Raw genomic sequence first — 49,823 nt, forward strand, 5'->3', positions numbered from 1 at the left:
CAATCCGCGCCGGTCTCGCGCCGTACACGGACCAGTCGGACGTCGACCGTCTCGTGGCCGCGGTCTCCGCCTTGACCGGCCCGAGAGGCACTAACTAAAGTCTCTGGGGAAATTGACCCCGAGGGAGCCGAGTGAGAGAACCGAACGCTGTTTTCGTCCAGGTGGATCCCTCGGGAGAGTTGGTCGCCCCGGCGCGCGCCGGGGCCGAGATCAGCTGGAACGACGGGACCATCGAGGTCACGGCAGAGCGGATCTCCCGGGTCGCCCTCCGCTGGTCGGAGAAGCTGCCGAGCGACGCGCTGATCCTCGGCGACGCGTGGGAGCGTTCGTACGGCGACCTGCAGTGGCGTCACCAGCAACCCGAGCGCCTCCTGCCGTGGTACTTCCTCGCCCATTCGGGAGCAGGCACATTCGGTATGGGCGTCGACGTGCAGCCGAACGCGTTCTGCGCGTGGACCGTCGACGGTGACGGGTTCACCCTCTGGCTCGACCTGCGCAACGGCGGCGGTCCGGTGCTTTTGGACGGTCGTACGCTAACGGCAGCAGTCGTGCGACGATTCGAGGACGCCGGCACCCCTTGGCAGACGCTGCACGCAGCAGTCGCCTCCATGAGCACCCGACTACCGGCGCGACCTGAGCCCGCGCCGGTGGTCGGGGCCAACAACTGGTACTACGCGTACGGCGAGAACTTCGACGAGAAGGCCGTCCTGCAGGACGCGTCCACGATCGTCGAGCTCGCCGACGGGCACCCGGTGAAGCCGTTCAGCGTCGTCGACGACGGCTGGTACCCCGGCGGCATCGCCTCCGGCGGGCCCTGGGACCGCGGTACGCCGGGAGTCTTCGACGACATGGCCGGTACGGCGGCCGCGATCAAGGAGATCGGTGCGCGGCCGGGCCTGTGGTTCCGCCCGCTCCTGGTCCGCGAGCCGTCCACGCTGGCCTCGAAGGGCCCGCACGACAAGCCGGGGCGGGCGCTGGATCCGTCGTACCCGGAGGTCCTGGACGGCGTGCGCGCCGACCTGCAGCGGTTCAAGGACTGGGGTTTCGAGCTGGTCAAGCACGACTTCAGCACGTACGACGTGTTCGGTGCCTTCGGCCCCGCGATGGGGTCCCGGCTGACGCGCGACGGCTGGCAGTTCCACGACCCGTCCCGAACCACGGCCGAGATCATCCTCGCCTTCTACCGGGAGATCCGCGCGGCCGCGGACGACGTCGTACTGATCGGCTGCAACACCGTCGGCCATCTCGCCGCCGGACTCGTCGACGTCCAGCGGACCGGGGACGACACGTCCGGGCGGGACTGGGAGCGGACCCGGAAGATGGGTATCAACACGCTCGCGTTCCGGCTCCCACAGCACAACCGGTTCTTCACAGTCGACGCCGACTGCGTCCCCTGTACGCCGCGGACGCCGTGGGAGCTGAACGAACGGTTCCTCGACCTGGTCGCGCGCTCCGGTACGGCGCTGTTCCTGTCGATCGATCCGGCGGCACGGACGGAGCGCACGGACCGCGCGCTGCGCGACGGTATACGGTTGGCGCTCAACGGCGGTACGGTGAGTGATTCAGGGATCGAGCCGGCCGACTGGCTCGTCAACACCACGCCGAACGTGTGGCGGACGGGCAACGACACCAAACGTTACGACTGGTCGCAACCGTGGGGTGCGGATCCAATTGGTTAGACGGGGGACGAACCTCGATCGCGTCGGGGGATTCAACGATGCCGTCGTGCTGGACGCGATCCGCCGCAGCGAGCAGCTGAGCCGCGTCGAACTGGCCGAAGCGACCGGTCTGTCCGGTCAGGCGATCTCCAACATCGTGCGCCGCCTCCTCGACGCCGGCCTGGTCCGCGAAGCCGGACGGCTGCGCGGCGCCGGCCTCGGAAAACCACGGACGCTGCTCGAGCTCGAACCCACCGGACAGTACGCCGTCGGCGTCCACCTGGATCCCTCCGTCGTCACCGTCGTACTGCTCGATCTCACCGGTGAGGTGGTCGCGCGGCGGCTCGTCGACCAGTACGCCGACGACCCCGGCGTACTCATCGACGGCATCGCGAAGACGATCGAGGAAGTGATTGCCGCGTCCGGCGCACCGCGCGACCGGGTCAGCGGCGTCGGAATCGCCGCGCCCGGGCCGATCGATGTCGAGCGCGGTGTAGTCGTCGACCCGCCGAACCTCTCGAACTGGCACCTCGTCCCGCTCCGCGACGCGTTGAGCGGACGGACCGGTCTGCCGATCGTCCTGGACAAGGACGTGACCGCAGCCGCGTCCGCCGAGAAATGGGCCGGTCAGGGCGGCAGTTTTGTCTTCTTCTATCTCGGCACGGGTGTCGGTGCCGGGTTGGTGATCGGTGACGAGGTCGTCCGCGGATCGTCGAGCAACGTCGGCGAGATCGGTCACGTGATCGTCGATCCCGACGGTCCGCTCTGCTACTGCGGGCGGCGTGGTTGTGTCGGTGAGGCGAGCCAGCCCAAGTACCTGGTGGAGCAGGCGGTCCAGGCCGGCGTACTTGCCGAAGGCATCGACCTGGACGATCGGCACGCGGTGGACGCGGCCTTCGCCCGGCTCTGCGCGCTGGCCGTGGACGGTTCCGGCGCCGCGCAGAAGATCGTCACCACGCTCGCGGAGCGGATCGCCAAGGTGGTCGAGGACATCGCGAACCTGCTCGACCTGGAGCGTGTGGTCTTCGGCGGTCCGCACTGGGAGCAGCTCGCCCCGGTTCTGCACGACCGCGTACGCACCGCGCTGGAAGGACGCTTCCTGCTGGCGGCGGTGCACCCGTTCGACGTCACGGGTACGGCGCTCGGCGCTGACGTCGGCGCGATCGGCGCCGCGAGCCTGGTCCTCGACCGGACGTTCTCGCCCAACCCCTCACTTGCCCCCGCTCTTGCCGCTGAAAGGTAGATGTTTTGATGATCGACCCCGAGGTCCTCGCCCGCGCCACCGCGGCCGTCCGGGAGGCCGCCGGTGACGACGTGATCGCGGAGATGTTCGAGCGCTCGATGGCCGGCAACCTGCCGGCCGTCGCCGAGCGCCTGCCGGACGGTACGACGTTCGTGCTGACCGGCGACATCCCGGCGATGTGGTTGCGTGACTCGGCCGCGCAACTCCGCCCGTACCTGCTGCTGTGCAAGGACGATCCGGGCCTGCAGGACGTGCTGATCGGCGTGCTGCACCGGCAGCTCGAGTACGTCGTCCTGGACCCGTACGCGAACGCCTTCAACAAGGAGGCGAACGGCGCCGGGCACACGTCCGACGAGACCGAGATGTCGCCGTGGGTGTGGGAGCGCAAGTACGAGATCGACTCCCTGTGCTTCCCGCTCGAGCTGGCGTACCGGCTGTGGCGGATCACCGGCCGCGCGGACGTGATCGACCACCGGTACCGGGCCGCCGCGGAGGCGATCGTCGAGCTGTGGACCGTGGAGCAGGACCATGAGGCGCGTTCGCCGTACCGCTTCCAGCGACACGACGACCGCCCGTCGGACACGCTCGTCCGCGAGGGACGGGGGCGCCTGACGCGGCCGACCGGGATGTCGTGGAGCGCGTTCCGGCCGAGTGACGACGCGACGGAGCTGGGCTTCAACGTGCCGGGCAACATGTTCGCGTCGGTGGTGCTCGGGTACCTGCAGGAGATCGCGACCGAGGTACTGCGGGACGAGCCGCTGGCCGATCGCGCGAAGGCGTTGAAGGCCGAGATCGACGAGGGGATCGCTTCGTTCGGCACGGTGGAGCATCCGGAGCACGGGCGCGTCTACGCCTACGAGGTGGACGGTCTGGGCGAGACGCTGCTGATGGACGACGCCAACATGCCGAGCCTGCTGTCGATCCCGCTGACCGGGTACGCCGCCCCGGACGACCCGACGTACCTCGCTACGCGTTCTCTGCTGCTCAGCCCGGAGAACCCGTACTACTACAGCGGAACCGCAGCCGCGGGCATCGGCAGCCCACACACCCCGCCGCGCTACATCTGGCACATCGCCCTTGCTGTACAGGGGATCTCGAGCACGTCGGCAGAGGAACGCCAACACCTGCTGGAGCTCCTCCGCGACACCACCGGCGGCACCGGCCAGATGCACGAGGGCTTCGACGTAGACGACCCCCGCAACTACACCCGCGAATGGTTCTCCTGGGCCAACGCCATGTTCTGCGAACTAGCCCTGGTCCACGCCGGCATCAGCTGACGTCGCGCTCGAGTTGTTTGGGTGCCGACTGTGGGGGCGTTGTACAGGTACTGGTGTGTCCGCACAGGCAATAACCTGTCGAACGCCCCCGGCGCGCGGGCCCCGGCCCGATCCGTCGCACTCGCGCCACGCCCCCGCCCATCCGTTGCTCAGGCCGGGATGAGCTAGGCCGAGCCGCCGTTGCTCTTGAGCAGTTGGCCGTTGACCCATTGACCCCGCTCGGAGCACAGAAATTCGACCAGATTGGCGGTGTCCTCCGGCGTTCCGAGTCGTCCGAGTGGAGTGTGCTGAATGCCGGCGGTGCGGATCTCGTCGGTCATCCAGCCGGTGTCGATCGGGCCGGGATTGATGACGTTCGCGGTCACGCCCAGGTGGGACAGTTCCTGTGCGGCCGCGAGTGTGATGCGGTCCAGGGCACCTTTGCTCGCGCCGTACGGCAGATTGTGGACAGTGTGGTCGCTGGTCAGAGCGACGATCCGGCCGGTGCCGTGCGGACCTGCGACCCGCCGCGCGTATTCGCGGATCAGCAGCCAGGTGGCCCGTGCGTTGATCGCGAAGTGCCGGTCGAAGCTCTCGATCGACGTGTCGAGGATGCTGGAGTCGACGGACTCACAGTGGCACATGACAAGGGCGGTTACCTTGCCGAGCTGTTCTTCGGCGGTGGCGAAGATGCGCTCGGGTGCGTCGGTATCGACGAGATCGGCTTCGATCGGTACGGCGGTGGCGCCGAGCTCCATGAGCTCCTTCGTGATCTCGTCCGTTGCTCCGGACTCGACGCCCCACCGCATGCGTTCGTCGTACGCCGTCCAGAACGTGAAGGCGATGTCCCAGCCCGAGGCGGCCAGGCGGCGCGCGATACCGGCGCCGATGCCGACGGTGCGGCCGACGCCGGTGACAAGGGCGACTGGTCGTTCGGCTGGATAAGTCATGCTCGTGATCCTGCTGGACGACGGCTCGGGCAGCAACCGTGTTTCAGCTGACGTCGCGGTGGTGGGTGGTCCAGGTGGCTAGGGCGGTGAAGGTGGCGCAGTAGGCGATCAGGGTTAGTAGGGCGCGGGTGCCGCTGACTGCGTCGCGTACGCCTGGTGGGGCGTCGGCGGCTGCCATGCCGGTCACGCTGAAGACCAGTGAGCCGGCGTTGGTGCCGGGCAGGACGTTGGCCAGCCACTTGAGGCTTGGCAGCAGGCTGCTCACGACGCCGGCCAGTAGTGTTTCGATGCCGAGGATCCACACCACGCCGAGGCCGATCGGGAGTGCAACGTTGCGGAAGGCAACGGCCAGTACTGCGCCGGCCAGGCACCACATCATCAGGACCAGCCAGCCGCCCGCCAGGCCTTGCAGGAGATCGCCGATTCCCGGCCAGGTCGTCGAGCCGTTTTCGGCTGTGGCGATGCCGAGGCTGCAGAGTGCGCAGGCGGCGAAGATGCCGAGCACCCAGAGCGCGATCATCGTGCCGAGCGCCAGGAACTGGGCGCCCAGGATCGTGCCGCGCCGGGGGCGCTGGGTGAGCACGGTCTTCAGCGTTCCCCAGGTGTACTCGCCACCGATCACGATCGCACCGAGGACGAGCGCGAGGGCGCCGGCGAAGATCGGGTAGCCGCCGATCGTGTTGTCGATGACGCGTGCCGGGAGCATGCCGCGGAGGATCTCGGCACGCGGTACGCCGTCGGTCTGCGGGTTGTCGTCGCCGGTCGCGTAGCCCAGGTACGGCAGCAGGTAGCCGAAGATCAGGCTCAGCACCAGGCCGGCGCCGAACAGCACCCAGACCGCGGATCGCTTGTGGAGCTTGAGTATCTCCGCTCGATAGCTACCCAACATCGGTCGTCTCCTTCGCTGTGGTCAGCTCGAAGAAGATGTCCTCGAGCGCGCGTTCGGCGGTGTGCAGCTCGGACACGTCGATCCCGGCCTCCACCAGTGCCCGGTTCACCTCGGCGGCCTTCGCGGGATCCACCTGCACCCGCAGCGTGTCGTCGTGCTGGTGAACACTGCCGAAGCGGGTCAGGAGCCGCTGTGCGTCCTCGCGAGGGGCGGCGCGGACGACGAGTTCCTGCTCGCCGCGCAGCTCGTCGACGTTGTGCTCGGCAACCATCCGGCCGGCGTTGATGATGCCGACCCGGTCGCAGATCTGCTGTACCTCGCCGAGCAGGTGGCTGGACAGCAGCACGGTCCGGCCTTCGGTGCCGAGTTCGCGGATCAGGCGGCGCATGTCGCGCATCCCGGCCGGGTCGAGGCCGTTGGTCGGCTCGTCGAGGATCACCAGCTCGGGATCCTTGAGGAGCGCAGCCGCGACACCGAGGCGTTGCTTCATCCCCAGGGAGTACGTGGAGAACCGGTCCTTCGCGCGATCGGCGAGGTCGACGAGCCCCAGTACCTCGTCGATCCGCTGCCGCGACACCCCGGCGTACTCGGCCAGCAGCCGCAGGTTGTCGAGCCCCGACAGGTACGGGTAGAACGCGGGCGACTCGATCATCGACCCGGTTCTTTTGAGCACTCCGGCATCCCCAGGCCGCCCGCCCAGTACCCGCACGCTTCCACTCGTCGGCGCGATCAGCCCGGTCAGGATCCGGAGCGTGGTCGTCTTCCCCGCGCCGTTCGGGCCCAGAAACCCGTACACCTCACCCGGCAACACCGTCAGATCGACACCATCAACCGCCAAGGTGCCGCCATACCTCTTGGTCAGCCCACTGACCTCAACTAGCGCATCCATACAACGAGAGTGCCGCCCACAAACCCTCCACCGCGTCGCCTCGGGGGAGTGACCCCAGCTACCCCCCTCGGAGTACTCAGCTGCTCGGGTTGGTCTCCAGCCGACGCACACTCCCGGCCGCGAGCGCCCCCGCGACGCGCTCCACCCCACTCCGAATCAGGTCGCCGTAGGCTCCCTCAGGCAGACCGGACAGGTGCGCCCGCGCAGTGCTCCTCAGCCAGCTGCCTACGCGCAACAGCGGCGGATCTTGTGCAAGCTCGACAGGACTTATAGGCCTACTGCCTCGCGATCGAACCAGCCTCACGCGTGCGGGCGGGGGCAGTGGACGTACAAGTCCTGTTGACCTTGCACACTCCGGCTCATCAACCAGAACGTCAACCCAGCCAGCCTGGGCGGACGAGGCCGGTTTGGTAGGCGAGTACGACGAGTTGGGCGCGGTCGCGGACGCCTAGTTTGATCATGGCGCGGCTGACATGGGTTTTCGCGGTGGCCGGGCTCAGCACGAGGCGCTCGGCGATCTCGTCGTTCGACAGACCTTCGCCGACCAGTGCGACGATCTCCTTCTCGCGTTCCGTGAGTACGTCGAGTTCCTTGCTGGCATGCGGCTGCCGCGACCGCGACGCGAACTCCGCCACCAGCCGCCGCGTCACGCCAGGCGACAGCAACGCATCCCCACGCGCCACCACCCGCACAGCCTGCAGCAGCTCGACCGGTTCGGTGTCCTTCACGAGGAACCCGCTGGCCCCGACCCGCAGCGCCTCGAACACGTACTCGTCCAGGTCGAACGTCGTCAGGATCACCACGTGGACGTCGGCCAGCTCAGGATCCGCGCCGATCTGCCGCGTCGCCTCCAGCCCGTCGGTGCCGGGCATGCGGATGTCCATCAGCACCACGTCCGGCTTCTCCCGCCGCGCCACCATGACCGCCTCGGCACCGTCCGATACCTCGCCGACCACCGTGATGTCGTCCTCGGCGTTCAGCAACGACCGGAACCCGGCCCGCACCAACGCCTGATCGTCCGCCAGCAGTACCCGAATCATGCGACGGAGCTTATGCGAGCCCAGCGTCGTGGGCGAGCAGTGCGATCTGGGTGCGGTTCCCGAGTTCGAGCTTGGTGAGGATGTGTGAGATGTGTGCCTTGACCGTCGCCAGGCTCATGAACAGCTCCGCAGCGATCTGGGCGTTCGCCTTGCCCTGCGCGACCGCGAGCATCACGTCGTACTCCCGCGGCGACAACCGCTGCAGTTTCCGCTGCGCGATCGTGTGCGCGTCGGCCTGGGTGGCGGCGCGGTCCATCAGCCGCCGCGTGATCGCCGGCGACAGGATCGGGTCACCGGCCGCGACCCGGCGTACAGCGTCGACGATCTGCGCCGGCGGCGTGTCCTTCAGGAGGAATCCGCTCGCCCCGGCGCGGAGCGCGTGCAGGACGTTCTCGTCGGTGTCGAAGGTGGTGAGCACCACGACCTCGGGCGGATTCGTCCGCGCCCGCACCCGCCGCGTCGCGACGATCCCGTCCACCCGCGGCATCCGCAGGTCCATCAGCACGATGTCCGGGAAGTGCGCGTCGACCGCGGCCGGTACCTCGTCCCCGTCGGCGGCCTGCCCGACCACGGAGATCCCGTTCGCGCCGTCGAGCATCATCTCCAGGCTGGCCCTGACCAACGCGTCGTCGTCGACCACCAAGACCCGGATGTTCATGAGGGCCACGGTAGCGAGGCCTCCAGCCGGAACCCGCCACCGGGCACCTGACCGTGGTCCAGCGTGCCGCCCGCGAGTTGCACGCGCTCGGTCAGCCCGACGAGCCCGGTCCCGCTACCCGGCGCCAGCGGCGTACCGTTCGATGCCGAGTTAGTCAGCTCGATCCGCAGCCTGTCGCCCGCCTGACCGGCCACCAGCACGGTCACAGGATGTCCAGCCGCATGCTTGCGAGCGTTCGTCAGCCCTTCCTGCACGACTCGGTAGGCCGTCCTTCCGGTTGCCGGTGGCAACGACGTCGGATCCGCCACCTGATCGTCGTACGCGATCGTCGTACCAGCCTCGCGCGACTCCTCGACCAGCGCCCGCAGGTCCCCGAACGTCGGCTGCGGCCGCCCCTCGTACACATCCTCGTCGCGCAGGACGTTGATCACCTCGCGGAGCTCGTCGAGCGCCTGATGTACGCCGGTCCGGATCACGCCGGCCGCCTTGGCGAGCTTCTCGGGCGACGAATCCGGGCGGTACTCGAGGGCACCGGCGTACGTCGCGAGCAGCGACAGACGATGCGCGAGTACGTCGTGCATCTCGCGCGCCATCTTGGTTCGCTCGTTGGACCGCGCCTCGGCGACCCGGCGCCCCTGTTCGGCCTCGGCACGGCGGGCGCGCTCCCGCAGCGACTCCAGCAACTGCTGGCGCGCCTGAGTGCCCTGGCCCCAGCCGACCAGCGCAGCGTGCACGACGACGTCCAGTACGGCGAACCACAGGAACGGAAGGCCGTGAATCGGTTGCCACAGGCCCTGAATCAGATGGGCGACCGTACCGGCGAGGGCGACCAGGATCGCCGTACGCAACGGCCGGCGCAACGCGACGGTGAGCGTGCCGACGGTGGACGGCGAGGTTGCGGCAGGGGAGAGGGCGGCGAGCACCGCCAGGGCGATCGCGCCCGGCACCGGCCGTCTGCCCACTACTGGGACGAGCGCGACAGAGACGAGTCCGACGGCGATGTCGAGCAGCAGGAACTGCCGGTGTTCCGGGTCCGCCAGCCGCCCGACGATCGTCATCGCGACCAGTACTCCGATCGCGCCGGTCGCGACGAAGCCGACCCATTTCGGCGGCCTCCGCGGCACGCACAACTCCTCCATGCCGCCGAGACTAGGCGGCCGCAGGCGATTCCCACCACCGACCAAAGTCGAAGGCCCGCCGACTCCCGGCCGATGCCGCCAACTCCCGCCCCACAGCAAGGTGATCCCACAACCCCATTACCCAGAGGAGCTCCCGATGCAGAACAAGACCGCTCAGCACACGCCGACGTCCGCCGCGTCGGCGCCTCGTCGCGTCCCCGGTCGGAGCCGTCTCGCGGTTGTCGGTGTCGCCGCCCTAGCAGCGCTAGCGGACTGGGCGATCCTCGCCCCGCTCGCCGGGCTCACCCTGGAGGCCCGCCAAGGCGGCACTCAGCACATCGGCGCGATCGCCGTCGTCGTCTCTACGGTCTTCGTCGCCTTCGCAGGCTGGGGCCTGCTCTCGATCCTGGAGCGCCGTACGCCACGCGCCTGCAACATCTGGACCGTCGTCGCGACCATCGTCTGCGTCACCTCGCTGGGCAGCCCGCTGACGAACGGGATCGGCATCGGCGCCAAGCTCGGCCTCGCGTCACTCCACCTCGTCGTCGGCACGATCGTCATCCTCGGCCTCCGCCGCACCGCCCTCACCGCCGCCGAACGGTGCTAACTGAGCCGCTTGGTAGAACCCCCGGATGTGCGCGGTTACGAGGTCGGCCGCGCGTTCCGGCTCACCGCCCCGCACCGCGGCCAGGATCGCCCGGTGCTCGGACCTCAGCCCGACAGCAGTCCCCTCCCAGTCGGGCAGATTGGGTACGGCGGCCAATACGTACCCGTGGATCGCCGAACGCAACGACGTCATCACTGCGGCGATCAGCACGTTCCCGGCGAGCCCGGACAGTGCGACGTGGAACTCCGCGTCCAGCACGTGGAACTCCTCCGGCGACAACCCGGCGTCGTCCATCCGGTCCAGCAGCTCCTCCGCGACCTTCAGCTCGCCGGCCTCGAGCTCCCGCGCGGCCGCTTCCCGCGCGGCCCAGGACTCAAGCAGTAGACGGGTCTGTACGACGTCACCCATCGGCAGGTGATTGGTTGCCAGGTGCAACCGCAGTACGGCGGTCAGCGGCGACACCGGCTCCGCCACGATCACCGCACCCGCGTCGGGACCGGATCCGGTGGCGGTCCGCACCACGCCCATCGCCTCGAGGACCCGGACCGCCTCGCGCACCGACGGCCGGCTGATCCCGAGCTGCTCGGCCAGCGCCCGCTCACCCGGCAACCGCCCGCCGATCCGCAGCCGCCCGGCCGCCAGGTCGGCCTCGACCCGGTGCAGGACCAGCTCGTAATTCTTCATGAGACGACCCTACCCGTGTGGTCCGACCACAGGTAGGGTGTGGTCCGACCACAGATTCAGCCGGGAGTTGTGATGACCGATCGCCAGATGCCCAAATGGTCCGAGTTGAAGCCGCTGCTGCGGCCGAAGCCGATTACGGTGAACCCGACCGAGCGGCGGCTGGGCAAGGCGCTGACGATCGCGGACCTGCGGGCGATCGCGAAGCGCCGGACGCCGCGCTCGGTGTTCGACTACACCGACGGCGCCGCCGAGGCGGAGATCAGCCTGCGCCGCGCCCGCCGGCTGTTCGCCGAGATGGAGCTGCAGCCGTCGATCCTGCGGGACGTGTCGGACATCGACCTCGGTACGTCGATCCTCGGCGGCCGCTCCGAGCTGCCGTTCGCGTTCGCGCCGACCGGCTTCACCCGGATGATGAACCACGAGGGCGAGAGCGCGGTCGTGAAGGTCGCCGAGCAGGTCGGCATCCCGTACGCGTTGTCGACGATGGGCACCACGTCGATCGAGGACGTGGCCGCCGCGGCCCCGACCGCGCGCAAGTGGTTCCAGCTGTACGTCTGGAAGGACCGCACCGCCGGTGAGGACCTGGTGAAGCGGTCGGCCGCCGCCGGGTACGAGGCGCTGATGCTGACCGTCGACGTACCGGTCGCCGGCGCTCGGCTCCGCGACGTACGCAACGGCTTCACGATCCCGCCGTCGCTGACCGCGAAGACCGTCCTGGACGCGTCCCTGCACCCGGCCTGGTGGGCGAACCTGCTCACGACGCGACCGCTGACCTTCGCCTCGCTGTCGACGTGGGACGGCACGGTCGCCGAGCTGCTCGACAAACTGTTCGACCCGACGATGACGATCGACGACCTCAACTGGCTGCGCTCGATCTGGGACGGCCCGTTGATCGTCAAGGGCATCCAGACCGTCGAGGACGCGCGCCGGGTGGTCGACGCGGGCGCCGACGCGGTCGTGCTGTCGAACCACGGCGGACGTCAGCTGGACCGCGCGCCGACACCGCTGCGCATCCTCCCGGAGGTCCGCAAGGCGGTCGGAAGCGACGCGGAGATCTACCTCGACACGGGCATCATATCCGGCGCCGACATCGTCGCTGCGATCGCGCTCGGCGCCGACGCCTGCCTGGTCGGCCGCGCGTACCTGTACGGCCTGATGGCCGGCGGCCAGCGTGGTGTCGCCCGCGCCGCGGACATCCTCACCAAGGAGGTCCGTCGCACGATGGCCCTACTCGGCGTCTCCAGCGTGGCCGAGCTGAACCCGTCCCACGTCCGCCTGCCCTGACCCGAGCAATCTACAGCGGCAGGGTCGCGACGACCCGCAGACCACCGGCCGACGTGCGGTTCGCGGTCAGCGTGCCGCCGAGGGCGGTCGCACGCTCACGCATCCCGGAGATGCCGTTGCCCTCCTTCGGCGCCGCGGTCAGGCAGTCGCCGTTGTCGTCGACCTGGAGCACCAGCGTCTGCTCGCCGTACTGGATCCGGACAGTCGCCGACGTCGCCCGTGCATGCCGTACGACGTTCGTCAGCGACTCCTGGATGATGCGGAACGCGGCCCGGTCGAGCCCGCTCGGCAGTGGCCGCGGCTGGCCGTGAACGATCTTGTGCACCTCGAGCCCCGCCCTTTTGGTGCGGCTGATCAGGTGGTCCAGATGATCGAGACCGGCAACCGGTGTACGGGGCGCTGACTCGTCGGACTGACGCAGTACGCCGACGATCGATCTGAGCTCGACGAGAGCTTCCTTGCTCGCGTCCTTGATCGCGGCGAGCGCCGGGGCGGCCTGCTCGGGCTGCCGATCGACCAGGTGCAGCGCGGTGGACGCCTGCACGTTGATGAGCGAGATGTGGTGGGCCACGACGTCGTGGAGCTCCTGCGCGATCCGCAGGCGTTCTTCACCGGCCCGGCGCAGTTCTTCCTCTTCCCGGGTACGCGCCGCCGCCATGACGCGGTCGCGATGGGCGCGGAACAGTTCCGCGACGAACCCGAGTACGCAGAAGCACGTGCCGACGAGCAGGACCTGGTAGACGCCCTGCTCGTTGATACCGAGGATCATCCGGCCGCCGACATGCCCGACGTACAACGTGACCAGCCCGATCCAGCCCGCCAGCCGGTGACCGAGCCGGATCGTGGTGAACACGGCGATCACGAACGCGAAGATGACCGGGCCCCACGGGTACTCGCGGAGCATGTAGATCAGCGTCGAGATGACAGTTGCCCACAGCACCGGGATCGGCCTGGTGCGCAGCCAGTACAGGGAGAGCGCGCCGATCAGCAGCAGCACCACCATGAACCAGTCGGGCGCGTGGCGGTCGGTCTGACCACGTGACGCGCCGAACGTCCCGACCACCGAGAACACGGCCAGCGCCACCGGAAGCACGACGCGGCGCACGCGGGCCCCGAAGGTCGGGACGTGGACAGGTTCGGTCACACTACGAAACCGTAGAGGGCGGCCGGGGCGATGTCATCGTCGCCACGGAGTACTTGGGCCTGCGCCCGCTGCGGTAGGTCAGTACTTGACCTTGTAGATCTTCTCCTCGTACGCCTGTCCGTAGTACTCCTCGAGCGTCGCGAGCTCCTCGTCGGGGCGCTCCAGCGTCTGCGAGATCCGCGCCCGGGTCGGCACCGCGTCGGGCTCCCAGGTCTCGGGCTTCCACAGCTTCGAGCGCAGGAACGCCTTCGAGCAGTGGTGGAAGATCTCCTCGATCTCGACCAGCAGGGCCAGCTGCGGGCGGTTGCCCTTCACGATCATCTCGTCGAAGAACGGCGCCTCGCTGACGATCCGGGCGCGGCCGTTGATCCGCAGCGTGTCGCCGCGGCCGGGCAGGAAGTAGATCAGCCCGACGTGCGGGTTGGAGAGGATGTTGGTGAACCCGTCGACGCGCCGGTTGCCGGCGCGTTCCGGGATCGCGATGGTGCCGGCGTCGAGGACCTTGGTGAACCCGGCGGGGTCCCCCTTGGGGGAGACGTCGCACGTACCGTCCTCGGCGGAGGTCGCGATGAGGCAGAACGGCGACGCCGCGAGCCACTCGCGATCCAGGTCGTGCAGCTCCTTGCGGGTCTTGCCGGCAGCTGCTGCCAGCGGTTGCGGGACAATCTCCCGCAGCTCGTCCTGCGTAGTGATCTCGACCAGTCCGGGAATCTCCATCAGGCGGCGCTCTCCTCTACCAGCGACGGCGTGGCGTCCTCGTTGACAGCCCTCGTCCGCGCAGCCCACCGTACGGCGGGACCAGTTGCGCAACTGGTCCCCAGGAACAGTGCACCGACCACCAGCCAGCCGATCGGACCCCATCCGAGGATGACCGTGGTGAGCAGTGCCGGACCGAGCATCCGGGCGATCGCGGGTCCGGTTCCGAAGAAGCCCTGGTACTGGCCCTGCTTGTCGGCCGGCGCGAGTTCGAAGCTGATCTCCCAGGCGCCGGACGCCAGCTTCATCTCGCCGAGGGTGAGCAGCGCGGCGGCGACGACGAGAACGCCGGCGGTGGATGCCGGGCCGAGATCCGCGGCGGTGACGGCGAACACCGCGCAGGCGGCCAGCATGGCAACACCGGCGTACCGGACCGAACGGGCGGCACTGCGCAGATCCTTGACCCGCTTGGCGATCCGGACCTGGAAGAACGTGACGCCGAGCGTGTTCACGATCATCAACGAGGCGACGACCCAGCTGGGTGCGTCGGTCCGGGTGACGATCCAGAGCGGACCGACCAGACTGATCAGCGGCATGAAGAGCAGCATCACCGCATTGAGCAGCGCGAGAACGGCGTACGGACGGTCGTGCAGCACCGCCAGCCGCGGTTCGCCCACGATCCGGAGGGTCCTCGCGATCGACGGCACCCGGCGCAGCAATCCGGCCGCGATCAGGAAGCTGAGCGCATCGATCCCGAACACGATCAGGTACGCCGCCTCAGTGTCGAACCGCAGCGCCACACCGCCGAGCAGCGCGCCGAGCGCGAGACCGGCATTCACCGTGGACTGCAGGAACGCACGGATCCGGGTCCGCTCCGCCGGGGCGACCAGGCCGGCCAGCAACGCCTGCCGCGCCGCGGTGAGCCCGGTCTGGCCGCAGGCGTAGACGATGGCGGCGATCAGGAAGCCGGCGAAGCTCCTGACGACCAGGAACGACGCGACAGCTGTCGCGGTTGTCAGCGCCAGCAGGACCGCCGTGCCGCGCGCTCCCCGCCGGTCCGCGAGGTTGCCGAGCGGTACGCCGGCCAGGAATCCCACCAGCCAGGCGATCGTGAGCCCGAGACCGACCTCCGCGGTCGAGAGCCCGACGACGCGGGTGAAGAACAACGCCGAGGTGACGACGAACGCACCGTCGCCGACCGAGTTCGCCAACTGCGCCATCGCGAGGTCCCGCGGCGCTCCGGCCGGGGGAAGCATCTGCCCAAGTCTGCTGCTCATGTCCCTGAGCGTAGGGTTCCAGCGGCCCAGGTGTGAGATCCATTTGGGCTGCGGAATCATGGGCCACTTTCCCCTGTGGACAACGCGGAGCGAGGGCCGGAATCACGGCACCTTTACAGGCATGAGCTTCGAGAACCTCTCCGCGACCTGGGCTGACGAGCCACTCACCGATCCCGATGTCACCGCCGACGCCGTAGACCTGATGGTCAGCCTCGGCGACCGCCGCCGAGGCACCTTCACCATCCTCATCTGCGACCCCGCCGACCACTACCTAGCCACCGTAGCCATCGAACTGCCGGCGACCTTCTCGTCGGATTTCAGCCCCGCTCAACTGTGCGAGACCGCCCTCCACCCGATCACTCCTGCCGTACACACCGCGCCCGGCACAGGTCTCGTCCTCGCCCTTGGCCGTCCAGGCCCCGCTCGGATGACCGACCTGGACACACAATGGGCCCGAGCCGCCGGCACGATCTGCGCGGCAACCGGCGTTCGCCTGCTCGGCTTCTACGTAGCCACCAAAGACGGCGTCTACCAACCGGCCCTCACCGAATCGGCCGCCGCATGAACGCTTTCACCGCACCCCACGAGGGCGGAACTGAATACTGATCCGCGGCCCGACACGGCCCGTCGCCTTCGGAATCGCATGCTCCCAGGTCCGCTGACACGAACCGCCCATGACGATCAGATCCCCATGCCCCAACGGATACCGGACAGTCGACCCGACCAGCCCGCTCGACGCTCCCGGCCGCGGCCGCAGCGCCAGCACCCGAGGCTCACCGACCGAGAGGATCGCCACCATCGTGTCCTCGTGGTTCCCGCGCCCGATCCGGTCCCCGTGCCACGCGACGCTGTCCTTTCCGTCCCGGTAGAAACACAACCCCGCCGTCCGGAACGGCTCACCCAACTCGTCCGCGTAGTGCGCGCTCAAGACATCCCGAGCCTCGTCCAGAATCGGCACCGGCAACTGCGCATTCTCCCCGTAGAAGCACAACAACCGAGGCACATCGACCACCCGGTCGTACATCTGCCGCCGCTCCGCCTGCCAAGGCACGTCCCGAGCCAGCCGCTCGTACACCTGATCCGCTCCCGTCAACCACCCAGGCAGCACATCAACCCAAGCACCGCGCCCCAACTCGGCACGCGTCAAACCGTCCAAGGACCCCAACGCAGGATCCGCAAAAGCATCCAGCAACGACCCCTGAAGCTCACCGCCCATCCCCCCACCATACCCGACACTCGAACAAACGTTCCCCTACCAACCCACACGTAGGCCCACCACCGCCCATCCGCCCCACCCACCGCCCACGACCACCAGCCCACCCCGGCCCCACCCACTTCGCATAGACCGCACGCCCCACGCCACGCACGCCCCGCCCACGCCCACGCACGCTCCGCCCCACACGCACGCTCCGCCCACGCGCACACCGCCCACGCACTGGCCGCTCGCCCGTCATGTCCAGCCCATGGACCGTTATGCCTGAGCCCCACGTCCGCGCAGGGCCTTCGCGCCGACAGCGAACCGATTAGGCCCCGTCCATGCCTCTCGCGTATGCACCGACGCGCCCACGCCAAGCCCACCGTAGGCGCCCGCAAAGGCCCACCGTGTATCCAGCCACGCCCACACGCACCCCATCTACAAGCCTCCGCCCATGCTCCTCGCAGTGCCGCAGGACCTTGGCTGGCTGGATCGAGCTGCTCCATGGCAATATCCAGCCAGCCTGCCGGGGCCCCGACGCTCAGTCCGTCGGCATCTCACGCCCGCCTGCCACCCACAGCCGCAGACCGTTCTTCCCGTCACGGACGATTGAGCAACGTGCCACGGCATACACGTTTTCTGGTACGCCGGTCATGTGACGTTTCCCCTTGTGGATAAGGGAAAACTGGGCCGCCGTCAACTTGCCCGGCCCGCTTCACGCAGCATAGAATCGAACACATGTTCGAGGAAGATCTGGAGTCGCTCCCGACCCGCGACCTGCTAGAGCAGGCCGCCGACTGCCGCGCCATCGCCAGCCGGGCCGACGCGCGGCTGCTGGAATGCGCCCAGACCTACGCCGACCGCTTCCACCCCTCGACCTGCGAGCCCCGCCCCACCCGCCGCGCCTACGACGGCCGCGAACGCGCCGTGATCCTCGGCGGTGACGGCTGCCCAGAAATCGCCGAGTTCGCGATCGCCGAGTTCGCCGTCGTCCTCGGTGTCTCACCCGGGGTCGGCCGCGACCTGCTTGCTGATGCGTTGGCGTTGCGGCACCGGTTCCCGCGCACCTGGACCCGCATCCAGGCCGGCGACGCCACCCCCTGGAAAGCCCGCCAGATCGCCCGGGCCTGCATGAGCCTCGATCACGCCGCCGCGGAATACGTCGACCGCAAGGTCGCCGCGATCATCGACACCATCTCCCCGTACCGGCTGGAAAAGATCGTCCGCGCCGCCCGCAACCACGCCGACCCCGCCCGAGCCGCCGCAGAAGCCACCGACGCCGCCGACGACCGCGGCGTCTACGTCGGCCGCGGTGACGCCCACGGCAACAAAACCCTCTACATCAAAGCCCCCGCCGCAGCCGTCAACCGCTGCAACGCCACCATCACCGACATCGCCCAAGCACTGAAAAAGTTCGGCGACATGCGCCCCGTCCAGCACCGCCGCGCCGACGCCATCGACATCCTCTCCGACCCCGCCTTCACCCAAGAACTCCTCGAACAAGCCCGCCACCAACCCAACCCGCCCCCGCCAGTCCACCCGGCAACCACTGCCGCCTCCCCGCAACCCCGGCCAGCCACCAACCACGAACCCCACAACCCACCCGCACCGAACAACCCACCGGCACCGAACAACCCACCGGCACCGAACAACCCACCGGCACCGAACAACCCACCGGCACGGGACAACCCACCGGCACGGGACAACCCAGCCGCACGGGACAACCCGGCCCCGTCAGGCGACACCGTGCTCTCAGGCGGCACGGGGCTGGCGAACAAGCCGTCGGTGCCGAACGACGTGGTGGTTCCGCACGACGTAGTGGTGCATGACGACGTGGTGATGGCGGACGGCTCGGTGGTGCACGACGCACTGGCGAACCACGACCTGGTGCCGGGTGATGCGGTGCTGCCGGACGACGCGGTCGTGCCGGAGGACGCGGTGACGCAGCATGACCCAGTGGTGCCGGAGGACGCGGTGCCGGGTGATGTGGTGGTGCCCGTTGGTGAGCGCGGCGGGGCCGAGTCGCACGACAGCCGTCTCAACCCGCCGCCGCTCCCCGGCTCCCGCCGCCGACCAAGCCCGCTCCACCCGGCGGACCCGCTCGAGCGGGCGGATTCCCCGGAGTCGCCGGGGTCGCTCGAGCTGGTGGAGCCGGTCGGTCCGCCGGACGATCTGTGGCTGGAAGCTGCCGCGCCCTTCGACCACGATCCACCAACCGACCCGTACGACCGGCGAACACCACCCGGCCCCGCCCACCCACGAACCGAACCCGACCAGGGCTCGGCAATGGACCCTGCCGCGCTACGGGCACTCCGCGCCCAACTCGCCCAAATCAAACAAGACGCCTACACCAACCCGAGCTACCCCGCCAACCCCGACGCCCAAAGCAGTCAGTCCGACCCAGCCGGGCCGCATGACCTGAGCAGTTCAGGGGACCCGGGCAGTTCAGGGGACTCGGGCAGTTCAGGGGACTCGGGCAGTTCAGGCGACTCGGGCAGTTCAGGCGACTCGGGCAACTCAGGCGAGCTCGCCCACCCGGGGACTCCGGCACGACCGGATGACGTGGCCAAGGGACAGGTGCGTCCTGTGCCGGTGCCGGTGCCGGTGCCGGTGCGGGCGGGACGGGCACGCGTGGGGCAGGTGCGTCCGGGGCAGACCGAGGTGATCGTGCACCTGACCGACCACACCCTGGCCACCGGCAGCGGTGTACTGCGGGCCGAAACCATCGGGCCGCTGCTCGCCGCCCAACTCACCGAACTCATCGGCTACGGCCCATACACAGTGAAGCCGGTCATCGACCTGAACGACGCGGTGGGCGTCGACGCCTACGAAATCCCCACCCGCATCCGCGAACGCGTCAAACTCATCCACCCCGTCGAAGTCTTCCCCTACGGCACCCGCGAAACCACCAACACCATCGACCTCGACCACATCGAGCCCTACGACCCCCACGGACCCACCAAACAAACCAGCACCACAAACCTTGCACCGCTCAGCCGCTTCGGCCACCGGGTGAAAACCCACGCCCGCGGCTGGACCGTCCACCGCATCGACCACAAGACACTCGAGTGGACCACACCCCACGGCTTCACCTTCCACGTCAACCCCACCGGCACCCACCGAGTCGACCCATGAGTTCCGGTCGATTCCCCGTTGCACACAACCTGGGTGGGACCTGCCCAGGTAGGGCCGTACGTCATCTCGTCTCGTCGCGCCGGTGTCGCCGGTGCCGGTGCCGGTGCCGGGGTTCGTCGATGCCTCGCGTCTGCGCGCCCCCTTATACGGAAGACGCGAGCGTGACGGCCTGGGCGCGCCGGCCGTCGCCGACTCTGACGCACCGGGCTTACCTCGGGTGGACCTGTGGATCGACAAGACTGCAGTCGTCGACAGCAGCGCACCGGGAGGATGAATGCTGATCCGCAATGTCTCCGTCCTGATCGTGCCCGAACAGGGGGAGTGCCGCGTCGACGAGGCACAGGACATCCATGTGCAGGACGACCGGATCGTCGCGATCACGCCAACCGCCGACGTCCCGGATGCAAGTGAACCGCCGACCGAGGTGGTTGACGGGAGCGGTCTGTTGGCGGTGCCGGGGTTGGTCAACTCACACACGCACAGTCCGATGGTGATGATGCGCGGTGCCGCGGAGGATCTGAGCATCGAGGACTGGTTCAACCGGCGGATCTGGCCGATGGAGGTGAATCTGACGCCGGAGCGGGTGCGGGTCGGCGCGCGGCTGGCCTGCGCGGAGATGTTGCTGGCCGGCGTGACCACGTTCGTGGATCACTACTTCCACGCCGATCAGATCGCCGCCGCCGCGATCGAGTCCGGGATCCGGGCCGACCTCGCGCCGACGTTCTTCTCGTCCGCGGACCAGACGGGTCAGGACGCGATCGACGCGGCGTTCGAGACGACCCGCGATCTGAGCACACGAAATCCACGCATCACCGCGAGCCTCGGACCGCACGCGACGTACACGGTGACCGACGAGGATCTGCGGCGTACGGCGGACCTCGCGCGGAGCGACGCACGCCGGATCCACCTGCATGCCGCCGAGACCGACGACCAGACGCAGGCCTCGCTCGACAAGCACGGTGTGACGCCGATCCAGGTGCTCGAGCGGACGGGTGTCCTCGAGGCAGGAGCCCTCATTGCGCACGGCTGCGGCATCCGGGAGGAGGATCTGCCGATTCTCGAGCGGTACGCCGACCGTACGACGGTGGCGTGCTGCCCGAAGGTGTACCTCAAGCTCGCGATGGGCGAGGTCACCCCGATCAAGCGACTGCGATCAGTCGGAGTCAACGTGGGCGTCGGTACCGACGGAGCCGCCGTACACAACACGCTCGACGTCTGGGAAGCGATCCGCATGGTCGCCCTCACCCAGAAGCAACGCGAACACGACGCCGAATGGATGACGCTGTCCGACACGCTGCGCCTCGCCACCCGAGGCAGCGCCGCAGCCGCGGGACTCGAGAGCCAGATCGGCGTACTCGAGCCAGGCCGCCAAGCAGACATCGCCCTCGTCGACCTGAGCGCACCGCACCACCAACCGGTCCACGATCCACGCGCCGCGCTCGTGTACTCGATGCGAGCCTCCGACGTCGTCACCGTGCTCGTCGCCGGCCAGATCGTGGTGCGCGACCGCCAACTCACGACCATGGACCTCACAGAAGTCCTGGCCGATGCAAAGTCCCTGGCCCACACCCTCGTAGACCTCTCAAAGGGAGGTGCCGTCCAGCACTACGCGCCGTAATCCCGTCGCCGTTCGGTACGCCGGGACGCGCGGAGACCACCGGGTACGCGCTGGGCGTGCTGGCGCGACTGTGCGTTTCGAAGGAGTTCCGGTGTTTCGCGGCGACCGCCGAGCGCCCGATCACGAAGTACCTGCGGGCCGTCGCGACTGATCTCGCCGCGCGGACGCCGGGAGGCGGAGTGGGTGTGGTCGGGATGTGCTTCACCGGTGGCTTCGCGCTCGCCACCGCGGTTGAGGATGTGGTGAAGGCACCGGTGCCGAGCCAGCCGTCGACGCCGTTCGCGGTGAGCGCGAAGCTGCGCCGCGATCCCGGTCTGTCGGCGCGGGAGCTCGAAGCAGTCAAGGAGCGCACCCGGACCCGAGGTTCTCTGCGTTCTCGGGATGCGGTTCAGCAAGGACCGGATGGTGCCGGCAGAGCGATCGTCACGCTCCGTGCACAGCCCGGTGACGCATTCGAGGTAATCGAGCTGGACTCGGCACCGGGCAACCCGGACGGGTATGGGCGCACCGAGCCCGGGACCTGCGCGAGGACCCGCCGAACTCGGCGTACCACGTCCGAACGCGGACCGTGGCCTTCCTCCGGAAGCACCTGACAGCGACGGTGTGACGACGGTCCGTGGGGAAATGTCAAAACCACGTTGGGGAACCCGATCGGTGTGATTTGGTGCCCCCGCTACGGGGAACTGTAGGAATGCCTGGGGGTTGATCGTTGCGGTCCGCAAGTGCGGGGGAGCGGTGGGTGATGCCGTTGTTGTTCCTCTGGTCGTGGGTACCGCGGGCATGGCACGATCGGCCACCAGAGGCACTACAGGGGACGCGCAATGGCGGGTGTCATGCACTGGACGAGTGAGGCTGTATGAACGGGCGGACAGCGCAGGAAAACCGAATCCCGATGAACGGGACCGGACCGGCCAACGAAACCAACGGTCACGCTCCGCAACCAGACACTCACCGTGAACCACAGTCGTCGGAGTGGCAAGCGGGGCAGCAGATCGGCGAAATCCGCCTGGACGAGCCGCAGGACGTCGTATCGCGGTCGGACTGGCTGTCCGAGGTGCGTGACCGGCCGCGGGAGACCAGCGGTACGACGCTGCACCAGTTCAACACGCCCGTCCGGGTCGACGAGATCGCGGTCGCGGCGATGACGCTCGCCGAGGACCTGCACGCCGCGACGCAGAACATGCCCGAGTCCATCGAGCTGCGGCGCTTCCGGCGCGACCTCGACCAGGCCGCGACTACCTTCCGCGACCTGGCGACCAGGCTCGAGGTCACTGCCGGCAAGCTCGTTCGGCTGGCTGCGAACGAGGGACAGACCTGTGGCGTCGGCTGGGGCGTATGTCCTGAGCACGGCCTGACGCTGATGAACGTCGGCGACACCGTGACCTGCCACGTTCTCGGCTGCGGCCGGGAGAACGAGGGTGAGGTGGAACGCTGCGTCCACCCCGTGGGGTACCGCGTCGTCGACGCCGCCGGCCCGTCGCTCCTGACCTGCGCCGGCCACGCGATCGCCTGCCGTCTCTACTTCGACAACCCGGTCATCACCGCCACCGCCGACAGCATGGAGTTGTTCTAGCCCATCGGCGCCGTCGGCCGCACCGGGGTCAACGGCGCCTGTCCCTTGAACAGGCGGCCGCCGTCGTTCGTCAGGCGGAGGTAGTAGTCGGACGAGCACGCCGTACCGTCCTCGTCGAGCGCGCGGAGGCCTGACCCGGTCGGGACCCAGGCGGCCGTCTCGGCGGTCTTGGCGATCTGGTTGCCCTCGTTGAACTCGTCGAACATCGAGATGTACAGCCCCTGCACGCCGACGCGGGTGAGGTTGTAGAACTGGCGCCACATCAGGTCGCCGTGCCGTCGGTGCCCGGACTGCAGGTCGCCGGGGATCACGCACGGCTGGTAGTCGATCCCGTGGGCATTGCAGTCCGCCTGGTCCTGCTGATTCACGTTGTTGTAGTAGTGATCCGCGCCCGCGACGTCGCTGATCCGCCCGACCATCCAGTTCACGACGTCCAGGCACACGTCGGCCGGCCACGCCTTGTTGGCCTCGTAGAACCCGAACCCCCAGATACAGACGACGGGTCGCGTCGTACCTGATGCAGAACTTTCGCCCGTACTGCTCCGCGGCCTGCCGGACCTTCGCGGCCATCGCGTCCCGCGTCGGTCCTTCGCCGCCGGTCGGGTTGAACCGCTGCAGCGCCACGGTGTCGCAACCGTTCTGCTGCATCCACTGGAAGTGCGTGTTCACGGTCTGCTGGTCGTACGACGAGAACAGCCGAGCCACTTGCCCGTTCCCGAGATCCGCGTACGCCGTCTGGTACGGCGGGGAGGAGTGATTGCCGTGAGGGTACAAATGTCTACAAGATCCTGCAATAACTTGACTGTCACGAACACTTGACGGCCTCTCTGCCTGAACTTAGTTTGTTGGTTCAACAGACAAAATCTGGAGAGGGGTGCCCGGATGACGCTGACGGACGGCCGTCGCCCGGGGAGCCGTGGCGTTGCGGCCGATCACGTGTCGCTTCGGCGCAACAACCTCTCGGTCGTCCTGCGGCACGTCCGCGACCTGGGCCCTCGGTCCCGGGCCCGGATCGCGGACGAGACCGGCCTGAACAAGGCGACTGTCAGCAGCCTGGTCGCCGAACTCGTCGAACGCGGTCTGCTCCGCGAAGGCCTCGCCGACTCGAGCCGCACGCTCGGCCGCCCGGGGCAGCTCGTCGAACTCGACGGCACCGGCGTCTGCGGCGTCGGCGCGGAGATCAACGTCGACTACCTCGCGGTCGCGGCCCTCGACCTTGCCGGCGACGTGGTGCTCGAGAAGCGGGTCCCCGTTGACGTCGCACATCTTGAGCCGGGTGCGACGCTCGATCGCCTGGCCGACCTTGTGCGGGAGGCTGTGGCGGCGGTGGAGGCAAGGAATGGCCAGTTGGCGGGTGTCACGCTCGCCGTACCCGGGCTTGTGCAGGTGGAGACGGGCGAGTTGAAGCTGGCGCCCAACCTCGGCTGGGGCGAGCTGTCCGTCGCGCAGGAGATGCGCAGGCGGCTGGGCGAGCCGACGTACCCGCTGCATGTGGACAACGAGGCGAACCTGGCGGCGCTGGCGGCGTACGCCGAACTTCGGCGGACCGACGGCGAATCCATGCATGACCTCGTCCTGCTGACCGGAGCGGTCGGTGTCGGTGGCGGCGTGGTGGCCGGCGGGCATCTGATGCGCGGTGGTCACGGGTACTCCGGCGAGGTCGGGCACATGCCGGTCGCTCCGCCCGGGCGGACCTGCGGCTGCGGGCGGACCGGCTGCTGGGAGACGGTCGTCGGACTGACCGCACTGTTGCACAAGGCAACCGACAGGGACGACCCGGTGCGGGATCCGGCGCTGGACGTGGAGCAGCGGCTGGCCGGCATCACCCGGCGGGCCGAAGCGGGGGACGCGCGGACGCTGTCCGCGTTGAAGGACGTCGGCACTTGGCTGGGGATTGGGGGAGCGATCCTGGTGAACATCCTGAACCCGGACGTGCTCGTGCTGGGCGGCTACTTCGCCGTCCTCGGGCCGTGGCTGAAAGAACCACTGGAGAAGGCGATCCAGGAGCGGGTCATCGCACCGAACGGCGGCGGCTGCCGGGTCGTCCGGTCGGAGCTCGGCTTCGCGGCGGCCGTCCGCGGTGGCGCGCAGATCTCGCTCGACCAGGTCTTCGTCGACCCGACGCGGATCGGGGCGGCGACATGAGAGATCTGCTGAACATGATGGGCATCGTCAAGGAGTTCCCCGGCGTCCGGGCGCTCGACGGTGTGGATCTCGACGTCCGGGCCGGTGAGGTGCACTGCCTGCTCGGGCAGAACGGTGCGGGCAAGTCCACGTTGATCCGGGTGCTGACCGGCGCCCACCAGCCGGACGCGGGCATGATCCGGATCAACGACGAGCCGGTGCAGCTGAACAGCCCGACCGCGGCGATCCAGCGCGGTATCGCGGCGATCTACCAGGAGCTCGACCTGGTGCCGGACCTGACCGTTGCCGACAACATCTTTCTCGGCCACGAACCGTCCCGCTACGGCTTCAGCCGGACCCACGAGGCGAACACGAAGGCGCGCGCGATCCTGCAGGGCCTCGGACACTCCGAGATCCCCGTGCACCGGACCGTCGGCTCGCTGCCGGCCGCCGGTCAGCAGGTGGTCAGCATGGCCCGTGCGCTGTCCCGCGAGGCTCGTCTGATCGTGATGGACGAGCCGTCAGCGGTGCTCGATCCGGAGGAGGTGGCGAACCTGTTCCGGGTCATCCGCAGCTTGACCGACAGCGGTGTCGCGGTCGTCTACATCTCGCACCGGCTCGAGGAGATCCGCGAGATCGGCGACCGGGTCACGGTGCTCAAGGACGGCGCGACCGTGGCGACCGGCCTCGACGCCCGCGAGACGCCGACCAGGGAACTCATCCAGTTGATGACCGGGCGCTCGATCGAGTACGTGTTCCCGCCCCGCAACGAGGTCGCGGACACCGCCCCCGTCGTCCTCGAGGTCGCCGATCTGAGCCGGCCCGGTGAGTTCGCCGGGATCGGGTTCGACGTTCGCGCCGGCGAGATCCTGGGCCTGGCCGGGCTGGTCGGCTCCGGGCGTTCCGAAGTACTGGAAACCGTGTACGGCGCGCGACGCGCGGCGACCGGATTCGTCCGGGTCGAGGGTGCCGTACTGCGGCCCGGCCGGGTGCAGGATGCGGTCAAGGCCGGTGTCGGACTCGCACCGGAGGAACGGAAGAGCCAGGCGCTGCTGCTCGACGAGGCGGTGTTCAAGAACATCACCGTGTCGACGCTGGGTCGGTTCGCGAGCATCGGATTCCTGAACAACCGGGCCGAGCGGGAAGCGGCCGCGAAGCTGGCCCTGGCGCTGGATGTGCGGCCGCCGGGCGTGGATCACCCGGTGCGCAACCTGTCGGGTGGCAATCAGCAGAAGGTGGTGCTCGCGCGCTGGTTGCTCCGGGACTGCCGGGTGCTGCTGCTCGACGAGCCGACGAGAGGTGTCGACGTAGGGGCGCGTTCGGAGATCTACGCGCTCATCAGGGAGCTGGCGTCCAACGGGGTCGCGATCGTGCTGGTCTCCAGCGAAGTTCCGGAAGTGCTCGGTCTGTCCGACCGGGTCGTCGTACTGCGGGAGGGGCGTGCCGTCCACGTGGGGCCCGCGCAAGAGATCGACGAGCACCAGGTCCTCGACCTGGTCATGGAGGGCTCGGCCTGATGAAAGGGAGGGCGAGGTGATGAGTGAGGCCAACACAAGGGAAGGTGGCACGACGGAAGAGGGTGGCACGACACCGTCGAAACAGGACACGGTCACCCAGCCCGCAACGCCACGGTCGTCGAGGGACCTGCTGAGGTCGGGCTTCGGCCGCAACCTCGGGCTCGTCGTCGCGCTGGTTCTGCTGTGCGTCGTCGGCGTCGCGACCGCGGGCGACACGTTCGCGACCGGTGCGAACGTGCTGACCATCCTGCGGCTGGCCGCGGTCATCGGGGTGGTCAGTGTCGGGATGACGTTCGTCATCACCGGCGGCGGGATCGACCTGAGCGTCGGCGCGATGGTCGCGCTGGCGTCGGTCTGGGCGACCACGCTGGCGACCCAGCAGCTGGCCGCCGACTACCACTGGATCTTCATGGTCACCACAGCGCTCGTGGTCGGCGCCGCCTGCGGCCTGGTCAACGGCCTGCTGGTTGCCTACGGCAAGATCGTGCCGTTCGTCGCGACGCTGGCGATGCTGGCGTCGGCGCGCGGCCTGGCCGAGATCATCTCCGACCGGAAGACCCAGATCATCACGGTCAACTCGTTCACCGACTTCTTCGGCGGCTCGCTGATCGGCGTGCCGGTGCTGATCTGGATCTTCCTGCTGGTCGCCGCGGCCGGCTGGGTGCTGCTGAACCGGACCACCTTCGGACGCCGGACCTTCGCCGTCGGCGGGAACGCCGAAGCCGCCCGCCTGGCAGGTATCAAGGTCCAGCGGCACACCGTCGCGCTGTACGTCCTGGCCGGGCTGTGCTGCGGGATCGCCGCGGTGATGCTGATGGCGCGGACGACAACGGGGAGCTCTACCCACGGTCAGTTGTACGAACTCGATGCGATCGCGGCGGTGGTGATCGGCGGCACGCTGCTGTCCGGTGGCCGCGGCACGATCGGCGGCACCGTGTTCGGCGTACTGATCTTCACGACGTTGAACAACGTCTTCACCCTCAACAACCTGAGCATCTCCGCCCAGTCGGTGGCGAAGGGCGCGATCATCGTGATCGCCGTCCTCCTCCAGCAACGGCTGGCGCGTCGTTCCACCGGATCGTAGAAGGAGGACAACGATGTCCCGAAGTTCCGCCCGTACCCTGGTGATCGCAGGGCTGAGTGTGTTCGCGCTGGCTGCCTGCACCAGCAACACCCCGAAGGCCGAGGAGAAGGCCGGCAATCCACCGGCGAACCAGGCCGCCGTGAAGAACGACGAGCCCGGCAAGAAGGTCAAGATCGGGTTCTCCGCGCCGGCCGCCGACCACGGCTGGATGGGCGCGATCACCAAGGCCACCCAGGCCGAGGCGAAGAAGTACTCCGACGTCGAGCTGGTCGTCGCCGAAGGCACCAACGACGTGAACCAGCAGATCAGCCAGGTCGAGACCTTCATCAACCAGAAGGTCGACGCCATCGTCCTGCTGCCCTACGACGGGGCCGCGCTCACCCCGGTCGCGACGAAGGCGATGCAGGCCGGTATCACGGTCGTGAACGTCGACCGCGAGTTCGACAGCCCGTTCGCCGCCCGTACGACGGTGCTCGGCGACAACCACGGGATGGGCGTGTCGGCCGGCACGTACATCTGCCAGCAGCTGAAGGGCAAGAAGGACGCGGTGGTCGCGGAGATCGCCGGGATCGACTCGCTGCCGTTGACTCAGGACCGCAGCAAGGGCTTCAAGGAGGCGCTGGCCGACTGCGGCCTGAAGGTCAGCAACCGGGTGGCGGCCAAGTTCACGGTCGAGTCCGGCGAGGAGGCCGCGACCAACCTGTTGCAGGCGGCCCCGAAGATCGACGCGATCTGGAACCACGACGACGACCAGGGCGTCGGCGTGATGGCCGCGATCAAGAACTCCGGCCGTAAGGAGTTCTTCGTGGTCGGCGGGGCCGGCTCGGCGAACGTGATGCGGGACATCAAGTCCGGCAACTCGTTGCTCAAGGCCACCGTCATCTACCCGTCCACGCAGGGTGCCGACGGCGTCCGGCTGGCCCGGCTGCTGGTGCAGAAGAAGGCCCTCGGCGACCTGGTGGAGGTCGAGGTGCCGCGCACGGTGCAGCTTTATGCACCGGTGGTGACGAAGGACAACGTAGACCAGTACTTGCCCACCGCATTCGAGAGCTAGGAGAGTCATGGAGAACCTGGGCATCGGCCTGATCGGCTACGCGTTCATGGGGGCGGCGCATTCACAGGCCTGGCGGAGCGCGCCGCGCTTCTTCGACCTGCCGCTGGACCCGGCCATGAACGTGCTCTGCGGCCGCAACGCCGAGGCTGTTCGGGCGGCCGCGACGAAACTCGGCTGGAAGGAGACCGAGACCGACTGGCGCAAGCTGCTCGGTCGCGACGACATCCAGCTGGTCGACGTGTGCACGCCGGGCGACAGTCACGCCGAGATCGCGATCGCAGCCCTGGAGGCCGGCAAACACGTGCTGTGCGAGAAGCCGCTGGCCAACACCGTCGAGGAGGCCGAGGCGATGACCGCGGCCGCCGAGGCGGCCAAGGCCAAGGGGATCAGGTCGATGGTCGGGTTCACCTACCGCCGGGTGCCGGCCATCGGGCTGGCCCGCCAGCTCGTTGCCGAAGGCAAGCTCGGCACGATCCGGCACGTCCGGGCGCAGTACCTGCAGGACTGGATCGCCGATCCGGAGGCGCCGCTGTCGTGGCGGCTGGACAAGGAGAAGGCCGGCTCGGGTGCGCTCGGTGACATCGGCGCGCACATCGTCGACATGACGCAGTACATCACCGGTGACACGATCGGCGAGGTCAGCGCGCGGCTCGAGACGTTCGTGAAGGAGCGCCCGGTCGCCGCGGAGCACTCGGGCCTGGCCGGTACGGCGGGCACCGAACGCGGACCCGTCACAGTCGACGACGCGGCCGTGTTCCTGGCCACCTTCCGCTCCGGCGCGCTCGGCGTCTTCGAGGCGACCCGCTTCGCCACCGGCCGGAAGAACGCGATCCGGATCGAGATCAACGGAAGCCTCGGCAGTCTGGCGTTCGACTTCGAGGACATGAACCTCCTGCACTTCTACGACGCTACCGAAGACTCGAGGACGGCAGGTTTCCGCCGCATCCTCGCCACCGAACCCGACCACCCGTACGTCGCGGCGTGGTGGCCACCCGGCCACCTGCTCGGCTACGAGCACGGGTTCACCCATCAGGTCGTCGACCTGGTCACCGCGATCGCCGAAGGCGCCGATCCAGCACCGTCGTTCGCCGACGGGCTGCAGGTCCAGCGGGTGCTGGCTGCGGTCGAAACCAGTTCGACGTCACGACAATGGCAGGAGATTCCAGAATGAACGACTACACCCCGACCAAGGACGACAAGTTCTCCTTCGGCCTGTGGACCGTCGGCTGGGAAGGCGTCGACGTCTTCGGTACGGCGGTCCGCCCGAAGATGGACCCGGTGCACGCGGTCGAGAAGCTCGCCGAACTGGGCGCCGCGGCGGTCACGTTCCACGACGACGACGTCGTACCCGACGACTCCACCCGCGGACAGGTGCTGGAGCGGTTCTCCAAGGCGCTGGCCGAGAACGGCATGGCCGTCGAGATGATGACCACGAACCTGTTCGCCCACCCGGTGTTCAAGGACGGCGGCCTGACCGCCAACGATCGCCAGGTGCGGCGGTACGCGCTGGCGAAGGTGCTCCGCAACGTCGACCTGGCGGCCGAGCTGGGCGCCACGACGTACGTGCTGTGGGGCGGCCGTGAAGGCGCCGAGTCCGGCGGCTCGAAGGACGTGCGGGCCGCGCTCGACCGCTACAAGGAGTCGATGGACCTGCTGTGCGCGTACGTGCGCGAGCAGGGCTACAACATCCGGTTCGCGATCGAGCCCAAGCCCAACGAGCCGCGCGGTGACATCCTGCTGCCGTCGATCGGGCACGCGATTGCCTTCATCAACGATCTCGCCGACCCCGAGCTGGTCGGGATCAACCCCGAGGTCGGGCACGAGCAGATGGCGTCGCTGAACTACGCGCACGGGATCGCGCAGGCCTTGTGGCACGGGAAGCTGTACCACATCGACCTCAATGGGCAGCACGGTCCGCGGTTCGACCAGGACCTGCGGTTCGGCGCCGGGAACCTGCGCGAGGCGTTCTGGACCGTCGACGTGCTGCAGGGCTCCGGGAGCTACCCGGCGTACGACGGGCATATCCACTTCGACTACAAGCCGCCGCGGACCGAGGACGAGGAAGGCGTCTGGGAGACCGCGCGTGGCTGCATGCGGAACTACCTGATCCTGCGCGACAAGGTGCAGGCGTTCCGCGCCGACCCCGAGGTCGCGGAGGCACTCGCCGCCGCACGTGTCGCGGAGCTTTCCGAGCCCACGTTGGGCCAAGGAGAGTCGCTGGACGACCTCCGCAACGCGACGTACGACCGGGACGCGCTGGCCGAGCGCGGTCTCGGGTTCGAAAGGCTGGACCAGTTGGCGATGGAGCACCTGCTCGGTGTCCGGTAGGGAGTAGACGACATGGCACGACCGATCACCTTGTTCACCGGCCAGTGGGCCGATCTGCCGTTCGAGGAGGTGGCCCGGCTGGCGTCCTCGTGGGGATACGAGGGGCTGGAGATCGCCTGCTGGGGCGACCATCTCGACGTACGACGTGCCGCCGAGGACCCGGCGTACGTCCGGGACCGGCTGGACATCCTCGAGAAGCACAACCTGAAGGTGTGGACGATCTCCAACCACCTGCTCGGGCAGGCGGTCTGCGACGACCCGATCGACCAGCGGCACCAGGCGATCCTGCCCGCGCACATCTGGGGCGACGGCGATCCCGAAGGCGTCCGGCAGCGGGCGGCCGAGGAGATGAAGACGACCGCGCGGGCGGCGCGGGCGCTCGGCGTGGACGTGGTGGTCGGGTTCACCGGGTCGTCGATCTGGAAGACGGTCGCGATGTTCCCGCCGGTGCCGCCGGCGATGATCGAGGCCGGCTACCAGGACTTCGCGGACCGGTGGAACCCGATCCTCGACGTCTTCGACGAGGTGGGTGTGCGTTTCGCGCACGAGGTGCACCCGTCGGAGATCGCGTACGACTACTGGTCGACGACCGCGACGCTGGAGGCGATCGGGCACCGGGAGGCGTTCGGGCTGAACTGGGACCCGTCGCACTTCGTCTGGCAGGACCTCGACCCGGTCGGGTTCCTGTGGGACTTCAAGGACCGGATCTACCACGTCGACTGCAAGGACGCGAAGCGTCAGGTCGGCAACGGGCGGAACGGCCGGATGGGTTCGCACCTCGCCTGGGGCGACCCGCGCCGCGGCTGGGACTTCGTCTCGACCGGGCACGGGGACGTCCCGTGGGAGGCGTGTTTCCGGATGCTCAACTCGATCGGGTACGACGGGCCGATCTCGGTCGAGTGGGAGGACGCGGGGATGGACCGCCTGGTCGGCGCCGCCGAAGCCCTGCAGTTCGTCCGTTCGCTCGCCTTCGACCCGCCGACCGCGTCGTTCGACGCCGCCTTCTCCTCCTAGGAGAGCTTGGCGAAGAAGTTCCGGAGGTCCTCGACCACCAGGTCGGGGACCTCCAGGGCGGCGAAGTGGCCGCCGCGGTCGAATTCGGTGTAGTGCACGACGTCGAACTCCCGCTCGACGAGCTTGCGCACCGTGCTGTCGTTCGGGAACACGGCGAGCCCGGTCGGGACGGCGCAGTGGTCGACCTGCGCGCCCCAGGAGGACTGCGCCTCCCGGTAGAGCCTGGCCTGCGAACCCGCAGTACTCGTCAACCACGTCAGGGTCACGCTGTCGAGGATCTGGTCGTTGCTGACGGCCCCTTCTCGGTGGCCGTAGTCGTCGTACCATTCCAGGTTCCATGCGAGTTGCCCGATCGGGGAGTCGACCAACGCGTACGCGAGCGTCTGCGGGCGCGTTCCCTGGATCGCGGCGTACCCGGACCGCTCGTTCCGCCAGCGGTCGAGCCCGCTCAACCGCTGCTGCTCCGCCTCGCTCAGCTCCTCGCCCTGAGGGAACGCGACGTACCCGTCGAGATGCAGCCCGATCACCCGCTCGGGCACGAGCCGCGCCAGCGCGGGCCCGATCCGCGCTCCCCAGTCGTACCCGTGGACGCCGTACCGCTGGTATCCCAACTGCTCCATCAACGTCACCCACGCCCGCGCGATCCGCTCCACGCCCCACCCGGACGCGCCGGTCACTCCGCTGAACCCGAAGCCGGGCATTGTCGGCACCACCAGGGTGAAGTCCTGGGCCAGCGCGTCGATCACGTCGAGGTAGTCGGACGCGGCGCCAGGCCACCCGTGGAGGAGCAGCAGCGGCGTACCCGAGGACCCGACGTGGAGGTAGTGCACCCGCTGCCCGTCGATCTCGGTCACATACTGCGGATACGCGTTCAACCGTCGTTCGAACCGTCGCCAGTCGTACGCCGACCGCCAGTACTCTGCCACTTCCCGCAGCCGCCCGAGTTCGACGCCGTACGCCGAACCGGCATCAGGCAACTGATCCGGCCATCTGGCCGCCTCCAGCCGTCGCTGCAGCTCGTCCAACTCCGCCTGCGGCACCTCTGCTCGAAACTCCATGGCACCGAGACTAGAACCGGTAGCGGACACCGCGTGACCGCTACGGCTACGCTCGATCTCATGAGTTGGCCGGCGGCGCCTGACCTGCCGCGGCCGCGGATCCTGCGGCAGCGGTGGCTGGATCTGACCTTCGTTCATTGGGCTTTCGCGCCGGAGGATGTGGCGCACTTCTTCCCGAGGGGCACCCGTCCGGACACCTTCGACGGCCGGACGTACGTTGGTCTGGTGCCGTTCCGCATGGTCGGCACCGGACTCCCGTACGGCCCGGCCGTCCCGTACCTCGGGTCGTTCCTGGAGATGAACATCCGCTTGTACTCCGTGGACGAGACGGGCCGGCGTGGTGTCGTTTTCCTGAGCCTCGACGCGAACCGGCTGGCCGTAGTGGCGGCCGCACGCACGATCTTCGGGTTGCCGTACCGCTGGGCGCGGATGCGCCACGAACGCCACGGCAACCACCACGCCTACACGTCGACCGTCCGTGGCTCCGGAGCTCATGCCCTCGTCGGCGTAGACCTGGGCGATCGGCTGCCGATCGGGCCACTAGAGGACTTCCTCACCGCACGCTGGGGCCTGCACGTGCGTCGCGCCGGCCGCACCTGGTACCTCCCGAACCACCACCCGCCCTGGATCCTGCACAGCGCAACCCTCACGTCCCTCGACGCCGACAGTCTCTTGCGCTCGGTGGGGCTCGTCCCGCCGGATCGCCCGCCCGACCATGTCGCGTTCGGCGCCGGCGTCCCGGCTGAGTTCGCCGTACCGCTCAGGCTAGGAGTTCGGCGGTCTGCTGGACGATGAACGGGACGCCCAGTTGACGGGCCCATCGGTTGACCTCGGTCGCGAGGGCCTGTGATCCCTTGACGTCACCCTCGTCACGCAGCAGCAGGGCGAGCAGCGCTTGCTGCGCGAGGGTGGGACGTAGGTGGCCGACCTTCTGGAACAGCTCGGTCGATCGCTCCCACTGCGTCCGCGCGAGGGTCAGATCGCCGGCGGAGTGGGCGTGGTACCCGAGATGGCGGAGCGCCTGCGCCATCAGCAATTCGTCGTCGCACTTCTCGCCGAGCTCCAGCGCGACCTCGTAGTGGTTGCACGCCTCGGCCGGCTGCTCGTACACGTTGTCCGTCATCGCACCTGCCCAGAAGTTCGCCCAGCCCCGCCGAGCGTCGTCGGGAGCCTGCTCGATGAGCGTGCTAGCGCGGCCTCGCAGGTCGTCTCGATCAGCCGCCTGGAACAGGGCCGTGGAGTAGTCCTGGCGGAACGTCAGCATGGCGAGATCCCACGAATCGTCATGGACGGCCGCCAGTGCGGCCGAAGCGTGGTCGGTCGGGTGGCCGAAGTCCTGGTCGACCGCGACCTCGGCCCGGGCGAGCGCGAGTACCGCGCGCTCGGCGGGATAGTCGCTGGTGGCGGCGGTCAGCAGGTCGGTCGCGGCGGTCCACTGGCCGGCACGCATCAGGTGGGCGGCGGCGGTGACGACATCGGTGGCTGTGAGTTGGCTCATGCGCACCACGGTATTTCGACATCGAAATATTTGACAACTAACCTTCAGTGGCTGAAATGTTGGTCGGGTGAAAGATTCCGTGGATGCCCACGTCGACCTCTGGGCCGAGCAGCTCGACGATCTCGATCGGGACGTCGAAGGCATCACCGTCCGGCTCCAGGTGCTGACGCGGTACCTCGAGCGCCGGCGGGAAGCCGTGCTGGCGGCGTACGGGCTGCAACCGTGGGAGTTCAAGACGCTCCACATGCTGCGCCGCGGCGGCACGCCGTACCGCGCGACACCCGGCGAGCTCGCCAAGCAGCTCGGGATGTCGCCGGCCGCGCTGACCAATCGGCTGGACGCCCTCGAGAGCCGCGGGTACGTCGAACGCACTCATGACCGCGACGACCGTCGCAAGGTCGTCGCGACGCTGACCCGCTCGGGCAGCGCTGTCTGGGAGCGCGGCATCGGCGACATCCTGCGGGTCGAGGAGGAACTGATCCAGCACCTGCCCGCAGCCGACCGGACCAGCCTCGACAGCCTGCTCCGGCGACTCGTGCTCGTCACCGAGAAAGATTCCTAGCTGCCGCATGTCAAGTTCGGCCGATCAGATCCGACGTCCCCGTGTAAGCACCGAGAGACCGGAGGACGGACCGATGGAACCGCTGAACCTGATGGTGTCGCTGAGCCACTTCGCCAACGCCGAGCGTGACAACAAGCGCGGACTGAGCGAACCCGCCGGCCGCGGGCGGCGCGAACGGAAGCTTTCAGTACGACGAAATGTGAGGCGGATCTGGGTGACTCGTGCCAGAGTCCTCCCGTGACTGATGCCTTGAAGAAAGACTTGCTCGCGGCGTACGACGACCAGCTGCGGGGGAGCAGCGAGACCGCGGACGTGCCGACGAGCACCGACGGGCCGGTGATCCGTGTCGAGTACCCGAGCCGCGGCTTCGTGAGTTACCGCTCTCTCGATGGTCTCGACGGCGCGGAGATTGACGCCCTGATCGCCCGGCAGCGCGACCACTTCGCCGCCAAGGGACAGGCCGTCGAGTGGAAGCTGCGCGGACACGACCTGCCCGCCGACCTCCCGGACCGGCTGAAGGCCGCCGGGTTCGAGCCCGAGGAGCAGGAGACCGTACTCGTCGCCGAGAGCGCCTCCATTGCAGAGCGCCTGCAGGGCCGCGACGTTGTCGACGGCGTCACGATCCGGCTGGTGAGCGAGCGCGCGGACTTCGAACGCATCGCCGCGATGGAGTCGACGGTCTGGGGTGAGGACTGGTCCTGGCTTACCGACGACCTGGTACGCCGGCACGCGGGCGGCACCGACGTCTACGTCGCCGAGGCCGACGGTCAGGTGGTCTCCGCCGCGTGGGCCGTGTACAAGAAGGGCACCGAGTTCACCGGTCTCTGGGGCGGTTCGACGCTCGCCGAGTGGCGCGGCAAGGGCATCTACAAGGCGCTGGTCGCGATCCGCGCGGCGCGGGCGGTCGAGCTCGGCTACAAGTACCTGCACGTCGACGCCTCCGACGACAGCTCCCCGATCCTCCAGCGTCTCGGCTTCCTCGCAGTCACCACCACAACGCCGTACGTCCACACCCCGGCCTAATGCGGGGCGCGGTACAGGGCATAGTGCATGGGGCCGTTGTGGGGGAGTTCGAGTTCGGCGATGACGGTGAAGCCGAGTGACTCGTAGAAGCTGACGTTCGCCGGGTCCTGGGTTTCCACGAAGGCGGGGGAGTGTGCGGCGTCCGCGGTCGCGAGACCGGGGGTGATGACCGCGCGGCCGAGGCCCTGGCGCTGGTGGTCCGGGTCGACGGCGGCGAGAGCGAGCAGCCAGGCAGGGTCGCGAGGATGGAAGAGCGCGATCGCCTGGCCGTACTCCGTCGTCACCGGCCACCGGGATCCGGCGATCTCCTGGAACGCGGCCGTGTGCGGCGCGAACGCGTCGGCCGGCAGATCGGGCGGGAGCCAGACGGCCACCGCACTCACGTCGTCGGTGACCCAGACGCGGCCGTGGGGCAGCCCGACACCGCTCAGGAACAAGCGGTGGTACGCCGTGAGTCGATCGAGGTAGCCGTCCGGGTCGAAGCACGCGCGGCTCATCGGGTAGTCGGCCAACGCGCGGGTCAAGGTGGTGACGGCGGCGTCGACATCCGAGATGGTTGCCTCGCGCACCTTCATGTGCGGAGCGTTTCGAGAACCAGGTCGGCGACGGCGCGCATACCGGCCGCGTTCGGGTGGTACGAGACGTGGCCGCCCAGATAGGACGGCCGCAGCGTGAACCCGGTGGTCCACGGCTCGGCGGATCCGATCGCGTGGTCCCGGCTCGCCGCCGACGCGGCGACCAGCTCGGCCCCGGACGCGGCGGCCGCCTTCGCGAAAGCCGCCGCGAGACCGTCGGCCATCAGCCCGATGCTCGGCAGCTGTTCCTCGTTGAGCGGTACGTCGAGGCGCGGCCGGGTCGCCGGTCCGACCAGACTGAGGTAGTCGACCAGCAGGATGCGCGCCTCCGGGGAGCGCTCTCTGGCCGTCTCGACCACAGTGGTCAGCGCGTCCGTGACCGTCTGGTAGGACGCGTCGTCCTTGAGGTAGCTGACCCGTGCGCGGATCCGGTTCGCCACCCGGCGGCCGAGGATCGTCGCCGGTTTCGCGACACTGTTCAGGAAACTCCCGCGGAGGAATGTTCCGACGTACTCGAGGTCGTTGCCGCCGACCGTGATCGTCACGAGAGCGGTCTGCGGTGTCAGCGCGTCGAGCTGCGGCGGCGCCTCGTCCTGCGGAGTGTCGAGCACGTGCGCGGTGGTCGCGCCCGAGTACGAGACGTCGACCAGGTCGAGGCCGAGCTCGGCCGCGACGAGGTGCGCGTAGTTGTTGCCCGAGCGACCGGCGGGCGGGTGCACGATCGGGCGGATCCCCGGCCCGGCCGCGAACGAGCTGCCGAGCGCGACGTACCGACTGCCGGAAGCGATCACCGCACCACGATAGATGACCTGGGAGGTACGGTGCCTCGGTGACTGAGGATGTGTTCGGGGCCAGAGGGATCCGTGAACGGGTGCTGGCCGGGTGGGCGGCGGCGCCTGTGCGGTTCCGGGAGGACGCGAACGCCGAGGAGGAGCTTGCTCTCGGCGGGTACGTCGACCGGCTCGTAATCGAACTCGCCCAGAACGCCGCCGACGCGGCCACCCGCGCCGGCACCCCCGGCCGCGTCCTGTACGAGTTCCGCGAAAACACCCTCGTAGTAGCCAACACCGGCGCCCCGCTCGACGCAGAGGGCGTGGAGTCACTGGCAACCCTGCGAGCCTCGGCCAAACGCGTTGATCGGGCGGGCTCCTCGGTCGGGCGGTTCGGGGTCGGGTTCTCTGCGGTTCTCTCGGTGACGGATGAGCCGGTGGTGTTGTCGCGGACTGGGGGTGTGCGGTTCTCGAAGGCTGACACCGCCGCGGCGATCGCCGACCTGGGAAACGCGTCGCTGGACATCGAGCTGCGGCGTCGTGACGGTCAAGTGCCTGTCCTGCGCCTCCCCTTCGCGACCGAAGGCGAGCCGCCCGCCGGCTACGACACCGCGGTCATCCTCCCGCTCCGCGACGAGGCCGCCGCCGACCTCGTACGCCGCCTGCTCACCGAAGCCGACGACGCGCTGCTGCTGGCGCTCCCAGGCCTCGGACGCATCGAGATCGAAACCGACGACACCCACCGGATCCTGGAGAACGCGGCCGACCGCTGGCACATCCACCGCGCCGCCGGCACGTTCACCACCGCCGAACGCGAGCACCTCCTCGCCGACCGCCCCACCGAAGAACGCACCCGCCCAACCTGGTCAGTCGTCTGGGCCCTGCCCCGCAGCCCTCTCACCGAACTACCGCGGGTAGTCCACGCACCCACCCCGACCGACGAACCGTTCTCCCTCCCAGCGTTGCTCCTGGCAACCTTCCCGCTCGACTCCACCCGGCGCCACGTGGCAAAGGGCCCGCTGACGGATCGGCTGGTTCAGGAAGCAGCGACGTCGTACGCCGAACTCCTCCGCCAACGAGCCGACCACCGGGACGACGTAATGCCCCTGGTTCCGACCGGCCTACCGGCGGGGGCACTCGATCGCATGCTCCGTGACGAAATCCTCCGCGTACTACCAGGCATCCCCATCCTCCCCGCAGTCGACGGAACCGTCCTGCGACCGAGCGAGGCAGTCGTCGTGGACGGTGCCGACGAAGCGTTCAACGAGGTCCTGGCACCACTCGTACCAGGTCTGATTCACGCCCGCCGCGAGGACCGCCTCGCCCTCGACGCCCTGCAGGTACGACGCATTGAACTGGCCGAGGTGGTGGATCAGCTAGGGGGAGAGGAACCGCCCGGCTGGTGGCGCACGCTCTACGCCGCGCTCTCGACCATGGTCACCGACCCACTGATCCGCGAATCCCTCGGTACCCTCCCGGTCCCGCTCGCCGATGGCCGGCTTGTCCGCGGCGCCCGCGGTCTGCTCCTGCCCGGACCTGAGATCCCGGTCGACACGCTCGCCGCGTTCGGTGCGTACGGCGTACGCGTCGTACACCCGGATGCCGTCGACCCCGTTCTCGAACGCCTCGGCGCGATCCCCGCCACGCCACGCTCGCTCCTCGAAGATGGAGCCGTCCGTGCCGCGGTCGAGCATTCCGCGGAAGCCGATGACCCGGACGCGATCGCGCACGCTGTCCTGAGCCTGGTCGCCGCCGACCCCACGCAGGCCGAGGGCCTGTGGTGGCTCTCCGATCTCGTACTTCGCGACGCGGACGGCGAACTCGTTCCCGCGAACGCCCTGGTCGTCGCCGGTTCCGACGCGCAAGCAGTGCTCGACGCCGACGAGGTCGCGCCGATCGCCGGCGACCTCCTCGACCGCTACGGCCTGCCCGCGCTGGAGGCCGTCGGCGTCCTCGCCTCGCTCGGCGTCGTCGCCGCATCCGACGTGGCCCTCGACCGCCTCCCCGAAGCCCTCCAGGACCTCGACGGCATCGAGGACTGGGCGTACGACGTCGCACCCGACGGATCCCGGTACGGCGCGACTGTCGGCGAGCTCGAAGCGATCCGCGACCTCGACTGGATCACCGACGACAGCTGGCCGAAAGTACTGCAGCTCCTGGGATCCGACCCCGAGTTACGGCGAGCGCTCGTCACCCAGGTGCGGGTCGTCGGACCGGACGACCGGCCGCTCGGCGTACCGTCGTACGCCGCCTGGTGGATCCGTGAGCACGTGCTGCTCGACGACGGCGAACCGCTCGCCGGACGCGCGGACCCCGCCGCCGAACCGGTACTCGCAACCTTCCTCGACGAAGCGCCCGCCTGGACGGCCGGCCTCGATCCCGAGGTGCGTACGGCGGTTGGTCTGGTGCGCGATGTCGGCGACCTTGATGCGGACGGCCTCGGTCTGGTCCTCGACCGGCTGGCCGACCCCGAACGGGACGTCGACGAACCATCGATCCTGCGGCTGTGGAACCGGCTCGGGACGCTCGCGTTGTTCCCGGGCGCCGCGCCGGTGCATGTCCGCGTGCTGGACGCCGGCGGCGGGACCCGAGTCACCGATGCGGATGGCGCGGTCGTGGTCGACGGGCCGATGTGGGTGCAGCGCGAGGACCTCGGCGGGTTCGTGATCGGATCCGGTGCCGCGGCGGACGGGCTCAGCGACCTGTTCGACGTACCGCTCGCCCAGGAAGTTGCCGAGGGCAAAATCGACGGCGAAGGTACGGCGGCCGATGTGCCGGCGATCGTCCGCGAACTCGTGCCCGAGGTGCCGGCGACGTGGTGGGAGCACGAGGAGCTCGCCGTCGACGGCGTCGAGGTCTCGTGGTGGGTCGACGCCGACGGCGCTCCGCACGCGGCGACGTTCGACGGCCTGGCGAAGGCGCTCGCGTGGGCCGCCGGGCGATGGGACCGGCGCCATGTGATCCGCGCGGTTCTCAACGAACCGGACCGTTCGGTGGAACTTCTGGTCGACGCCGTCTACGACTGACCGGAACTGGCCGCGGGCCCGGAAAGTACACGCCGCGTAACTGCGTTTGGAAGCGTTTCCGCCTACGGGAGTCACGCAGAGCGAGCAACGTTGTCAAAGGTTGGTATATCCACTGAGCTGCGGATATGACGTCTTCACTTCAACGTGGCAACGAACTCTTGTCAACGTTGTCAACGCTACTTATAGTCCGTGGCACCTCTCGGTCGGTGATCCGCCAGTCCACGCAACGTCAACGGAGGTGACCTTCGTCATGAACACGGAGTCCCACAGCGATGGCCCAGCGCCGCGCCCGCAGTACGAAGATGTCGAGGACGTCGTCCGGTACCAATTGACCCGGCGAAGCATGATCGGTGGAGGTGCCGCCGCGCTGACCGCCTTCCTGGCCGCCTGTTCCGGCGGTGGCTCCTACTCCGACAAGCCGGCCAACAGCAACAAGCCGGTCGCCACCAAGTCCATCCAGATCGGCAAGGCCAACATCCCGGTCCCGCGGGACCAGACGGTGATCGTCGGGCAGGTCGAGTACACGGTGTTCGACAGCTTCAACGGGATGATCCCCAACGGATCTCCGGGCGGTGCCGGCGTGGAGCTGGCCACCGAGCCGCTGTTCTTCCTCAGTTTCGCCACCGGCAAGCTCACGCCGTGGCTGGCGACCGAGTACAAGTACAACGACGACCACACCGAGCTGACCCTGAAGTTCGACCCGAAGGCGCACTGGAACGACGGCCAGCCGCTCGGCGCGAACGACTTCAAGTTCACGGTCATGGCGCTCAAGGACCGGCCCGACCTGTTCGGTGGCGGCGGCGACCTGAAGGAGTTCGTCAAGACGGTCGAGGTTCCGGATCCGCAGACAGCGGTGGTCAAGTTCCTGAAGCCGACGCCGCGGTTCCACTACAACTTCATCGCCGCGATCGCGGGCGCGCCGAACAACATCATGCCCGAGCACATCTGGAAGTCGCAGGACCTGACGAAGTACAAGGACAACCCGCCGGTCCGCTCCGGCCCGTACAAGCTGAAGCAGGCGATCCGGAACCAGAAGATGTTCGTCTGGGAGAAGGACCCGAACTACTGGAACAAGGACAAGCTCGACGTCAAGCCGCAGTACGTGATCTTCCAGAGCACCTCGAAGCAGCTCGACCAGGCATCGCTGGCGTTCGAGCGCGCCGAGTTCGACGTCGGCTCGATCGACACCCAGCACGCCACGCAGCTGGCCAACACCGGCTACCCGAACCTGGTCACGACGCAGTTCCACGACCCGAACCCACGGGTGATGTGGCTGAACTGCGACCCGGCCCGGGGCGTGATGGCCGAGGAGAAGATGCGCTGGGCGATCAACTACTGCCTCGACCGGGACAAGATCGGTACGTCGGTCTGGGACGTCAAGGTGCCGCCCGCGATCTACCCGTGGGCCGACTACCCGACCAACGACAAGTGGAAAGACGACGAGCTCGCAGGAAAGTACAAGTTCGAGTACAGCCTCGAGAAGGCGACTCAGCTGCTCGATGAGATCGCTCCGAAGAACGCGGCCGGCAAGCGCACCTACAAGGGCAAGGAGATCAACCTCGAGATCATCACGCCCGCGCAGGTCGACAAGGCCGAGTACGCCATCGCGAACGTGCTGAAGACCGACCTCGCCAAGGTCGGGGTGCCCTGCACCCTGCGCAGCCTGTCCGGCAGCGTGCACGACGAGAAGTTCCAGCGCGGCGAGTACGACATCGACTCGAGCTGGGCCGGGTTCGCCATCGACCCCGAGCAGCTGTACACCGACTGGGAGAGCAGCAAGGCACAGCCGATCGGCAAGAACGCCGCCGGTAAGAACAAGATGCGCTTCAAGGACCCGGAGTTCGACGCGATCTCGCAGAAGCTGTCCGGGATGGACCCGGACAGCGAGGAGGCGAAGCCGCTGCTCAAGCAGGCCTTGGAGATCTACTTCCAGAAGCTGCCGCTGCTGCCGGTGATCCAGACCGGATACCCGCAGTTCTTCAACACCGCCTTCTGGAAGGACTGGCCGACCGACGACAACCTGTACGAGGTGCCGCTGAACTGGTGGCCGCACTTCATCCTGGTGCTCGGCAAGATCTCGCCCACCGGCCAGAAGGGACCGGCGTGACGGCGGAGGCCCCGCCCGTGGTAGCTGTCGACAAGAGCCAGGACTCCGCGCCGCCGTCGGGGGTGCGGGCCTGGCTGTCGCGGCATCCACTGGCGGCGTACGCGATCCGTAGGCTCGGGCTCTACTTCGTGGAGCTCTGGGGAGCGCTCACCATCGCGTTCTTCTTCTTCCGCCTGATCCCGGGCGACCCGGTCCAGACCCTGATCCAGACGCTGCAGCAGAACTACATGTACAACCAGCAGGCGAGCACCGAGCTCATCGCCCGCTACCAGCAGGAGTTCGGTCTCACCGGGAACATTTTCTCCCAGTACCTGAAGTACATGGACAAACTCGTTCTGCACGGTGATCTCGGGCCGAGCCTGATCAACTACCCGACGCCGGCCCAGGACGTGATCCTCAGATCGTTGCCCTGGACAATCGGTCTGCTCGGGATCTCCGCGGTGCTGGCCTGGGTCCTCGGCGTGCTCCTCGGCGCGATCGCGGGCTGGCGGCGCGGGAAGCTCGGTTCCGCGATCGCGACCAACCTGTCGATCGCGCTCTCCCACGTTCCGTACTTCTTCGTCGCGCTGATCCTGGTCTACATCTTCGCGTACTCGATGGGCGTGCTGCCTGCGAGATCGGCGTACGACTCCAACATCAGTCCGGGGATCTCGCTGGAGTTCATCGGCAGCGTGCTCAAGTACGGGCTGCTGCCGGGGTTGTCGATCGTGATCATCGGGACGTTCAGCTGGATCCTGTCCACCCGGATGCTGATGGTCCCGGTGCTCGGCGAGGACTACCTGGTGTACGCCGAGGCCAAAGGCCTGAAGGGCTGGCGGATCCTGACCCGGTACGCGCTGCGGAACTGCTACCTGCCGCAGATCACCGCGTTCGGCATCTCGCTCGGCTTCATCTTCAACGGCAACGTGCTGGTCGAGCAGCTGTTCAACTACCCGGGTCTCGGGACCACGCTGGTCACCGCGATCCAGCAGCTCGACTTCAACACGATCCTCGGCGTCACCGATATCGCGATCTTCTCGGTGCTGACCGCCGTACTCCTCCTCGACCTCCTGCTCCCGCTGCTTGACCCGCGGGTCAAGTACTGGAAGTGATGACGATGAGAATTCTGACCGCGGTGCTGCGGACGATCCGGAACAGCCGGCGACTGGCGGCCGGGCTGATCATCCTCGGGGTGATGGTGCTGCTGGCGTTGTTCAGCCCGCTGATCGTGAACGCGATCGGGGGCGGCAAGGATCCGATCGAGGTGGCGGCGTACGAGAAGTGGCTGGTGCCCGGACCCGGGCATCTGTTGGGCACCGACCAGTTCGGCCGGGACGTGTTCGCGATGGTGATGAAGGCGCTGTCGGTCTCGCTCCAGATCGGGGCGATCGCGGGCATCATCTCCACCGTCGCGGGCGTGATCGTGGCGTTCGTGGCCGGCTACAAGGGCGGCTGGATCGACGGCATCCTGTCGACGTTCACCGGGATCCTGCTGGTGATCCCGACGTTCCCGCTGCTGATCGCGCTGTCGGCGTACGCGAAGAACGTGAGTCTGTTCCAGGTCGGCGTGATGATCTCGATCTTCTCGTGGCCGTTCGCGGCCAAGACCATCCGTTCCCAGGTGCTCAGCCTGCGGACCCGGCCGTACGTCGACCTGGCGCGGGTGAGCAAGGCCCGCGACCTGGAGATCATCGTCACCGAGCTGCTGCCGAACCTGCTGCCGTTCATCGGCGTCGGGTTCGCGTCCTCGGCGCTCGGCGCGATCTTCGGACTGGTCGGCCTGGAGGTGATCGGGCTCGGGCCGGGCGGTGTCGTCGACCTCGGCCAGATCATCTACAACGCGATCACCACCGGCGCGCTGACGCTCGGGGCGTGGCCGATGTTCGTGGTCCCGATCGTGTTGCTGACGCTGCTGTTCGCGGCGCTCAACATGGTGAACATCGGGTTGGAAGAGGTCTACAACCCGCGGCTGAGGGGAGTGGCAGGTGAGTGACTCTGTCTTGGAGATCAAGGGGCTCGAGGTCGTCTACTCCACCAACCGCGGCGACGTGAAGGCGGTCCGCGGGATCGATCTCGACGTACGCCGCGGTGAGATCCTCGGGATCGCGGGGGAGTCGGGCAGCGGGAAGAGCACGCTCGCGGTCGCGCTGCTCCGGCTCCTGAAGGCGCCGGGCAAGGTGACCGGCGGCTCGGTGATGTTCCACCCGGCCGGCCGTTCGCCGGTGGACCTGCTGAAGGTCCATGGCGAGGAGCTCCGGGTACTGCGGTGGAGTGCTCTCTCGTATCTCCCGCAGGGTTCGATGAGCTCGCTGAACCCGGTGATGCGGGTGTACGACCAGTTCAAGGACGTGATCGTCGAGCACGCGCCGGACCGCAAGGAAGCGGTGTCGGACATGATCCCGCGGCTGCTCGCACAGGTCGGTCTCGAGCCGCGGGTGGCCCGGATGTACCCGCACGAGCTGTCCGGCGGGATGAAGCAACGGGTGCTGATGGCCATCGCGGTCGCGCTCGAACCCGACCTGGTGATCGCGGACGAGCCGACCACGGCGCTCGACGTGACGATCCAGCGGGTGATCCTGCAGTCGCTCGCGGATCTGCGCACCGACTTCGGCGTGACCCTGATGGTGATCTCGCACGACATGGGCGTGCACGCACAGCTGGTGGACCGGGTCGCGGTGATGTACGAGGGACAGCTCGTCGAGGTCGGCGACGTACGGCAGGTCTTCAAGGACCCGCAGGACGCCTACACCCGGCAGCTGATCGAGTCGATCCCGAAGCTCGGACGGAGGGCATCATGAGGCCTGGTCGAGAACATTTGGCGGAGCTCGAACTTCGTGGCGTACAGCAACGGTTCCACGCCCGCGGGGTCGCCGACGGCTACATCACCGCGGTGGACGACGTGAGCTTCAGCCTGGCTGCGTCGCCACCGCAGATCGTCAGCCTGGTCGGTCAGAGCGGCAGCGGGAAGAGCACGATCGCCCGCAACGTCCTCGGCCTGCAGAAGCCCACGGCCGGATCCGTGCTGTACGGCGGGAAGGACATCTTCAAACTGAGCCGGGCCGAGTACGACGAGTACCGGCGCGACGTACAACCCGTGTTCCAGGATCCGTACGCGATCTTCAATCCGTTCTACCGGGTCGATCGCGTGCTCTGGAAGGCCCTGAAGAAGTTCAAGCTCGCGGACACCCGCGCCAAGGGGCTCGAGCTGATCGAGGACTCGCTGCGCGCCGTCCGGCTCGAGCCGGAGAACGTGCTCGGGCGGTACCCGCACCAGCTGTCCGGCGGTCAGCGGCAACGCATCATGCTGGCCCGGGTCCACATGCTGCGCCCGTCGTTCATCATCGCCGACGAGCCGGTGTCGATGCTGGACGCCCAGGTGCGCAAGCACTTCCTGGACATCCTGCTCGACTTCCAGACCGAGCACGGGATGACGACGCTGTTCATCACCCACGACCTGTCCACGGTGTACTACCTCGGCGGCGAGGTCATGGTCATCACCAAGGGCCAGATCGTCGAACGCGGCCCGGTCTCCACGGTGATGCACGAGCCCTCCCACCCGTACACCAAGCTCCTCCTCGACTCCATCCCGCAACCCGACCCCGACCAACGCTGGACCAGCCGCATCGCCGTCGACGAACTGGAACGCGTCGACGACGCAAACCCCGCCGCCGACACAAAGCCGGAAGCCCCGATCCTGTAGATCGGGGCTCCGGCTCCGGCTGTCAAACGGTCTTGATGGCGGGGTCGCTGAGGCTGGGGGTGCCGGTTTCTACATGGCCGGCCAGGCGGCGGAGGTAGGTCGTGTCGGTGGCGGTGCTGATCGAGACGTCGTACCAGCCGTTCGTGGTGGTGATGGTCCGGGTGGTGGTGCCCTTGGGTAGGTCGAGATTCTGGGCAGTGCCGGCGTACGTGTTGGTGATCGTGATGCGGCGGGCGGTGTCGGAGGTGAGCGTGAGTACGACGTTGCCGGTGGCGGCATTCTCACCGGCGGTGAGTTCCAGGCCGGTGGCGGGCTTGCCCTTGAAGGTGCGGAGGAAGCCGTTCGGGCCGTGGACGGTGAGGTCGGTGACGCCGGCCGAGTAGATCGGGTTCCAGCTGTCGGCGACGGTCTTGCCGGCCTCGGTGGTGTACGTCCACGGGCCGTCGGTGCGGTTCGCCGAGGTGACCAGGAACTGCGCGCCCGCCCGCGGCCCGGAGCTGAACGTCAGCCTGTACTTGCTGTCGGCAACGGCCCCGTCGACGACCGGTGCGTAGGGTAACGGCCGGGTACGGCGGCGCCCGCGTTCCTGCGCCGGAACCTTGCCGATCGCGGGCGGCGTCGGCACGTAGTCCGGGTGCCGCTTGTTGTCCGGCGGCTCGTACGCGCTGGTGTCGGGAAGGGTCGCCGGCTGCGTCGCCGCCGTACCGAAATCGAAGGCCGACGTCAGGTCGCCGCAGATCGCCCGGCGCCACGGCGAGATGTTCGGTTCGTGGACGCCGAAACGGGACTCCATGAACCGGATGATCGACGTGTGGTCGAACACCTCGGAGCAGGTGTAGCCGCCGGTGCTCCACGGCGACACCACGAGCATCGGCACCCGCTGGCCGAGACCGTAGGCGCCGTGCGCGGCCTTCGACCCGGTGTACAGATCGAGGCCCGCGTCGACCGTCGACAGGCCCTGATTGGCATCCATCGGCGGGTACGGCGGTACGACGTGGTCGAAGAAGCCGTCGTTCTCGTCGTACGTGATGAACAGCGCGGTCTTGCTCCACACCTCGGGGTTCGCGGTGAGCGCGTCGAGGACCTGGGAGATGTACCAGGCGCCGTAGTTGGCCGGCCAGTTCGGGTGCTCGGTGAACGCCTCGGGCGCCGCGATCCACGAGATCTTCGGCAGGCGGTTGTTCTGCACATCGGCAGTGAGCTGGGCGAACAGGCTCTCGCCGGCCTTCGCGTTCGTGCCGGTGCGAGCCTTGTCGTACAACGGGTTCCCGGGCTGCGCGGTGCGGTACTTGTTGAAGTACAGCAGCGAGTTGTCGCCGTAGTTCCCGCGGTATGCGTCGTCGATCCAGCCCCACCCGTGGTCGCCGTCGAGGCCGTCACCGATGTCCTGGTAGATCTTCCACGAGACCCCGGCCTGCTCGAGCCGTTCCGGGTACGTCGTCCACCCGTAGCCGGCCTCGTCGTTGCCGAGGACCGGGCCGCCGCCCGTGCCGTCGTTGCCCGTGTAGCCGGTCCACATGTAGTAACGGTTCGGGTCGGTGGAGCCCATGAACGAGCAGTGGTACGCGTCGCACACCGTGAACTTGTCCGCGAGCGCGTAGTGGAACGGGATGTCCTCACGGGTCAGGTACGCCATCGTGGTCGACGTCTTCGCCGGGATCCACTGGTCGTACTTGCCGTTGTTCACCGCCAGGTGCGCGTCGGACCAGCTGTGCGCGAGATCCTGGATGAACTGCATCCCGAGGTTGTCGGCCTCCGGCCGGAACGGCAGGATCTCCTTGCCGGCGGCACTTTTCTGGTACCACACCGGCTTGCCGCTCGGCAGGGTGACCGGTCGCGGGTCACCGAACCCGCGGACGCCGTTCAGACTGCCGAAGTAGTGGTCGAACGACCGGTTCTCCTGCATCAGGACGACGATGTGTTCGACGTCCTGGATACTGCCGAACCGGCGATGCGCGGGGATCGCGGCGGCCTGCTCGATACTGTTCGCCATCGCAGCGAACGCTGCCGACGCTCCGGCCAACTGCAGGAACCTACGGCGATTGATGTCTGGCATGACAGCTCTCCTCGTGGGGCGGGACGGCTGGAGTGTTCAGCACCAGTGATTCATCAGGCGCACGTCCACCCAAACAACCGGCATACGAGCCATGAACGAGCACCGCCGTGGACCATAGCGCGCAAACTTGTCCCCTTACAAGATTCAGCGCGCAGAATTTTGCAGAGGTGACACGGAGACCCGGGGAGCGTCCCTGCTGAATCGGGGCGCCATGTTCACCTCGTCGGGCATGGCGGGTGGCTGGCGCATTCCGTACTTGCCGAGTACTGCGCAGCGCAGCCGCGGACCTGCCTCGGCCACGAACGGCAGCCCGAATCGAGTGCCCATCGAGAAGCCGAGATACGCGACGCAGCCGGCATCGATGACCTCCAGCTGGCTGATGGCATCCAGGGTCCCACACCAGTCGGCGATCATGCTGTCGGTGACCGTGTCGACCCCGATCGCCGCCATCCGGTCCTGGTACTGCCGACTGTCGACCGGCTCTGTTGTCCGGTCACCGTGGTACGGACCATCAATTGCGACGGCTGCGATCCGCGATCCGGCGAACCACCGGGCCAGACGCTGCTGCCGGTCGGCTCTCTTGTGACCGCTGCCACCATGCCCCATGAGCACGAGCGGAAGAGGCCGCTCAGACCGCGCGGGTAGCCACAAGACGCCCGGGACAACATCCACGCCCAGCACCAACTGAAACCGACGCTCGACGACGCCGCGCTCGATGACCGGCTCACCAATCCACTGCAGTACGTCCACATGTCCTCCTGCCCGCATCCGACCATGACGCGGGGGACTGGTGGAAGTTCAGCCGGTTGAACTCGGCGCGTTCGCTGACGCAAGGCCGGATCCACGAGCGAAGGCATGGTCTGATGCTTGTGCTGGTACGTCGCGCTACGCCGCGGCGTTGTTGTCGGGTGAATCGCGGGCCTCGCCACGCGGGTCCGTTGCGCTCTCGTCGTCGATGTTGCCGTCGTCTTCGCGCTCTGGGCCTTGGGCACTCCGAGGGTCGCGCAGGCGGTCGCTGTCGTGCGCGTCGCCCCAGGGGTTGAGGCGTGCGGTTTCCTCGGGCGTGATCCACGGTGGATCGGTGTCTCTGGGCCAGGCGCGTACGGGTGCCCCGGCGCCGGCCGCGTCGGGTCTGCTTGTGCCGGAGGTGGTTGTAGGTGGGCGGTATCTGTTGCGGGGGATCGTGGCGGGGGTGGCCCAGGTGGGGCGGGTGACCTGGACGGTGCCGTTGGTGATTTGGATGTTCCAGTGGCCGGCGTGCAGGTCGCGGTGGCAGCGTTTGCAGAGCAGAGGCTGTCGCACGAATCGCGTGTCTTCTGGAGTGGGATCGGGTCCGTGAGAAATACTTTGGTGTGGCTGTGAATGTGCGTTGTGGCGATGTGGATCAGTTGATGTTGATGCCGCCGTCGGTGCGGGAATGGCTGCCTGAGGGCC

Annotated in this window: 48 protein-coding genes (1 of these 48 cut by a window edge); 29 read left to right on the plus strand and 19 right to left on the minus strand. The window is 68.2% G+C overall.

All coding sequences use genetic code 11. The features are described from left to right. The 4 genes in view from EV651_RS38115 to EV651_RS38130 are tightly spaced (at most 46 nt apart) and all read left to right on the plus strand, a layout consistent with a single transcriptional unit that may run on beyond the window. Positions 1-98 carry the 3' portion of a cysteine desulfurase-like protein gene (locus EV651_RS38115; protein ID WP_133790521.1) on the plus strand. Its footprint begins 1,108 nt before the window's first position, so the window shows 98 of its 1,206 coding nt (coding positions 1,109-1,206); the start codon falls outside the window, past its left edge; it ends in the stop codon at positions 96-98. Between the two features lie 33 nt (positions 99-131). Beyond that, entirely contained in the window at positions 132-1,679 is a 1,548-nt protein-coding gene (locus EV651_RS38120) for a hypothetical protein (protein ID WP_133790523.1), read from the plus strand. Between the two features lie 46 nt (positions 1,680-1,725). Continuing rightward, positions 1,726-2,901 (plus strand): ROK family transcriptional regulator, encoded by a 1,176-nt coding sequence (locus tag EV651_RS38125; protein ID WP_133790525.1) that lies wholly within the window; start codon positions 1,726-1,728, stop codon positions 2,899-2,901. Positions 2,902-2,909: 8 nt separating this feature from the next. Next, on the plus strand, positions 2,910-4,178 hold the full coding sequence (locus tag EV651_RS38130) for a glycoside hydrolase family 125 protein (RefSeq protein ID WP_133790527.1): 1,269 nt from the start codon (positions 2,910-2,912) through the stop codon (positions 4,176-4,178). A gap of 164 nt (positions 4,179-4,342) precedes the next feature. Here the strand turns inward: EV651_RS38130 and EV651_RS38135 are convergent, their stop codons facing one another. The 6 genes from EV651_RS38135 to EV651_RS38160 form a co-directional block, all read right to left on the minus strand. After that, the gene (locus tag EV651_RS38135) at positions 4,343-5,107 is read right to left on the minus strand and encodes an SDR family oxidoreductase (protein ID WP_133790529.1); all 765 of its coding nucleotides are present in this window, start codon (positions 5,105-5,107) and stop codon (positions 4,343-4,345) included. Between the two features lie 43 nt (positions 5,108-5,150). Next, entirely contained in the window at positions 5,151-5,996 is an 846-nt protein-coding gene (locus tag EV651_RS38140; RefSeq protein ID WP_133790531.1) for an ABC transporter permease, read from the minus strand. Then, a complete protein-coding gene (locus EV651_RS38145) occupies positions 5,986-6,885 on the minus strand; it encodes an ABC transporter ATP-binding protein (RefSeq protein WP_133790533.1) in 900 nt (299 codons plus the stop codon). The genes EV651_RS38140 and EV651_RS38145 overlap by 11 nt, the downstream gene beginning before the upstream one ends. A 374-nt stretch (positions 6,886-7,259) precedes the next feature. Next, positions 7,260-7,925 (minus strand): response regulator transcription factor, encoded by a 666-nt coding sequence (locus tag EV651_RS38150; protein ID WP_133790535.1) that lies wholly within the window; start codon positions 7,923-7,925, stop codon positions 7,260-7,262. A gap of 10 nt (positions 7,926-7,935) precedes the next feature. Next, positions 7,936-8,583 (minus strand): response regulator transcription factor, encoded by a 648-nt coding sequence (locus EV651_RS38155; RefSeq protein WP_202870707.1) that lies wholly within the window; start codon positions 8,581-8,583, stop codon positions 7,936-7,938. Continuing rightward, positions 8,580-9,722 carry a sensor histidine kinase gene (locus tag EV651_RS38160; protein ID WP_133790539.1) on the minus strand — a complete coding sequence of 381 codons (1,143 nt, stop codon included), beginning with the start codon at positions 9,720-9,722 and terminating at the stop codon, positions 8,580-8,582. The genes EV651_RS38155 and EV651_RS38160 overlap by 4 nt, the downstream gene beginning before the upstream one ends. 136 nt (positions 9,723-9,858) lie before the next feature. Here EV651_RS38160 and EV651_RS38165 point away from each other — a divergent pair, with 136 nt between their 5' ends. Then, positions 9,859-10,308, plus strand: coding sequence for a DUF6069 family protein (locus EV651_RS38165; protein WP_133790541.1), 450 nt, complete (start codon positions 9,859-9,861; stop codon positions 10,306-10,308). Here the strand turns inward: EV651_RS38165 and EV651_RS38170 are convergent. After that, positions 10,231-10,992 carry a FadR/GntR family transcriptional regulator gene (locus tag EV651_RS38170; protein WP_133790543.1) on the minus strand — a complete coding sequence of 254 codons (762 nt, stop codon included), beginning with the start codon at positions 10,990-10,992 and terminating at the stop codon, positions 10,231-10,233. The two genes, EV651_RS38165 and EV651_RS38170, sit on opposite strands and share 78 nt — an antisense overlap. Positions 10,993-11,064: 72 nt before the next feature. On the opposite strand from EV651_RS38170, the gene EV651_RS38175 reads away from it, so the two are divergent. Next, complete coding sequence (locus EV651_RS38175; protein WP_133790545.1) at positions 11,065-12,276, plus strand: alpha-hydroxy acid oxidase; 1,212 nt, start codon at positions 11,065-11,067, stop codon at positions 12,274-12,276. Positions 12,277-12,286: 10 nt separating this feature from the next. Here the strand turns inward: EV651_RS38175 and EV651_RS38180 are convergent, their stop codons facing one another. The 3 genes from EV651_RS38180 to EV651_RS38190 form a co-directional block, all read right to left on the minus strand. Next, on the minus strand, positions 12,287-13,420 hold the full coding sequence (locus tag EV651_RS38180; RefSeq protein WP_238157466.1) for a sensor histidine kinase: 1,134 nt from the start codon (positions 13,418-13,420) through the stop codon (positions 12,287-12,289). 78 nt (positions 13,421-13,498) lie between these two features. Further along, positions 13,499-14,137, minus strand: coding sequence for a pyridoxamine 5'-phosphate oxidase family protein (locus EV651_RS38185; protein ID WP_133790547.1), 639 nt, complete (start codon positions 14,135-14,137; stop codon positions 13,499-13,501). After that, positions 14,137-15,393 (minus strand): MFS transporter, encoded by a 1,257-nt coding sequence (locus EV651_RS38190; RefSeq protein ID WP_133790549.1) that lies wholly within the window; start codon positions 15,391-15,393, stop codon positions 14,137-14,139. The genes EV651_RS38185 and EV651_RS38190 overlap by 1 nt, the downstream gene beginning before the upstream one ends. Before the next feature lie 121 nt (positions 15,394-15,514). On the opposite strand from EV651_RS38190, the gene EV651_RS38195 reads away from it, so the two are divergent. Next, a complete protein-coding gene (locus EV651_RS38195; protein WP_133790551.1) occupies positions 15,515-15,958 on the plus strand; it encodes a hypothetical protein in 444 nt (147 codons plus the stop codon). Positions 15,959-15,964: 6 nt separating this feature from the next. Here EV651_RS38195 and EV651_RS38200 read toward each other — a convergent pair whose 3' ends face one another. Next, positions 15,965-16,609 carry an alpha-ketoglutarate-dependent dioxygenase AlkB gene (locus EV651_RS38200; RefSeq protein ID WP_133790553.1) on the minus strand — a complete coding sequence of 215 codons (645 nt, stop codon included), beginning with the start codon at positions 16,607-16,609 and terminating at the stop codon, positions 15,965-15,967. Positions 16,610-17,326: 717 nt separating this feature from the next. On the opposite strand from EV651_RS38200, the gene EV651_RS38205 reads away from it, so the two are divergent. The 4 genes from EV651_RS38205 (at position 17,327) to EV651_RS38220 (ending at position 22,914) form a co-directional block, all read left to right on the plus strand. Then, positions 17,327-19,723 carry a DUF222 domain-containing protein gene (locus EV651_RS38205; protein WP_133790555.1) on the plus strand — a complete coding sequence of 799 codons (2,397 nt, stop codon included), beginning with the start codon at positions 17,327-17,329 and terminating at the stop codon, positions 19,721-19,723. A 274-nt stretch (positions 19,724-19,997) separates the two neighbouring features. Continuing rightward, on the plus strand, positions 19,998-21,341 hold the full coding sequence (locus EV651_RS38210) for an amidohydrolase (RefSeq protein WP_133790557.1): 1,344 nt from the start codon (positions 19,998-20,000) through the stop codon (positions 21,339-21,341). A 56-nt stretch (positions 21,342-21,397) separates the two neighbouring features. Beyond that, positions 21,398-21,934 carry a hypothetical protein gene (locus EV651_RS38215; RefSeq protein ID WP_133790559.1) on the plus strand — a complete coding sequence of 179 codons (537 nt, stop codon included), beginning with the start codon at positions 21,398-21,400 and terminating at the stop codon, positions 21,932-21,934. A 263-nt stretch (positions 21,935-22,197) separates the two neighbouring features. After that, the gene (locus EV651_RS38220) at positions 22,198-22,914 is read left to right on the plus strand and encodes a hypothetical protein (protein ID WP_133790561.1); all 717 of its coding nucleotides are present in this window, start codon (positions 22,198-22,200) and stop codon (positions 22,912-22,914) included. Here the strand turns inward: EV651_RS38220 and EV651_RS42095 are convergent. After that, a complete protein-coding gene (locus EV651_RS42095) occupies positions 22,911-23,342 on the minus strand; it encodes a hypothetical protein (RefSeq protein ID WP_202870709.1) in 432 nt (143 codons plus the stop codon). The genes EV651_RS38220 and EV651_RS42095 overlap by 4 nt on opposite strands. Before the next feature lie 89 nt (positions 23,343-23,431). On the opposite strand from EV651_RS42095, the gene EV651_RS42100 reads away from it, so the two are divergent. The 8 genes from EV651_RS42100 to EV651_RS38260 all read left to right on the plus strand — a co-directional run bounded on the left by EV651_RS42100 (position 23,432) and on the right by EV651_RS38260 (position 32,035). Beyond that, positions 23,432-23,671: a hypothetical protein gene (locus tag EV651_RS42100; RefSeq protein WP_202870710.1), complete on the plus strand. Its 240-nt coding sequence runs from the start codon at positions 23,432-23,434 to the stop codon at positions 23,669-23,671. A 125-nt stretch (positions 23,672-23,796) separates the two neighbouring features. Beyond that, a complete protein-coding gene (locus tag EV651_RS38230; protein ID WP_133790563.1) occupies positions 23,797-25,059 on the plus strand; it encodes an ROK family transcriptional regulator in 1,263 nt (420 codons plus the stop codon). Further along, positions 25,056-26,555, plus strand: coding sequence for a sugar ABC transporter ATP-binding protein (locus tag EV651_RS38235; RefSeq protein WP_133790565.1), 1,500 nt, complete (start codon positions 25,056-25,058; stop codon positions 26,553-26,555). The genes EV651_RS38230 and EV651_RS38235 overlap by 4 nt, the downstream gene beginning before the upstream one ends. A gap of 19 nt (positions 26,556-26,574) precedes the next feature. Then, positions 26,575-27,639 (plus strand): ABC transporter permease, encoded by a 1,065-nt coding sequence (locus tag EV651_RS38240; RefSeq protein WP_133790567.1) that lies wholly within the window; start codon positions 26,575-26,577, stop codon positions 27,637-27,639. A gap of 13 nt (positions 27,640-27,652) precedes the next feature. Then, positions 27,653-28,693, plus strand: coding sequence for a substrate-binding domain-containing protein (locus tag EV651_RS38245; protein WP_133790569.1), 1,041 nt, complete (start codon positions 27,653-27,655; stop codon positions 28,691-28,693). Between the two features lie 7 nt (positions 28,694-28,700). Then, a complete protein-coding gene (locus EV651_RS38250) occupies positions 28,701-29,864 on the plus strand; it encodes a Gfo/Idh/MocA family protein (RefSeq protein ID WP_133790571.1) in 1,164 nt (387 codons plus the stop codon). Then, on the plus strand, positions 29,861-31,021 hold the full coding sequence (xylA, locus tag EV651_RS38255; RefSeq protein ID WP_133790573.1) for a xylose isomerase: 1,161 nt from the start codon (positions 29,861-29,863) through the stop codon (positions 31,019-31,021). The genes EV651_RS38250 and xylA overlap by 4 nt, the downstream gene beginning before the upstream one ends. A gap of 12 nt (positions 31,022-31,033) precedes the next feature. Further along, positions 31,034-32,035 carry a sugar phosphate isomerase/epimerase gene (locus EV651_RS38260; protein ID WP_133790575.1) on the plus strand — a complete coding sequence of 334 codons (1,002 nt, stop codon included), beginning with the start codon at positions 31,034-31,036 and terminating at the stop codon, positions 32,033-32,035. Here the strand turns inward: EV651_RS38260 and EV651_RS38265 are convergent. Beyond that, on the minus strand, positions 32,032-33,093 hold the full coding sequence (locus tag EV651_RS38265; RefSeq protein WP_133790577.1) for an epoxide hydrolase family protein: 1,062 nt from the start codon (positions 33,091-33,093) through the stop codon (positions 32,032-32,034). The two genes, EV651_RS38260 and EV651_RS38265, sit on opposite strands and share 4 nt — an antisense overlap. 60 nt (positions 33,094-33,153) lie before the next feature. Here EV651_RS38265 and EV651_RS38270 point away from each other — a divergent pair, with 60 nt between their 5' ends. After that, positions 33,154-33,888: a YqjF family protein gene (locus EV651_RS38270; protein ID WP_133790579.1), complete on the plus strand. Its 735-nt coding sequence runs from the start codon at positions 33,154-33,156 to the stop codon at positions 33,886-33,888. Here EV651_RS38270 and EV651_RS38275 read toward each other — a convergent pair. After that, positions 33,854-34,591 carry a hypothetical protein gene (locus EV651_RS38275; protein ID WP_133790581.1) on the minus strand — a complete coding sequence of 246 codons (738 nt, stop codon included), beginning with the start codon at positions 34,589-34,591 and terminating at the stop codon, positions 33,854-33,856. The genes EV651_RS38270 and EV651_RS38275 overlap by 35 nt on opposite strands. A 67-nt stretch (positions 34,592-34,658) precedes the next feature. On the opposite strand from EV651_RS38275, the gene EV651_RS38280 reads away from it, so the two are divergent. From EV651_RS38280 to EV651_RS38285, 3 genes are all read left to right on the plus strand, one after another. After that, positions 34,659-35,153, plus strand: coding sequence for a MarR family winged helix-turn-helix transcriptional regulator (locus tag EV651_RS38280; protein WP_238157467.1), 495 nt, complete (start codon positions 34,659-34,661; stop codon positions 35,151-35,153). A gap of 73 nt (positions 35,154-35,226) precedes the next feature. Further along, positions 35,227-35,394, plus strand: coding sequence for a hypothetical protein (locus tag EV651_RS41695; protein WP_166658926.1), 168 nt, complete (start codon positions 35,227-35,229; stop codon positions 35,392-35,394). Next, positions 35,391-36,176: a GNAT family N-acetyltransferase gene (locus tag EV651_RS38285; protein ID WP_133790583.1), complete on the plus strand. Its 786-nt coding sequence runs from the start codon at positions 35,391-35,393 to the stop codon at positions 36,174-36,176. The genes EV651_RS41695 and EV651_RS38285 overlap by 4 nt, the downstream gene beginning before the upstream one ends. Here EV651_RS38285 and EV651_RS38290 read toward each other — a convergent pair. Further along, positions 36,173-36,751: a GNAT family N-acetyltransferase gene (locus EV651_RS38290; RefSeq protein ID WP_133790585.1), complete on the minus strand. Its 579-nt coding sequence runs from the start codon at positions 36,749-36,751 to the stop codon at positions 36,173-36,175. The genes EV651_RS38285 and EV651_RS38290 overlap by 4 nt on opposite strands. Further along, positions 36,748-37,542 carry an SGNH/GDSL hydrolase family protein gene (locus EV651_RS38295; protein WP_202870711.1) on the minus strand — a complete coding sequence of 265 codons (795 nt, stop codon included), beginning with the start codon at positions 37,540-37,542 and terminating at the stop codon, positions 36,748-36,750. The genes EV651_RS38290 and EV651_RS38295 overlap by 4 nt, the downstream gene beginning before the upstream one ends. A gap of 38 nt (positions 37,543-37,580) precedes the next feature. Here EV651_RS38295 and EV651_RS38300 point away from each other — a divergent pair, with 38 nt between their 5' ends. From EV651_RS38300 to EV651_RS38325, 6 genes are all read left to right on the plus strand, one after another. Then, entirely contained in the window at positions 37,581-40,547 is a 2,967-nt protein-coding gene (locus EV651_RS38300; protein WP_133790587.1) for a sacsin N-terminal ATP-binding-like domain-containing protein, read from the plus strand. Between the two features lie 250 nt (positions 40,548-40,797). Beyond that, positions 40,798-42,654 (plus strand): ABC transporter substrate-binding protein, encoded by a 1,857-nt coding sequence (locus EV651_RS38305; protein ID WP_133790589.1) that lies wholly within the window; start codon positions 40,798-40,800, stop codon positions 42,652-42,654. Next, positions 42,651-43,745, plus strand: coding sequence for an ABC transporter permease (locus EV651_RS38310; RefSeq protein WP_133790591.1), 1,095 nt, complete (start codon positions 42,651-42,653; stop codon positions 43,743-43,745). The genes EV651_RS38305 and EV651_RS38310 overlap by 4 nt, the downstream gene beginning before the upstream one ends. A 5-nt stretch (positions 43,746-43,750) precedes the next feature. Next, positions 43,751-44,626, plus strand: a complete 876-nt coding sequence (locus tag EV651_RS38315) for an ABC transporter permease (protein ID WP_238157468.1) — start codon at positions 43,751-43,753, stop codon at positions 44,624-44,626. Further along, a complete protein-coding gene (locus tag EV651_RS38320; protein ID WP_133790595.1) occupies positions 44,619-45,431 on the plus strand; it encodes an ABC transporter ATP-binding protein in 813 nt (270 codons plus the stop codon). The genes EV651_RS38315 and EV651_RS38320 overlap by 8 nt, the downstream gene beginning before the upstream one ends. Then, on the plus strand, positions 45,428-46,333 hold the full coding sequence (locus EV651_RS38325; RefSeq protein WP_133790597.1) for an ABC transporter ATP-binding protein: 906 nt from the start codon (positions 45,428-45,430) through the stop codon (positions 46,331-46,333). The genes EV651_RS38320 and EV651_RS38325 overlap by 4 nt, the downstream gene beginning before the upstream one ends. 22 nt (positions 46,334-46,355) lie before the next feature. Here EV651_RS38325 and EV651_RS38330 read toward each other — a convergent pair whose 3' ends face one another. From EV651_RS38330 to EV651_RS38340, 3 genes are all read right to left on the minus strand, one after another. After that, entirely contained in the window at positions 46,356-48,389 is a 2,034-nt protein-coding gene (locus tag EV651_RS38330; RefSeq protein WP_133790599.1) for a phosphocholine-specific phospholipase C, read from the minus strand. A 144-nt stretch (positions 48,390-48,533) separates the two neighbouring features. Continuing rightward, the gene (locus EV651_RS38335; RefSeq protein ID WP_133790601.1) at positions 48,534-49,139 is read right to left on the minus strand and encodes a dienelactone hydrolase family protein; all 606 of its coding nucleotides are present in this window, start codon (positions 49,137-49,139) and stop codon (positions 48,534-48,536) included. Positions 49,140-49,274: 135 nt separating this feature from the next. Further along, positions 49,275-49,691 (minus strand): hypothetical protein, encoded by a 417-nt coding sequence (locus EV651_RS38340; RefSeq protein ID WP_133790603.1) that lies wholly within the window; start codon positions 49,689-49,691, stop codon positions 49,275-49,277. Between the last annotated feature and the right edge of the window lie 132 nt (positions 49,692-49,823).

Source organism: Kribbella sp. VKM Ac-2571, from assembly GCF_004362255.1.
Lineage (GTDB): Bacteria > Actinomycetota > Actinomycetes > Propionibacteriales > Kribbellaceae > Kribbella > Kribbella pratensis.

What these genes read in the sequence shown, in the direction of transcription:
- EV651_RS38130 (WP_133790527.1), top strand. Translation starts at nt 2,910, where the DNA reads ATGATCGACCCCGAGGTCCTCGCCCGCGCCACCGCGGCCGTCCGGGAG.
- EV651_RS38230 (WP_133790563.1), top strand. Translation starts at nt 23,797, where the DNA reads ATGACGCTGACGGACGGCCGTCGCCCGGGGAGCCGTGGCGTTGCGGCC.
- EV651_RS38330 (WP_133790599.1), bottom strand. Translation starts at nt 48,389, where the DNA reads ATGCCAGACATCAATCGCCGTAGGTTCCTGCAGTTGGCCGGAGCGTCG.
- EV651_RS38170 (WP_133790543.1), bottom strand. Translation starts at nt 10,992, where the DNA reads ATGAAGAATTACGAGCTGGTCCTGCACCGGGTCGAGGCCGACCTGGCG.
- EV651_RS38325 (WP_133790597.1), top strand. Translation starts at nt 45,428, where the DNA reads ATGAGGCCTGGTCGAGAACATTTGGCGGAGCTCGAACTTCGTGGCGTA.
- EV651_RS38195 (WP_133790551.1), top strand. Translation starts at nt 15,515, where the DNA reads ATGAGCTTCGAGAACCTCTCCGCGACCTGGGCTGACGAGCCACTCACC.
- EV651_RS38190 (WP_133790549.1), bottom strand. Translation starts at nt 15,393, where the DNA reads ATGAGCAGCAGACTTGGGCAGATGCTTCCCCCGGCCGGAGCGCCGCGG.
- EV651_RS38240 (WP_133790567.1), top strand. Translation starts at nt 26,575, where the DNA reads ATGAGTGAGGCCAACACAAGGGAAGGTGGCACGACGGAAGAGGGTGGC.
- EV651_RS38185 (WP_133790547.1), bottom strand. Translation starts at nt 14,137, where the DNA reads ATGGAGATTCCCGGACTGGTCGAGATCACTACGCAGGACGAGCTGCGG.
- EV651_RS38140 (WP_133790531.1), bottom strand. Translation starts at nt 5,996, where the DNA reads ATGTTGGGTAGCTATCGAGCGGAGATACTCAAGCTCCACAAGCGATCC.
- EV651_RS38135 (WP_133790529.1), bottom strand. Translation starts at nt 5,107, where the DNA reads ATGACTTATCCAGCCGAACGACCAGTCGCCCTTGTCACCGGCGTCGGC.
- EV651_RS38155 (WP_202870707.1), bottom strand. Translation starts at nt 8,583, where the DNA reads ATGAACATCCGGGTCTTGGTGGTCGACGACGACGCGTTGGTCAGGGCC.
- EV651_RS38250 (WP_133790571.1), top strand. Translation starts at nt 28,701, where the DNA reads ATGGAGAACCTGGGCATCGGCCTGATCGGCTACGCGTTCATGGGGGCG.
- EV651_RS38165 (WP_133790541.1), top strand. Translation starts at nt 9,859, where the DNA reads ATGCAGAACAAGACCGCTCAGCACACGCCGACGTCCGCCGCGTCGGCG.
- EV651_RS38205 (WP_133790555.1), top strand. Translation starts at nt 17,327, where the DNA reads ATGTTCGAGGAAGATCTGGAGTCGCTCCCGACCCGCGACCTGCTAGAG.
- EV651_RS38175 (WP_133790545.1), top strand. Translation starts at nt 11,065, where the DNA reads ATGACCGATCGCCAGATGCCCAAATGGTCCGAGTTGAAGCCGCTGCTG.
- EV651_RS38260 (WP_133790575.1), top strand. Translation starts at nt 31,034, where the DNA reads ATGGCACGACCGATCACCTTGTTCACCGGCCAGTGGGCCGATCTGCCG.
- EV651_RS38150 (WP_133790535.1), bottom strand. Translation starts at nt 7,925, where the DNA reads ATGATTCGGGTACTGCTGGCGGACGATCAGGCGTTGGTGCGGGCCGGG.
- EV651_RS38245 (WP_133790569.1), top strand. Translation starts at nt 27,653, where the DNA reads ATGTCCCGAAGTTCCGCCCGTACCCTGGTGATCGCAGGGCTGAGTGTG.
- EV651_RS38160 (WP_133790539.1), bottom strand. Translation starts at nt 9,722, where the DNA reads ATGGAGGAGTTGTGCGTGCCGCGGAGGCCGCCGAAATGGGTCGGCTTC.
- EV651_RS38275 (WP_133790581.1), bottom strand. Translation starts at nt 34,591, where the DNA reads ATGAGCCAACTCACAGCCACCGATGTCGTCACCGCCGCCGCCCACCTG.
- EV651_RS38290 (WP_133790585.1), bottom strand. Translation starts at nt 36,751, where the DNA reads ATGAAGGTGCGCGAGGCAACCATCTCGGATGTCGACGCCGCCGTCACC.
- EV651_RS38200 (WP_133790553.1), bottom strand. Translation starts at nt 16,609, where the DNA reads ATGGGCGGTGAGCTTCAGGGGTCGTTGCTGGATGCTTTTGCGGATCCT.
- EV651_RS41695 (WP_166658926.1), top strand. Translation starts at nt 35,227, where the DNA reads ATGGAACCGCTGAACCTGATGGTGTCGCTGAGCCACTTCGCCAACGCC.
- EV651_RS38315 (WP_238157468.1), top strand. Translation starts at nt 43,751, where the DNA reads ATGAGAATTCTGACCGCGGTGCTGCGGACGATCCGGAACAGCCGGCGA.
- EV651_RS38235 (WP_133790565.1), top strand. Translation starts at nt 25,056, where the DNA reads ATGAGAGATCTGCTGAACATGATGGGCATCGTCAAGGAGTTCCCCGGC.
- xylA (WP_133790573.1), top strand. Translation starts at nt 29,861, where the DNA reads ATGAACGACTACACCCCGACCAAGGACGACAAGTTCTCCTTCGGCCTG.
- EV651_RS38270 (WP_133790579.1), top strand. Translation starts at nt 33,154, where the DNA reads ATGAGTTGGCCGGCGGCGCCTGACCTGCCGCGGCCGCGGATCCTGCGG.
- EV651_RS38145 (WP_133790533.1), bottom strand. Translation starts at nt 6,885, where the DNA reads ATGGATGCGCTAGTTGAGGTCAGTGGGCTGACCAAGAGGTATGGCGGC.
- EV651_RS38265 (WP_133790577.1), bottom strand. Translation starts at nt 33,093, where the DNA reads ATGGAGTTTCGAGCAGAGGTGCCGCAGGCGGAGTTGGACGAGCTGCAG.
- EV651_RS38220 (WP_133790561.1), top strand. Translation starts at nt 22,198, where the DNA reads ATGAACGGGCGGACAGCGCAGGAAAACCGAATCCCGATGAACGGGACC.
- EV651_RS38210 (WP_133790557.1), top strand. Translation starts at nt 19,998, where the DNA reads ATGCTGATCCGCAATGTCTCCGTCCTGATCGTGCCCGAACAGGGGGAG.
- EV651_RS38305 (WP_133790589.1), top strand. Translation starts at nt 40,798, where the DNA reads ATGAACACGGAGTCCCACAGCGATGGCCCAGCGCCGCGCCCGCAGTAC.
- EV651_RS42100 (WP_202870710.1), top strand. Translation starts at nt 23,432, where the DNA reads ATGCAGAACTTTCGCCCGTACTGCTCCGCGGCCTGCCGGACCTTCGCG.